The following is a 56,145-nucleotide window of genomic DNA, read 5'->3' as shown; positions in this document are numbered from 1 at the left end:
CATCGTCGACATCGCTCATGGCGTTACAGCGACTCCAGCTTGAACTGGTCGGACGGGCCCTTCAACGCGCCCTGCGCCGCCCCCTCGGCGCGGGCGATATAGCCGCGCGACTTCTCCACCTCGTTGCCCAGCGTGTTGACCGTGGTCTTCATCGAATCGAGCGCCTTCAGCTTGAACGTGTCGATCGCGTCCATCGTGTCGTAGATGTTCTGGAACGCGCGTTGCAGCGTTTCCAGCGGGATCGTCGCGCTGGCGGCCTGTTCGTGGATGCGCGCGGTGTTCTCCTTCAGCAGGCGGCCGGTCGATTCGATGATGTTGGCGGTGGTGGTGTTCAGCTGCGTGATCTGTTCCAGCACCAGTTTCTGGTTGGTCAGCGCCTGCGCGACGGTGACGGCGGTGCGCAGCGCCGCGACCGTCGTGGTCGATGCGCGGTCGACGCCCTTCACCAGCTCGACATTGTTCTTCTTCACCAGGTCCAGCGCCAGATAGCCCTGCACCGTCACCGCCATCTGGGTCAGCAGGTCCTGCGTGCGCTGGCGGGTATAGAACAGCGCGGTCTCGCGGATCGCCTTCGCCTTGGCGGGGTCGCTGTGGTCGAGGTCGTTGGCGGTGTCCTCCAGCTTCGCATCCAGCTGGCGCGACAGGTGGATCATCTGCTCCAGCCGCCCCATCGCCGCCCACAGGTTCGCCCGCTCGGTATCGATCGCGGCATTGTCCATCAGCAGTTCGTCCTTGCCGCTGGCCAGGCTCTTCAGGATCGAGCTGATATGCGTCTGCGACGATTTGTAGCCGTCGAAGTAATCGCGCATCTTGTTGCCGAACGGGATGATCCCGAACAGCTTCTGCGGCGCGGTCAGGCTGCCCTTCTTCCCCGGGTCGAGGTCCTCGACCACGCGGCGCAGTTCGGCCAGGTCCTTGCCGACGCCGCTGTCGGCGTTCATCGCCTTCACCGGGCGGTCGAGGAAGCGGTTGGACTGGCCCGCCGCCTCGCGGATCTCCTTCGCGCCCATCGCGGTGATCGCGTCGACGCGGCGGCCGAATTCTGGGGAGTTCACGTCCTGCGCGACCAGATCGGCGACGAACCCGTCGACCCGGTTGTCGAGTTCGCTGCGCTTGCCCTCGTCCACCGGCACCAGCCCCGCCGCCTTCGCCGGGGTCACCGTGGGGACGGGATCGGGGGGCGTCAGCACCAGAGCGGGTTCGGCAATCGTCTCGGCAGTGGTCGCCATCGTCGTCCCTCCGGCAGGCACCTGCCTGCTCATCGGTGGCGAATGTGCCGGGTGTCGTCCTGCCGTTCAAGTGTATGATTGCGATAATACGCGTCAGGACCCGCCATGGGGCGGGGCCCGGGTCGGGTCCGTCGTCCCTTGCGGGGGGCCTGCCGGCATGATCGCCGGGCAGGCCCCCCGTGTCCGGTCAGGCGAAGCGCACGGTGGTGCGCCGCCGGCTGCGAAGGGCGAGGCCGGTCGCGGCGAGGCCGATCGCCATCATCGCCCAGCTCGACGGTTCGGGCACCGCCGCCGTCAGCATCCCGTTGTCCGGCGAGAAATCGGTGACCAGCGTGCCCGCGCCGACACCGGTGCGCGGCCACAGGTTCCAGCTATAGTCCTTCACGGCGAAGCCGGTGCTGGCGAACAGCGCGCCGGATACCGCCACCGAAAACGCGTTGCCGGTGATCGACGCGGTCAGTGCGGTGGCGCCGACCGATGCGGTCCCGTCCTTGTTGACCCGCACGACCTGGTTGAAGCGGACCTCGGGGGCATTCAGGTTGGCGAAGGGAGCGATGGTGCCGGTGCCGGTGTTGACGCCGATGATGTAGACCCCGATCGTCCCCGGATCGATCGCGCCCGCCATGGTGGCGCCCAGCGTGAAGATGTCGGTCGCGACATTGTATTCGACCGAGAACGACGTCACGTCCAGATCGGCAGCCGCCCCGGTATAGCCGGGGGCGAAATCGCCGATCGCGTCCACGACGGTGGCGGCCTGCGCGGCGGGTGCGAGTAGCAAGGCCGATGCGATCGTCGCGAGTCGATATGCCATCTTCATGATTTTTCTCCCTGATGCTGACAGGCCAGCGACCGCGTGAACGGCCATAAAATGGTCCCGATTCGGGGTTAATTCATGTTTACCTGTGTGGCAATTGCCCGGATCGTCCCGCTTTGGGTGCGGCCGCCGACGGCAGGCGCGGGATCGGCATGTCGGCACCTGACCGGGTTCCGGCCGTCGTTCCGGGTGTGATGTGAACGGTCAGATGTGTCGTGCGGACGATACACGATGACCGGTTACCGGACATTCGGTGCGCATCGTTCTGCCGGCCGGTCCCGTGCAGGTCCGGCCGGAAGTACCGCATCGACATCAGGGGGCATGCCGTGTTTGTTATCGATGCCGTTCCATCGTCCTTGCTCCCCTCCGTCGCGCAGGCGGCGACGCAGGATGCGGGTGCCGTACCCGCCGGTCAGGCCATCGTTCCGGAGATCGTCGTGACCGCCCCGGCACGGCCGAAATCGCTGCAGGGCGCGACCCCGGTCGAGGAACTGTCGGAGGGACGCATCTCCACCTATGGCGCGCGCTCGGTCAACGACCTGATCCAGCAGCTGCAACGGCAACAGGGCGGCCGGCCCTTCTCGATCATCGTCAACGGTCGTCGTCTCGGCTCACTGGCCGATCTCGGCGAACTGCCCGCCGAAGCGCTGCAGGCGATCGAGATCTACAATCCCGCGGAGGGGCTGCGGTTCGGCTTCGGCGCGAACGAGCCGCTGCTGAACCTGTCGCTGAAACGGAAATTCGGGTCGCTGTCGCTGGAGGGGGACGGGCGCGATACGACCGATGGCGGGGGCGCGAGCGTATCGGGTGGCGGGCGGGGCGCCAGGCTGAACGGCGACGACCGGCTGAACGGCTTCGCCAATGTCCGCGCGAACGAGGGGCTGCTGGCCCGCCAGCGGCCCGGTATCGCCGACAGCGGCGGCGAACCGGTGCCGCAGGACCGGAGCCTCGTACCCCGGTCGCGGCTGGTTTCCGGCACCCTGGGCGCCGCGCGGCCGCTGGGTGACGGCAATCTCGATATCGGCCTGCGGACATCCGGTACGCAGGACAGCCGGCGCCAGGGCGGGGGCGTCCGGCAGGAGGGGCGCAACCGGTCGTCCGGATTGAACACGACCTATTCCAACACCGTCGGCGACCTCTTTCTTACCCTGTCTTCCGATGTCGGGCGCAGCACCAGCCGGTCGCGCATCCGGACCGGCGCGGATACATCGTCATGCGCCGGATGCGGCATCGTACAGGATCAGGCCAGCGCGACGACCAGCGCCGAGCTAGCCGCGCTGATGATCGGCAAGATCGGATCGCTGCCGGCGGGCGACATGCGGATCAACCTGACGATACGGCGCAACCGGGCGCATACCACCACGACCGATCGGCTGAACCGCCAGGTCGTCGGCGCGAACTATGCCACCACGTCCGCGCAGGCGAATGTCAGCCTGCCGCTGATCGCCGCCTCGACGCCGGTGCTGGGCATGCTGGGGCAGGTCGATCTGACGCCCTCGATCAATTACAACGCGATCGACGGGACGGGGCATGTCACCGGCACGACCGTCGCCCTCAGCTGGCAGCCGGTATCCGACCTGTCGATCAACGCCTCGCTCCTCCGGCGCGGATCGCTGCCGTCGAACGATCAGGTCAACGCGCCGGTCCAGCGGCTGATCGGCCTGACCGTCTACGACTATCGCGTCGGGGCGCTGGTACCCGTCGAGCAGGTCACCGGCGGCGCGCCGCTCGCCGCCGAGACCAGCCGGGATGTCCGTGTGGATGCCGATTACAACGGCACGGTCGGCAAGAGCCGCCTGAACGCCGGTGCCGGCTATGCCCGAACCGCGACCGACCGGCCGACGATCCGCCTGACCGAACCGTCGGCCTTCGCCGAACGCTATTTCCCCGACCGGTTCGGGCGCGACACGGCCGGACGGCTGGTGAGCGTCGACACCCGGCCGTTCAACGCGGTGCGGCAGGTGGCCGAAAGCGTGACGGGCAGGATCGGCCTGTCGGGCAGGCGGGCGGACGGCAGGACGAACTGGAACGCCGGCATTCAGGGCGAACGGCAGTTGCGGCAATCGTTGCGGCTGGGGCCGGCGATCCCCGTCATCGACACGCTGTCAAACCCGTTGAGCGTGTTGACCGGCGTCCAGGGACGACAGCGGTGGAGCGGGCAGATGGCCGTGAATGGTCCCAGGCTGGGGGCGAACCTCACCGCCAGCCGAACCGGGCGCGCGCGATCCACGTCGGTGGCCGATCCAGCGACCGGGGTCGACGTCGCGCCACTGGTGCGGATCGACGGGCGCGTCTTCCTGACCCTGCGGCCGCCCGGCGCCACCGCAGCGGCCGGCGGCGGATATCGACTGGAACTGGCGGTCGACAACATCACCAACGCCCGCCCCCGCATCCGCACGTTCGACCGGGCCGGCAGCAGGACGCTGAACCCGTCGCTGCTCGACCCGGTCGCGCGCACGATCCTGGTCTCGTTCAGGATGCCCATCGGCCGTTGAGCATGGCGCGCCGGAACCCGGGGCCGCCCCGCCCCTTCCCGCGGCGCACCATTTGCGCTAAGGGCGCACGCAATTATAGCCCCAGACATTCAGGATTCCTCATGAGCCTCCGCAACGTGGCGATCATCGCGCACGTCGATCATGGTAAAACCACCCTGGTCGACCAGCTTTTCCGCCAGTCGGGCACCTTCCGCGACAACCAGCGGGTCGAGGAGCGGGCGATGGATTCGAACGACCTCGAAAAGGAGCGCGGGATCACGATTCTCGCCAAGCCGACCTCGGTCGACTGGACTCCGCCGGGCAGCGATGAATCGATCCGCATCAACATCGTCGACACCCCCGGCCACGCCGATTTTGGCGGCGAGGTGGAACGCATCCTGTCGATGGTCGACGGCGTCGTCCTGCTGGTCGATTCGTCGGAAGGCGCGATGCCGCAGACGAAGTTCGTGACCGGCAAGGCGCTGGCGCTGGGCCTGAAGCCGATCGTCGTCGTCAACAAGGTCGACCGTCCCGACGCGCGCATCCAGGAAGTGCTGGACGAGGTGTTCGACCTGTTCGTGTCGCTCGACGCGAACGACGAACAGCTCGATTTCCCCGTGCTCTACGCCTCGGGCCGCAACGGCTATGCCTCGACCGACATGGATGCGCGCGAAGGCACGCTGATCCCGATGTTCGAGACGATCGTATCGCACGTCCCCGCCCCCAAGGTGGAAATCGAGGACGTGCCGTTCACCTTCCTCGTCACGCTGCTCGACCGCGACAACTTCCTCGGCCGCGTGCTGACCGGCCGGGTCAATTCGGGCACGATCAAGCTGAACCAGCCGATCCACGCGCTCGATAACGACGGCAACATCGTCGAGACGGGCCGCGCGTCGAAGATCATGTCGTTCCGCGGGCTGGAGCGCGTGCCGGTCGAAGAGGCGAAGGCGGGCGACATCATCTCGCTGGCCGGTCTGTCGATCGCGACCGTCGCCAACACGATCGCCGACGTCACCGTCACCGAGCCGCTGCACGCCCAGCCGATCGATCCGCCGACGCTGTCGATGCGCTTCGCGGTGAACGATTCGCCGATGGCGGGTCGCGAGGGCACCAAGGTGACGTCGCGGATGATCCGCGACCGCCTGTTCCGCGAGGCCGAGTCGAACGTCGCCGTGAAGGTGACCGAGGCCGCCGACCGCGACAGCTACGAAGTGGCGGGCCGCGGCGAGCTTCAGCTGGGCGTGCTGATCGAGACGATGCGCCGCGAAGGCTTCGAGCTGGGCATCAGCCGCCCGCGCGTGCTGTTCGGCGAGGACGAGAACGGCAAGAAGACCGAGCCGTACGAAACCGTCATCATCGACGTGGACGACGAATATTCGGGCACGGTCGTCGAGAAGATGAACCTGCGCAAGGCGGAGCTGACCGACATGCGCCCGTCGACCGGCGGCAAGACGCGCATCACCTTCTCCGCGCCGTCGCGTGGCATGATCGGTTACCACGGCGAGTTCCTGTCGGACACGCGCGGCACCGGCATCATGAACCGGCTGTTCGAGAAGTACGGCCCGCACAAGGGCCAGATCGAGGGCCGCAAGAACGGCGTGCTGATCTCCAATGGCGCCGGTGAAGCCAATTCCTACGCGCTGGGGCCGCTCGAAGAGCGCGGCATCCTGTTCGTCGGCCACGGCGAGGCGCTGTACGAGGGCATGATCGTCGGCGAGAACGCCAAGCCGGACGACCTCGAGGTCAACCCGATGAAGACCAAGGCGCTGACCAACTTCCGCGCCTCGGGCGGCAAGGACGATCAGGTCCGCCTGACCCCGCCGAAGCGCGCGACGCTGGAGCAGGCGATTGCGTACATCGACGACGACGAGATGGTCGAAGTCACGCCGAAGTCGATCCGCCTGCGCAAGCGCCACCTCGACGCCAACGAGCGCAAGAAGGCGAGCCGCGCGAAGCTGTCGTCGTAAGGCGGGCCTCGCGGCACGCGAGGACCGACGACGCGGCGGATGACGAACAAGAGGGGGCGGGCCGCAGGGTCCGCCCCCTCTTGTTCGTCCTGACGACATCCGGCTTCAAGGTTCGGACGGTGCCCTGCCATCATCCGTCACGATGACCATGGATGGCGACGCCATCCGAAATGCCGTCCGTACGAGATTGATGGATCGCCACCGCGCATCGGTAGCAGCGGATCAGGGGGCCGATGCCGCCCTGCCCCCGTCAGGCACCCTTCGGTCAGGCCTCCACAGGCATTCAGTCGAGGAACGGCCGCCCCAGCCGGGCGGTGGTGTAGAGCAGCACCTTCGGCCGCCCTGCCACGGTGACGTTGCCGAACCGTGCCTGCTCCACCTCCCACTGGCCCCGGCGCCCGTCCGCGAACCGCACCGTGCCCCGCGCCCGGCACGGCACCATGTCGATCGTCGCATCGGCCGACTGGAAATCGGGCACCCGCTTCGCCCGGGTCAGGTAGGCGCGGACCTGCGCCGCGGTGGGGCGGAACGTCGAACAGCGCATCGACGGATCGGTGACCGGCCCCACGGCATAGCCCGATCGCGTCACGGCGACGCTGCGGATCGCCGGAAGTCCCGTCGGGCACAGCGGCGGGGTCAGCTCGGTGCCGGCGGTGCAACCGGCGGCGGCCATCAGAAGGGACAGGATCACCATCGCGCCGTACTCGCCTCCGTATCCTACTTCCACGACACCTGCGGGTGCCGGAAGACCTCGGTCATCGGTACGCGGAACGTCTGGCCGGGTTCCTTCATCCTCCGCACCGAATGACATGGCGTCCGAAAACGGCCCGCTGACGGGCACCGCCGTCATATCGCATCGTGCCGCCATGCGTGCCTGAAAACCGCACCGGGCCCCGCCACCCCCGACGACCACTGGCACTCCCCGCCCCGCTGCCCTATTTTACGCCCATGAACTTCTTCAGCCGCATGTCGCCGTGGCGCGCCTACAAGGATCTGCGCGCCTTCCTTGCCACCCGCGAGCGGTACGAACTGAGGTTCCTGGCGCTGGCAATGGCGGTCACCGGATGCCTGGTCTACGCCTTCGTACACGATTCCCATGTCGAGCCGGAGTACAAGCGCGAGATCGTCTATGTGGAGCAGTGGAGCGCCGACCGCACCGATGCGCAGATCCGCGCGCAACAGGCGATCGACGCGCCGATCAAGGCGAAGCGGATGGCCGAGATGCAGGCGGCGCGCGACAAGCAGCAGGCCGCATTCAAGCGGGCCGACGATCAGCTCACGCGCTGGGGGCTTTGACCCGCGGCGACGGTGACGCCGGCTGGCTCCACGCCGCGCTGACGCTGGCCGAGCGGACGCGCGGTCGCACCGCCCCCAATCCCAATGTCGGCTGCGTGATCGTGCGTGACGGCCGTGTCGTCGGGCGTGGCTGGACCCAGCCCGGCGGGCGTCCCCATGCGGAGGCGATGGCGCTGGCGCAGGCGGGCGGCGCGGCGCGGGGGGCGACCTGCCACGTCACGCTCGAACCCTGCGCGCATGTCTCGGCGCGGGGGCCGGCGTGCAGCGACCTGCTGGTGGCGGCGGGCGTCGCGCATGTCGTCGCGGCGCTGGAGGACCCCGACCTCCGTACCGCCGGCGCCGGCTTCGCCCGGCTGCGCGCGGCCGGCATCGCCGTCGCCATCGCTCCCCCGGCCGGTCCCGTCGCCGCCGCCGCGCGCGCGTCGATGGCGGGCTTCCTCACCCGCCGCGCCGCCGGGCGGCCGCACGTCACGCTGAAGCTCGCCACCTCGCTCGACGGTGCGATCGCGCTCGCCTCGGGCGAAAGCCGCTGGATTACCGGGGCGGCGGCGCGCGCGCATGTCCATCTCGAACGCAGCCGGCACGACGCGATCCTGGTCGGGCGCGGCACGCTGGACACCGATGCCCCCCGCCTCGACGTGCGCCTGCCCGGCCTGGCGGATCGCAGCCCGCGCCGCATCGTGCTGACCGGCAGCACGCCACCCGCCGGCTGGACCGCGATCGCCACCCCCGCCGCGATCGCCGCGCTGGACAATGTCGACCATCTGTTCGTGGAGGGGGGCGCCCGCACCGCCGCCGCCTTCCTCGCCGCCGATCTGGTCGACCGGCTGCTGCTCTACCGCGCGCCGATCCTGATCGGGGGCGGCGTGCCCGCGCTCGGCGATATCGGCGTCGGCACGCTCGCCGCCGCGCATGGCCGCTGGCGCGCGGTCGATGCGCGGATGCTTGGCAGCGACCGGGTGGAGGTCTACGAGCGCGAGCGCGTCGCCAGTGCGGCGGCAACCACGGGGGCAACGAGGTAACATGTTCACCGGCATCGTCTCCGACATCGGGCGGATCGTCCGCATCGAACCGCGCGGCGACACCCGCGTGCGGATCGCCACCGCCTATGACACCGCCACCGTCGATCTCGGCGCGTCGATCGCCTGTTCGGGCGTCTGCCTGACCGTGGTCGACAAAGGCAGGGACGAGGCGGGCGATTGGTTCGCGGTCGACGTTTCGGGCGAAACCGTCGCGCGCACCGCCCCCGGCCAGTGGCACGAAGGCCGCGCGCTCAACCTGGAACGCGCGATGAAGCTGGGCGACGAACTCGGCGGCCATATCGTCACCGGCCATGTCGATGGCGTCGCCACCGTGCTGACGGTGGAGCGGACCGGCGATTCGCATCGCATCGGCCTGCGCGTCGATGCCGCGCTCGCGCCGTTCCTCGCGGTGAAGGGATCGATCACCATCGACGGCGTGTCGCTGACCGTCAACGAGGTCGCCGATCAGGACGCCTCGACGCATTTCTGGGTCAATCTGATCCCGCATACCTGGTCCGTCACCACGCTGGGCGCGCTGGCGCCCGGACAGGCGGTGAACATCGAGATCGACGTGCTGGCCCGTTACCTGCAACGCATGGAGCATTATCGTGGCCGCTAACCCCGCCCTGGCCTCACTGCGCCACGCCTTCCTCTCCTCGCCGGAGGAGATCATCGACGAGGCACGCAACGGCCGCATGTTCATCCTCGTCGACGACGAGGACCGCGAGAACGAGGGCGATCTCGTCATCCCCGCGCAGATGGCGACGCCGGAGAAAATCAACTTCATGGCCCGCCACGGTCGTGGCCTGATCTGTCTGGCGATGACGAAGGCGCGGACGCAGGAACTGGGGCTAGACCTGATGAGCCGCCACAACGGCACCCGCCATGAAACCGCCTTCACCGTCTCGATCGAGGCGCGCGAGGGGGTGACGACCGGCATCTCCGCCGCCGACCGGGCCTGCACCATCGCCACCGCGATCGACGGTACCAAGGGCGCGGCTGAGATCGTCACCCCCGGCCACGTCTTCCCCCTCGTCGCGCGCGACGGCGGCGTGCTGGTGCGCGCGGGCCATACCGAGGCGGCGGTGGACGTGTCGCGCCTCGCCGGCCTCAACCCCTCGGGCGTGATCTGCGAGATCATGAACGAGGACGGCACGATGGCGCGGATGGACGACCTCGTCACCTTCGCGCAGTTTCACAACCTGAAGATCGGCACGATCCGCGACCTGATCGCCTATCGCCGCCGCTACGACCATCTGGTCGAGAAGACGTCGGAGGCCAGCTTCACCAGCCGCTGGGGTGGCGAATGGCGGACGCTGGCCTATCGCAACACCGCGACGGGCACCGAACAGGTCGCGCTGGTCAAGGGCCGGATCGATCCGTCGCAGCCGGTGCTGGTACGGATGCACGCGCTGTCCCCGTTCGGCGACCTGTTCGGCCAGGACGACGATCGCGGCGGGATGCTGGCGCGCTCGATGAAGGCGATCGCGAAGGCGGGGTCGGGCGTCATCGTCCTCATCAACCGCCAGCGCGCCGACGCCTTCACCACCGCCGTCCGCCGCCAGGCGGGCGAGCAGGTGGAGGTGCCGATGGAGGAACTGCGCGATTACGGCGTCGGCGCGATGATCCTTGCCGAACTGGGGGTCCACGACATGATCCTGCTCACCAACACCCACCACACGCTTGTCGGGCTCGACGGCTACGGCCTGTCGATCGTCGGCGAGCGGCGCATCGAGGAATAACAATCGTGGCGAATATCCTGATCGTCGAGGCGCGCTTCTACGACCATCTGAACGACCTGCTGCTGGCCGGCGCGCGTGCCGCGATCGAGGCGGCGGGCCACACGCACGAGACGATCACCGTCCCCGGCGCGCTGGAAGTACCCGGCGCAATCGCGCTGGCGGCGGAATCCTACGATGCGTTCGTCGCGCTCGGCGTCGTGATCCGCGGCGAGACCTATCATTTCGAGATCGTCGCGGGCGAAAGCGCGCGCGGTATCATGGCGCTGACGATGGACGGCCTCGCGATCGGCAACGGCATCCTGACCACCGAGAACGAGGCACAGGCGCTCACCCGCGCCCGCCCGGACGAAAAGGACAAGGGCGGCGAGGCGGCGAAGGCCGCGCTGGCGATGCTGGCGCTGCGCACCCGCTTCGGCTGACGCGGTCAGCCCAGCAATCATCCATCGCTGACCGCGTCATCCCACCTGCCCGTCGGCGGCGGTGTCCCGGTTCGACACCGGTCCGCCCCCCGAACATCACGCGCTGGTGTTCATCGACCGCCCCAATCCGCCCGACGAAACGGGGCCCGGTCAGTCGTGTCGACCGCAAACGGACGCGATTGCCGGCAACCTGACGCAAGGAAGCCGCCGACCGATCATCCATGCGGTCGACGGCTTCCTGAAACCCGATCGGAAACGAAGAGGAGATCAGGCGAAGGAGATCTTCGTGCTGATACGGCGACGACGTATTGCGGCACCGATCATGGCGAAGCCGCCGATCATCATGGCCCATGTAGTCGGTTCGGGAACGGCTGCGCCGCCAAACGCTGCCTCCAACTCGATCGTGCTGGCCTCCCAAATACCGGGAGTCGCGGCGGTAGAATAATAGAAAGAACCGATTTTCGGCGCCGTCGATACCTTGGAAATGGAGGTGCAGAACTTGTTTAAGCCGCTCGTGGCCCCGCAACCTTCAAGATACTCGCCATCAGACAAGAAGATAAGATCCGGGGCTCCCGCTATATAACTAAATTTTACCCCATGAGGCAGGTTGAAGCTGTTGATCGTCAGGCCGATGTCCGTGGGATCGAATGAGGCTGCATTGTCGAAACTGAAGGTGAAATCACCCAACACCGGATTGACCGGCGCCGCCCCTGAAAAATCGGACGCCGTAATCTTCACCCGAAGGTTGACGATCGCGGCATCCGCCGTGGCAGCCGAAGCGGCAATCACCATGCCAAGGCCGATCGCCATGTTTCTCACGATACGCATCTATTCCCCCCACAAGAATGAAAGGCATTGGCAATGCCCCGCCTCGCAGCGACCTGTATCCCCCGTATATATCTTGGTAAACGAATTTTGACGGAGCAATCCGGCGCTACCGCCTCAAAATGGCACGACTTAAGAGGTTGCGCGCCGGTACCATTCAAATTTTCGATACTTCACGCCCATCGCCGGCATTGATCGATACATTGCCGGCAACGTCTATGCCGCGGTTATACATACATTTTTGGCGACCCGCGGCATAGACTCACTTGGATATTACGCCGCCACCGTCTCCAGCGCCGGATAATCGATATATCCTTCCGGCCCCTGACTGTACCACGTCTTCATATCGTCCTTGTTGAGCGGTGCGCCGGTGCGCAGCCGTTCCGGCAGGTCGGGGTTGGCGAGGAAGGTGCGGCCGAAGCTGATCGCATCCGCCACGCCCTCGTCCAGCTTCGCCTGCGCGTCCGCGGCGGTGGTATAGTCGGAATTCAGCACCAGCACGCCGGTGAACACCTTGCGGATGTCCGGGCTAAGCTTGGGTACGTCGGTCTTGCCGAACGTACCGTCCGGCCCCGGCTCGCGCAGTTCGAGGAAGGCGATGCCCAGATCGGACAGCGCCTTTGCCGCCGGTACGAAGACCGAGGCGGGATCGCTGTCGTCGACGCCCTGCGAATCGCCGTTGGGCGACAGCCGCACCGATACCCGGTCCGCACCCGCCACCGAAATGACCCTCTCGGTCACTTCGCGGAGCAGACGGATGCGGTTCTCCGGGCTGCCGCCATATTCGTCCTCGCGGTGGTTGGCGCCGTCACGCAGGAATTCGTCGATCAGATAGCCGTTGGCGGCGTGAATCTGCACCCCGTCGAACCCGGCGGCCAGCGCGTTGCGCGTCGCGCGTTCGTAATCGTCGAGCAGGCGCGGGATTTCGCTCAGTTCCAGTGGCCGCGCCGTCTCGAAATCCTTCTTGCCCTCATAGGTGTGCGCCTGCCCTGCGGTCGCGGTGGCGGAGGAGGATACCGGCTGACCGCCCGTTACCGACGAATGGACCTGCCGGCCCATGTGCCACAATTGCGCGACGATCCGGCCGCCCGCCTCGTGAACCGCCTTGGTCACCGGCTGCCACGCCGCGACCTGCGCGTCGGACCACAGGCCCGGCGCGAACGGCCAGCCCAGCCCCTCGCGGCTGATGCCCGTCGCCTCGGAGATGATGAGGCCGGCGCTCGCCCGCTGCGCGTAATATTCCGCCATGATCGGCGTCGGCACCGCATCCCGGTCGGCGCGGCCGCGCGTCAGCGGCGCCATCAGGATGCGGTTGGGGGCCTGGGTGGCGCCGATGGTCACGGGATCGAACAGATTGGGCATGAAGGCTCCTGATAATGCCTGATAATGATCGCCGGATCGGACCGGCGGCTGTCGGATGGGAAGATAGGACGCTACAGCGCGCCATGCACGGCGACGCCTCCCCAAGAAAAACTCCTGACGGCCCAAGCGGGTCCGGCTACCCAAACGGGTCCGGCGTGCCGGTCGGGTCCGGTGGGGCGATCGCGTTCGCCACGCTGATCGTCGCCAATGTCGCGCTGGCCTTCGGGCCATGGTTCGTGCGCGCCGCCGATACCGGCCCGGTCGCCGCCGCCTTCTGGCGGATCGCGCTCGCCGCGCCGATGCTGGCGGTACTGGCGGGCGCGGGCGGTGCCCGGCCGCAGCGGCTGCCCCTGCCGCTGTGGGCGATGCTGGCGGTGGCGGGGGTGCTGTTCGCCGCCGATCTGGGCACCTGGCATCTCGGCATCCTGCGCACCACGCTCGCCAATGCGACGCTGTTCGGCAATTGCGCGACGCTGATCTTCCCCGTCTACGGCTTCCTCGTCGCGCGCAGCTGGCCGACGCGGACGCAAGGGGCGGCGCTGCTGCTGGCCGGCGTCGGCGGCGTGCTGCTGATGGGGCGGTCGTACCAGCTCGATCCCGGCCACCTGATGGGCGACCTGCTCTGCCTGACTGCCGGGCTGCTCTATACCGGTTATTTCATCGTCATGGCGCGGGTGCGCGACCGGATGGCGCCGCTGCCCGCCCTCGCCTTGTCCAGCATCGCCAGCGTGGTGCCGCTGCTGGTCTTCGCGATCCTGCTCGGCGAGAACATATGGCCGCACAGCTGGGCGCCACTGATCGGCCTCGCGCTGGTCAGCCAGGTACTGGGGCAGGGTTGCATGATCCACGCGCTCGGCCGGCTGTCGCCGCTGGTGGTCGGCATCGCGCTGCTGATCCAGCCGGTGGTGGCCGGCACGGTCGGCTGGATCGTCTATGACGAGCGGCTGGGCGCGGTCGATCTGGTCGGCGTCGCGATGGTCGCGGTGGCGCTCGTCCTCGTCCGCCGTACGCCACGCCTTGCGCCGGGCGGGACGGCATCGCATCTGGACGATTGAGGAGTCCTTCATGATGGCCGACACGATCCCCGCCTATCCGGTTCTGGCCGACCCCATGCCGGATGCGACCGCCGATCTCACGCTGGCGGAGGTCCGTGCCGCGCTCGCCCCCGGCATCGCCGCCAACGCCGCGTTCGACGGCTGGGGCGACGAGGCGCGCGACATGGCGGCGGCGGCGGCCGGGATCGATCCCGATATCGCCCGCCTCGCCTTCGCCGATGGCCCCGTCGCGATGATCGACGCCTGGTTCGCGCACATCGATGCCGCGATGCACGCCGCGATCCCGCCGGAGACACGCGCCGCGATTAAGATACGCCAGCGCATCGCCGCACTGGTCGAGGCGCGGCTGGACGCGATGGCGCCGGAGCGGGAGGCGCTGCGCCGCGCGCTCGCCATCCTCGCGCTGCCGCAGAACGTGGCGCGGGGCGCGCGGCTCGGCTGGCGGTCGGTCGACGTGATCTGGCGGGCGGCGGGCGATACCGCAGTCGATTACAACCACTATACCAAGCGCACGATCCTGCTCGGCGTGTACGGCGCCACCGTCACCGTCTTCCTCGACGACGACAGCGAGGATCATGCCGAGACCCGCGCCTTCCTGTCGCGCCGGATCGACGGCATCATGCGCTTCGAGAAGGCCAAGGCCGGCTTTCTGAAACGCACCGAACACCGCCCCAGCCTGTCCCGCTTCATCGGCCGGCTGCGCTATCCGGCGGTGTGATCTCTACGGGCGTTCACGTTCCCCTCTTCCGTCATTGCTTCGCTATACTCGCAATGACGGGCCGGGTTCAGGCCGGTAGCACCCTGCCCTAGAATTTCGGCCCCGCCACGGCCGCCTGCTGGCGGCGCGGCGTATCCGCGAACAGCTTGGCGATCGCCGTGTTGCGGGGGTCGTTGGTGGCATAGTCGCGCGCCGACTGCCCCGCCATCCGGTCGGCCTGATCGGGGTTCGCGCCGGCCGCCAGCAACTGGCGGACCATATCGATATCGCGGCCCTGCACCGCCAGGATCAGCGGCGTCACGCCCGACTGGTTGAACAGGTTGATGTTCGCCTTCGCGGCGGTCAGGATCGGGATCATGTCGCGCTGGCCCAGCTGCACCGCCAGGATCAGCGGCGTGTTGCCCGCCCGGTCGCGCATGTTGGCGTCGGCCCCCTTCTGCAACAGGTAGCGCAGATAGGTCTGGTCGCCGCGCTTGATGACGATGTGCAGCGCCCCCTCGCCCGACGTCACGTCGCGCGCGTTGACGATGGTGCTGCCCGGCCGGTCGAGCATCGCGATCACGTCGTTGCCCTTGGCCTCCTTGATGGCCTGCAGGAACTTGTAGCTTTCCGACTGCTGCTGCGCGGACGCGGGGGTCGAGGCGGCAAGGGCGACGGCCGCCGCCACGGCGGCCGGAAACAGGTATTTCGTCATGGCGCGGGTCCTCGGGAACGATCCTCGGCTGGTCCGCTCCTGCTTGCGCGGAGCCTGCGAAGGGGTCAAGGGTGCCGGGATCATGACCATGCGCCGAACCCCGTCGTTCCTCCCCACGGTCTGCCTCGCATTCTGGCTGGCCACCGGTCTGGGCGGGTGCCAGTCCGGCACCGCCACCGATGCCCGGCCGCCGCTGGCGGGCGCGAAGATCGGCGGCCCGTTCGCGCTGGTCGACGAGAATGGCCGCGCCGTCACCGACCGCAGTTTCGCGGGCAAATACCGGGTGATGTATTTCGGCTATACCTATTGCCCCGACGTCTGCCCGGTCGACGTGCAGACGATCGCGCAGGGGCTGGCCGAACTAGAAAAGCGCAATCCGGCACTGGCGGCACGGGTGGTGCCGATCTTCGTCACCGTCGATCCCGCGCGCGACACGCCCGCCGTGCTGAAACAATTTACCGCCGCCTTCTCGCCCCGGCTGGTCGGGCTGACCGGCAGTCCGCAGGCGGTGGCGCAGGCGGAGAAGGCCTATGCGGTCTATGCGTCGAAAGGGCTGGCCTCGCCCGGCGGCTACCTCGTCAACCACAGCCGACAGACCTATCTGATGGATCCCGACAACCGCCCGCTCGCGCTGGTCCCGCAGGACGAGACGCCGGCAGCGGTCGCCGACACCATCGAGAAATGGGCGAAATGACCGCACCCGCACCCTCACGCTTCTGGGAAGACACGCCCCTCCACCGGCTCGACCGTGGCCAGTGGGAGGCGCTGTGCGACGGCTGCGGCAAATGCTGCGTCCACAAGCTGGAGGACGAGGAGACGGGCGAGGTGCTGCCCACCAACGTCGCCTGTCGCCTGCTCGACCGGCGCAGCGGCTTCTGTTCGGACTATCGTAACCGCCGCGCCTATGTGCCCGAATGCGTGCGGCTGACCAACGGCAACGTCCGCGATATCGACTGGCTGCCCTCCACCTGCGCCTATCGCCTCCGCGCGAACGGCGAGAAGCTGCCCGACTGGCACTATCTGGTCAGCGGCGACCGCGAGGCGGTGCATCGCGCCGGCCAGTCGGTGCGCGGCTGGACGGTCAGCGAGGACGATGTCGGCGACATGGAGGATCACCTCGTCGACCGGGTGCTGTGACCGGGGCACGACCCGTCATGCAGGACCGGTGAACATCATCGCCCTCCATACTTCAGCCTCCGCCGGGGAGGCGATATGTTGAGAGGACAGGCTGATGGGGGGAGGGCATCGTGATCGATCCTAAGCCACCTGCGATCCCCCTCGATCTCGACATCGTGCGCCATCCGACCGCGCGGCGTTGCACGCTGTCGTTCGACCCCGCCAGCGGCCGCGCGCGGCTGGTGATCCCGAAGCGCGCCGCGCTGAAACCCGCGCTCGCCTGGGCGGCGGACAAGGCGGCATGGCTGGCGGCACAGCGCGCGCGTCTGCCCGCCGCCCGCCCCTTCGCCCCCGGCACCACGATCACCGTCGCCGACGAGGTACTGACGATCGTCCGCGACGCCGGCCCCCGCCGCGCGGTGGTGCGGGCGGGCGACCGGCTGCTGCTCGCCGGCCCCGAGGAGACGATCCCCCGCCGGCTCGACGCGTGGTTGCGCCGCGTCGCACTCGACCTGCTCACCCGCGAAACCGCCGAATTCGTCGCAAAGGCGGGGGTCACCGTCAGCGCGGTGGCGGTAGGCGATCCCCGGCGGCGCTGGGGCAGTTGCGCGTGGTCGGGCGCGATCCGCTATAGCTGGCGGCTGGTGCTCGCCCCCGGCTGGGTCCGCCGCGCGACGGTGGCGCACGAGGTCGCGCACCGCGTCCACATGAACCACGGCCCCGCCTTCCACGCATTGGTCGCCTCGCTGCTGGGAGAGGACCCGACCCCGGCCCGCGCCTGGCTGCGCCAACACGGCGCGGCGCTTCACTGGGTCGGGCGCGGGTCCCCGGACTGAACCGGCGGCTGTCGCGGCGGCACCGTGCCGGGCGGCAGCGGGCGCACCGGCGCACGGGTCGGTAGCGGGGCCGGCGCGGGGGTGTCGCGGGTCACGCTGTCGATCAGGTCGTCCAATTGCTGCTGCGGGGTGCGCGCAGGCGGCGCGGCCGGTTCGACGGGGGCGGTGGGCGCCGTCTCCGGCTCGACGGTGGCGGCAGGCGCGGTGACGATCGGGTTGCCGTCCTCGTCCACCGCGACATTCTCGTCGGGGGTGCCGAAATAGCTGGCCTCGTCCGGCTCCAATTGCCATTCGGGCAGCGTCACCTGCGTATCGAACTGCTCGACCGGGCGGGTGGCGGTGGCGGGCTTCATGAACGCGGCGAAGGCGCGCGCGGGCGCGGTGCCGCCGTGCAGGCCCCGCACCGGCCGGGCATCGTCGCGCCCCATCCACACCCCCGTCGTCAGCCCGCTGGAAAAGCCCAGGAACCAGCCGTCGCGCAACGAGGTGGTCGTCCCGGTCTTGCCCGCCACCGGCCGACCGATCTGCGCCTGCCGCCCGGTGCCGGTGTTGACCGCGGTCTGGAGCAGGTCGGTCATCTCCGCGGCGACATAGGGGGCGACCAGCACGCGGCTGCGATCCACCTCGTGCGTGTAGATCGTCTGCCCGCGCGCGGTCACGCGGGTGATGCCGTAGGGGACGACGTCGACCCCCTTGGCCGCGACGCTGGCGAAGGCGCGGGTCATGTCGATCAGCCGCACGTCCGACGTGCCCAGCACCATCGCCGGATGCGTGTTGACGGGCGTGGTGATGCCGAACCGGCGGGCCATGTCGGCGATGGTGGTGAAGCCCACCTCCTGCCCCAGCTTCGCCGCCACGGTGTTGAGCGAATAGGCGAAGGCGGTGCGCAGGCTGACCGGCCCGGAATTGCGCCGCGAATCGTTGCGCGGGCTCCACCCGTCGATCGTCACCGGTTCGTCGACGATGCTGTCCTCGGGCTTGTGCCCCGCCTCCAGCGCGGCGAGATAGACGAACAGCTTGAACGACGATCCAGGCTGGCGCACCGCCTGCGTCGCGCGGTTGTAGATCGACGAGACGTAATCCGTCCCCCCCACCATCGCGCGCACCGCGCCGTCGCGGTCCAGCGACACCAGCGCGCCCTGTGCCCCCGCCGGCACGTTGGCACGGATCGCGGCATCGGCCTGACGCTGCATCGCCGGATCGATCGTCGTCCACACCTCCAGCGGCGCCTGCGTCTCGTCGATCAGCGTGTCGAGCAGCGGCAACGCCCAGTCGGTGAAATACCGCGCGCTGTTCTGCCGCGCCGCCGGCGCCAGCTTCAATCCCTTCGGGTCGGCGGCGGCGGCCTGCGCGGGCGTGACATAGCCGTTGCGCACCATCTGCTGGATGACGACCCCGGCGCGGCCGACCGCGGCGTCGGCATCGGCGGTGGGCGAATAGTTGGACGGCGCCTTGACCAGCCCGGCGATCACCGCCGCCTCCGCCAGGCTCAGTTCCTCGGCGCCATGGCCGAAGAACTTGCGTGACGCGGCATCGATGCCATACGCGCCGCCGCCATAATAGACCTTGTTCAGATAGAGTTCGAGGATCTGGTCCTTGGAGAATTTGCGCTCCATCGCCAGCGACAATATCCATTCGCGGAACTTGCGCCCGAATTTCTTCTGGTTGTTCAGGAAGATGGTGCGCGTGATCTGCTGCGTGATCGTCGATCCGCCCTGAATCCACCGGCCGCGCTCGTACCGGATCATCGCGGAGCGGGCGATGCCGATCGGGTCGATGCCGGGATGGCTGCGGAACCGGCGATCCTCGACCGCGATCGTCGCGTCGCGCATCACCAGCGGGATGGTGGAATAGGACAGCCATTCGCCGTAACTCGGCCCCAGCGACACGATCACGCTGCCGTCGGCGGCATGGACGCGGATCATCTGGCCGTTGGGCGAGGATTTCAGTTCCTCGAAGCTGGGCAACTGCGCCCGCGCGACATAGACCGCCACCGCCAGCGCCGCGAGGGCCAGCACCGCCAGCGCGGCGAGGATCTTGATCGTCGTCATCAACCGCCGCCGCCACGGCGAACGCGCCGCGGGGGTTGACCGGGAAGATCGGGGCGAGCGGGGAGCGGGACGCTTGGCAGCCATGAGCCGCCGCGAAATACGCGCTATCCGCGCCGGCTACAAGCGATAGCGGCGGTGGACGTTGAACGGGAGAAGTTTGGTTCGCGCGGAGGCGCGGAGAAGAAGGACAAGATAAGGCGCTGCGCGATCAGATCCCGACGCCGCAAGCGTCCTTGGTTTTCAATGCCCACCGGATCACGACCGGCTACGGCACGGGCAACGCTTCCACCCCTTCTTCTCCGCGTCTCCGCGCCTCCGCGCGAACAAAACTTCTTCTACCCGTCCTCGCGTGCCCTGAACTCCAGCGAGATCGAATTCATGCAATATCGCTGCCGGGTCGGCGGCGGCCCGTCCGGGAAGACATGGCCCAGATGGCTGTCGCATCGCGCGCACCGCGTTTCGGTGCGGACCATGCCGTGGCTGCGGTCGCTATGATCGGTGACCGCTTCCTCGCCGATCGGCTGAGTGAAGCTCGGCCAGCCCGAACCGCTGTCATATTTGTCCGCGCTGTCGAACAGCGTGTTGCCGCACGCCGCGCAGGCATACAGCCCGTCCGCCTTGTTGTCGTTGAGCGCGCCGGCAAAGGCGCGTTCGGTGCCCGCTTCGCGCAGCACATGATATTGCGCCGGGGTCAGGCGGGTGCGCCATTCGGCGTCGGACAGGGTCAGCTTTTCCATGTCATCCCATCTGGTTCGCCGGCCCCGGTCCTTCAAGCATCCCGTTACCGGTAAGAGCGCCGATCCGCGTGGCATGGGCGATGATCCGGATCAGCGCGGGGTGCGCCGCGCCGACCAGCCACGCCGCCGCCGGCCCTTCCGCCACCGCGCGCACCGCGCCCGCCACCCCCAGCGGCCGTGCCAGCGCACGCGCGAATCGGGGTTGCCACGTCGCCGCCGCCCCGGCCCCGCCGCGTCGATACGCCGCCGCCGCCGCCAGCCCGCTTGCCAGCGCGATTCCCATCCCCTCGCCCGCCAGCGACGGGATCACCCCCGCCTGATCGCCCAGCCGGAACAGCCCCGCCTGCCCGTCACGGGCGCGCCAGCCATAGGGCACGTTGGCGACCGCATCGATCGCGGCATCGCCGGCCATGAACGCGATACGCTCCCCCAGTGCCGGATGCTCGCGCCCCAGCCGGTTGAGCAACGCCGCCGGGCTCCCCGCCGCCGCCAGCCGCGATCGCCGCACCGCCAGGCACAGGTTGACGCTACCATCCTCCTGCCGCGCTATCCCGGCATAGCCATGCGCGAACAGGTGCAGTTCCACCGCATCGCCGACCAGCCGATCGAGCGCCGGATGCGCCGCCAGCCGCACCCGCAGGCCCAGCGCCGGGTCCGCCCCACGCGCCGCCTCCGGCCGGGCCAGCCCGCGCAGGTCATGCTTGCCGGTGGCGAGGAACAGCGCGTCCGGCATGATCGTCCCCCCGTCCGCCAGCCGTACCTGCCCGTCCTCCACCGCGCGCACCGCGACGCCGCGCTCGATCCCCGCTACCTGTCCCGCCCGCGCCATCAGCAGCGTGTCGAGCCGGTGCCGCGACACCGCCACCGCCGGTGCCGGCAACCGCGCCTCCGCCTGTCGCCCGCCGGCGAACAGGCGAGTGCGCACGATCCGCTCGCGGTTCAACTCGTCCGCCGTCACCCCCAGCGCCGCCAGCGTCCGCAGACTGCGCCAGCTCAGGAATCCGCCGCACAGCGCGTCGCGCGTCTCCCGCTCGCGCTCGATCACCAGCGCGCGCGTGCCGCCGGCCGCCAGCACGATCGCCGCCGCCGTCCCCGCCGGGCCGCCTCCCAGGATCAGCGCCGCTACGTCGCGCATATCCGCTCCACGCACAGCCGGAACGGAAACGCCCGGAACACCCGCGCATCCGTCACCCCTGCCGCCGCCAGCAAGGGCAGCCATTCGGCAGGGCGCAACGACCGCGCGATCGACAGCGTGCCGTCATGCCGCACGATCGGATGCCACCGCGCCAGCGTCGCCAGCACCGGATAGCCGCGATGGGCGAAACCGTGCCGCATCAGGTCGTTGACGAACCACGCATGCGCGTTCGCCTGCATCCAGCGCAGGAATGCAACCAGTTCGCCGTCGGTCATATGGTGCGCGACCAGACTGCTGATCGCCGCATCCCAGCCATCGCCCTGATCGGCATAATCGCCGGTGACCCAGCGAATCGTCGAGCCAGCCGGGGTGTGTGCGCGCGCCGCCTGCTCGCTACGGGGATTCAGGTCGACCCCGACCAGTTCGACTGGCAACCGCCGCTTCATCGCCCAGCGCTCGATCCGCCGCAGCATGTCGCCGTCACCGAACCCGATATCAATGATCCGTAGCGACTTTGCCTCCCGCGCGATCCGGTCGAGGAATGTTAGTGTCGGCCGCGCCGCCAGCGTCACCCGGTTCACCCGCGCCAGATCGGCCACCACCGCGGCATAGACCGCCGGGTCGAGATCGTCCGCGTCCATCAGCTCCGGCCCCGCGGCGCGGCTGGCAAGCGTCACGCCACGCTCCCGAAGCCGAAGCCCTCCGCCGCCAGTCCCGGCCCGAACGCCAGCGCCACGCCGCGTTCCACCGGTGGCCCCTCCAGCAATCGCGCCAGCGTGAACATCAATGTCGCCGACGACATGTTGCCATTGGCCGCCAACACCGCGCGCGACGCGTTCAGCGCATCCGGCGCCAGCGCCAGGCTGGTCTGCACCGCATCCAGGATCGATCGCCCGCCGGCATGGACCGCCCAGCCGTCGATCGCCGCCGGGTCTTGCCCGCCGGTCACCGCCTGCCGGAAATCGGCATCCGCCAGCCCGGCGGCGATCCGGCGCGGCACCTCGCCCGACAGGTGCATCGCGAAACCGCGATCGGTGATCGCCCAGCGGATCAGCGCCTCGCTGTCGGGCAGCGTCGCGGCGAACGGCCGGTCGAGCCGGAACCCGCCCAGCTCCGCCGTCACCAGCGCCGCCGCCGCGCCGTCGCCGAACTGGAGCTGCGCCAGCAGCGGCTCCGCCCGGTCGTCGTCCTGCAGATGCAGCGTCGACAATTCGCACGCGATCACCAGCACCCGCGCCGCCGGGTCGGACCGGACGATGTGCCGCGCGCTGCGCAGCGCCGCGACCGCCGCGTAACAGCCCATGAACCCCACCAGCAGCCGCTCGACTGAGCCGGCCAGCCCCAGTCGCCTCGCCACGATCTGGTCCAGCCCCGGCGCGACGAAGCCGGTGCAGCTCGCCACCACCAGATGTGTGATCCCCGCCAGCGACACCTGCGCCGCCAGTGCTTCCACCGCGGCGATCGCCAGGGTCGGTGCGGCTTCCGCATAGATCGCCATCCGCGCGGCGGTGCCGGGCATCCTGCCATCACCGTAGAAACCGCCCGTCGTGGTCGGGGCGCCGCCGGTGACGGTGGGCGGCAGCACCGACCAGCGATGTGCGATACCCGCCCGCCGCGTCATCCGCTCGAACAGGCGACGCTCCGCCGATGCGATGCGCGCCCCGGCCCAGTCGATGAAGGCGGGGTGGATGTCGTGGTCCGGCGTGGCGACGCCGATGGCATGGAGATGGGCGGTCACGAGGCTCCTTCGGTCATGGGCGATCAACAGTCGACCGGGCCATGTGGTGCCATCGCCCTTGCGACCATCGTGGCATATCCCGGCTGAATAGAACGGTCAGGCTGCTCTATCCCCGGCATCATCGGGCTGTTTCGTCAGTCCCGTCGACCTCTCGAGGCCGGATCATGTGCCACCGTATGACAAAAAAAAGGGACGCGACCGGAATTGCCGCGATATATTGATCTGGATCAACGTGACTAAAGCTTGCGTGTGGAACCTGAACGCCGCATGTCTGGCACGAGGCGAAGGGTGCGGAAGGTAAGCATGTTTGTCTTTTATCTCCTTCGCCATGGGCGGATCATGTGACGGCGGACAGCGGCAAGGGGGCCGCACCCCGTCACGTCGTGACCGGAGGGATCGTGAACGAAGAAGCTGTCGTGTCGCTCATCAAGGACCTGACGTCCCGGCTGTCCGCCGTGGCGGAAGAGTTCAGCGGGCGCGTCGAGCGGGTCGATGCACCGGCGGATGCGAGACCCGATGTGGTAGTATCGCTGGCGCAAAAGGCCCGCACCCTGTCAGACCAGCGCCGGCTGCGACGCCGTTCGCTGCCCGCCGAACTGTTTCACGAACCGGCTTGGGACATGATGCTGGCGCTCTACATCGCGCATGACGAGGGTCGCGTGCTGAACGTCAAGAGCCTCGTCGCCTGCGCCGATGCCCCCGTCACCACCTCGCAACGGTGGATCGAACATCTTCACAAGCTGCGGCTGGTCAACCGCGTCGTCGACAGCGTCGATCGCCGCCGGCTGGAGGTATCGTTGAGCCAGAACGGCGTCGAGGCGATGGAAGCCTATCTGTCCGCCCTGCCCTGATCGGTCCCGGTCCCCGCCGCGCAGCACCTGCACGCGGGAACCGGGTTGATCACCGGCCTACAGCTTGCCGGTCAGTTCCGGCACCACTTTGAACAGGTCGCCGACCAGCCCGAGGTCCGCCACCTGAAAGATCGGCGCATCCTCGTCCTTGTTGATCGCGATGATCGTCTTGCTGTCCTTCATTCCCGCCAGATGCTGGATCGCTCCCGAGATGCCGACCGCGACATAGATTTCCGGGGCGACGATTTTGCCGGTCTGCCCGACCTGATAATCGTTGGGGGCATAGCCCGCATCCACTGCCGCGCGTGACGCGCCGACGCCCGCGCCCAGCGCATCGGCGAGCGGATCGATCAGTTCGTGGAACTTCTCCTCCGATCCCAGCGCCCGGCCACCCGACACGATGATCTTCGCACTGGTCAGTTCCGGCCGCGCATTGGCGGCGATCTCCGAGCCGGCGAAGCTGGACAATCCCTTGTCACCGGTGGCCGCCACCGCCTCGATCGTGCCGCTGCCGCCCTCGGCCGTCGCCTTGTCGAACGCGGTGCCGCGGATCGTCAGCACCAGCTTCTTGTCCGACGTCTGCACCGTCGCGATCGCATTGCCGGCATAGATCGGCCGCGTGAAGGTGTCCGGCCCCTCAACTGACAATACTTCGCTGATCTGCATCACGTCGAGCATCGCCGCCACGCGCGGCGCGATGTTCTTGCCCGTGGTGGTCGCCGCCGTGACGAAGGCATCATGATGCCCCATCAGGTCGACCACCAGCGGCGCGACATTCTCCGCCAGTGCATGGTCATAGGCGGCATCGTCGGCGACATGCACCTTGCCGACCCCGGCGATCTTCGCCGCGGCCTCCGCCACCGCGCCGACGCCTTGGCCCGCCACCAGTAGATGGACCTCGCCCAGTTGCGACGCGGCGGTCACCGCCGACAGCGTGGCATCCTTGACGGCCGCACCGTCGTGATCGACCCAGACCAGTGTCTTCACTTCGCCACTCCCATCGCCTTCAGCTTCATGACCAGTTCGTCGACGTCCGCCACCTTGACGCCGGCCGAGCGCTTGCCCGGCTCCACCACCTTCAGCGTCGTCAGCCGCGGGGCCACGTCGACGCCGTAATCGGCCGTCGTCTTCGTCGCCATCGGCTTCGATTTCGCCTTCATGATGTTGGGCAGCGACGCATAGCGCGGCTCGTTCAGGCGCAGGTCGGTGGTCACGATCGCGGGCAGCGTCAGCGCGTCCGTTTCCAGCCCGCCATCGATCTCGCGCGTCACGGTCGCCTTGCCGTCCGCGATCTCGATCTTGCTGGCGAAGGTGCCCTGCGCCCAGCCGAGCAGCCCGGCCAGCATCTGCCCGGTCTGGTTGTTATCGTCGTCGATCGCCTGCTTGCCCAGGATCACCAGTTGCGGCGCCTCCTCCTCGACGATCCTGGCGAGCAGCTTGGCGACACCCAGCGGCTCCACCTTCGTCTCGCTCGTCACCAGGATCGCGCGGTCCGCGCCCATCGCCAGCGCGGTGCGCAGCGTCTCCTGCGACTTCTGCTCGCCGATCGACACGACGACGATCTCGGTGACCGTCCCCTTCTCCTTCAGGCGGATCGCTTCCTCGACCGCGATTTCATCGAACGGGTTCATGCTCATCTTGACGTTGGCCAGATCGACGCCCGTTCCGTCGGCCTTGACCCGGGGCTTCACGTTGTAATCAAGCACGCGCTTGACCGGCACCAGCACCTTCATGGGCACTCCCTCTCAAAACTTTTACACGGCAGCATCGGCGGTTTCTGTGGCGGTTTCGCGTAGTTTTCGCAAGTCCGGTATGGAAAAGCAGAGCGCCGTAACAGCAGGCGACGACCCTAGCCCGAATCGCCCTGTCCCCCCAACGAAAAAGGGCCCGGACGTTTCCGTCCGAACCCCCTTGCGTCGATCATCGGTTCAGAAAAACCGGACGATCACCATCGCCAGCAGCGCACCCGCCGCCGCACCCCTTGTCAGGGTCAGCGCCAGTCGCCAGCCACCCGGCGGATGCCGGACGGCCATCGATCAGGCGGCCTTCTGAACTTCCGCGACGATCTTCTTGGCGGCATCGCCCAGATCGTTGGCGGGCACGATCGCGAGACCGCTATTGGCAAGGATGTCCTTGCCCGCCTGCACGTTAGTGCCCTCCAGCCGGACGACCAGCGGCACCGACAGGTTCACTTCCTTCGCCGCGGCGACGATGCCCTCGGCGATGATGTCGCACTTCATGATGCCGCCGAAGATGTTGACGAGGATGCCCTTCACCGCCGGATCGGCGAGGATGATCTTGAACGCCGCCGTCACCTTCTCCTTGTTGGCGCCGCCGCCCACGTCGAGGAAGTTGGCCGGGAACATCCCGTTCAGCTTGATGATGTCCATCGTCGCCATCGCCAGCCCGGCGCCGTTGACCATGCAGCCGATGTCACCGTCCAGCTTGATGTACGCCAGGTCGTACTTTGACGCCTCCAGCTCCATCGCGTCCTCTTCGGTGGTGTCGCGCAGTTCCATCAGGTCCTTGTGGCGGAACATGGCGTTGCCGTCGAAGGCAACCTTGGCGTCGAGCACCATCAGCTTGCCGTCGTCGGTGACCGCGAGCGGGTTGATCTCGATCTGCTCGGCATCGGTGCCCAGGAACGCGTCGTACAGCTTCGACGCGGTCGAGGCGGCCTGCTTGGCGAGGTCGCCGGTCAGTTCCAGCGCGGCAGCGACGGCGCGGCCGTGATGCGGCTGGAATCCGGTGGCGGCGTCGATATCGATCGAATGGATTTTCTCGGGCGTGTCGTGCGCCACGGTCTCGATATCCATGCCGCCCTCGGTGGAGGCGACCATCGAGACGCGGCCGGTCGCGCGGTTGACGAGCAGCGCGAGGTAGAATTCCTTGGCGATGTCGACGCCGTCGGTCACGTACAGGCGGTTGACCTGCTTGCCCGCATCACCCGTCTGGATCGTGACCAGCGTGTTGCCCAGCATATCGGTGGCCGCCGCGCGAACCTCGTCCTCGGTCTTGGCCAGCCGCACGCCGCCCTTGGCATCGGGGCCGAGTTCGACGAACTTGCCCTTGCCGCGACCACCGGCATGAATCTGCGCCTTTACGACATAAAGAGGTCCGGGCAGCTTCTTCGAAGCCTCGACCGCTTCCTCGACGGTCAGCGCCGCGAAGCCGGCCGGCACGGGAACGCCGAATTTCGCCAACAGTTCTTTGGCCTGATATTCGTGAATGTTCATGGGCGCAGCCTCACTCGCTATCGTAAAAACGTACCGCCCTAAGCACAACGGGCGGCAGGAATCCAGCGAAACCACATCTCAATGATAATGTTTCGCAATATCTAAAGTTAATGCCGACCCTTTGCCGGCCGTCACTTTCCCCGTCATGGCGAGCGAAGCGGAGCGGTGCGATGACACCTACTACAGGGGCTCGCCGGTCAACCGCTGGCAGATCATGTCGAGTTGATCGAGCGTGCCATAGCCTAGCGTCACCCGGCCGCCATCACCGTCATGCGCGATCGACACCGTCACGCCCAGCAGGTCGGCCAGTTGCCGCTCCAGCGCGGCGGTATCGGCGTTGCCCACCATCTCGCCCCGGTCGCCGGTCCGTGCCGTCGCCGGCGCGCGTTCCCGCACCGTCTTGCGATCACGCGCCAGCTTCTCGGTTTCGCGCACCGACAGGCGTCGGCTAACGACCTGCGCCGCCAGCTCCTCGACATCGGGCGCACCCAGCAGCGCGCGCGCATGGCCCATCGACAGTGATCCATCGACCACCTGCCCCTGCACCATATCCGGCAGTTCGAGCAGCCGCAGCAGATTGGCAACATGGCTGCGCGACTTGTGGACGATCTTCGCCAGCACATCCTGCGTGTGACCAAAATCCTGCGCCAACCGCTGATAGGCTTGCGCCTCTTCGATCGCGTTCAGATCCTGCCGCTGGATGTTCTCGATCAGCGCCACCTCCAGCGTCTCCGCATCGTCCATTATCCGGACAACGACGGGGACCTCGTGGAGTTTCGCCCGCTGCGCCGCGCGCCAGCGCCGCTCGCCCGCGACGATCTGGAACTGGTGGCCATGGGGGCGGACGACGATCGGCTGGATCACCCCCCGCATCGCGATCGATGCGGCCAGTTCGTCCAGCGTCGCCTCGTCGAAGCGTCGGCGTGGCTGGCCGGGGTGCGGGGCCAGCGAATTGACCGGCAGCATCCGTACACCAGACGGTTGCTCCGCGCCGCCCGTGATTGGGGCTTCCTGCGCCATTTCACCGAGCAGCGCGTTCAATCCGCGCCCCAGCCCACCGCGCGACCGCCGAACCGTCTCGCTCATGCCGCCACCGCCTTGCGCGGCAGCCGCGCGATCATTTCACGCGCCAGCGCGATATAGGCTTCCGATCCCGAACAGCGATGATCGTAGATCAGCGCGGGCAAGCCATGGCTCGGCGCCTCCGACAATCGCACGTTGCGCGGGATCACCGTCTGGAACACCACCGCCCCCAAGACCGCGCGAACATCGCTCGCGACCTGTTCGGTCAACCGGTTGCGCCGATCGTACATCGTCAGTGCCACCCCCAGGATCGACAGGCCGGGATTGAACCGCCCCCTGATCCGCTCGACGGTACTGAGCAATTGCGACAGCCCTTCGAGCGCGAAGAACTCGCATTGCAACGGCACCAGCAACACGTCCGACGCGACCAGCGCATTGATCGTCAGCAGCCCGAGCGATGGCGGGCAATCGATCAGCACGATATCCCACTTGGCGCTCGCCCCCTTCAGCGCGAGATCGAGCCGGTGCGTCCGCGCCTCGAAATCGATCAGCTCGACCTCGGCACCCGACAGATCGACCGTGGCCGGCAACAGGTCGAGACCGGGTACGCGGGTCGGCACCACAGCCTCACCCATCGTCACGGTGCCCATCAGCACTTCGTAACTGGACCGCTCACGCTGTGACTGCCCCACCCCCAGCCCGGTCGACGCGTTACCCTGCGGATCGAGATCGATCAGCAGAACGCGAAGATCGGTCGCCGCCATCGCGGTCGCGAGATTGATCGCGCTGGTGGTCTTGCCCACGCCACCCTTCTGGTTGGCAACGGCGATGACGGTGGTCATGCCCGGCCCCCAGAAACCATCGGCGAAAAAAATACGATGGACGAGTCCGGATGGGTGAGGCTTTGTTTCACGTGAAACACCAACTGATGACGGGCGCACAGCGCGGGGAGCGACGCCACATCCACCGTTCCCCGCGGGAGCAGCCATCGCGTCGACGTTGTGGCGCAATGAGCCGCCGCAAGCAAAAGCTTTTCGACCGAGGCGACTGCCCGCGCGGTAATCACGTCCGCCACCCAATCGACCTGTTCTACCTTGGAGGCAGCAACCTTGGCATCTTCCAAGCCCAAGGTCGCGACACAATCGCGCAGGAATTCAGCACGCTTGCGGCGTGGTTCCACCATCATGATGGGCCGCGCACCGGCGATCGCCAGCACCATGCCGGGGAAACCACCACCCGTGCCGATATCCAACCAACGTCCCGCATCAGCGGAAACGATCGTCAGCAATTGTAGCGAATCGACGACATGACGCTCCCAGATCGTCGCAATCGTCGCCGGCGAGATCAGGTTCTGTCGCTGATTCTCCGCCACCACGAGATCGACGAACCGGCCGATCCGATCGAACGCCGCGGCATCGACCTGGCCGCTTACCCAGTCGCGGGCTTCGTCCTCAGTCATGCCGCACGTCGCTTGGTATGAAGCAACACCGCCGACAACGCTGCCGGCGTCACGCCGCGCACCCGTGCCGCCGCGGCCAGCGAGCGGGGACGGCTGGCACTTAGCCGTGCGATCATCTCCGACGACAGACCGGGGATGCCGCAATAGTCGATCGCTTCCGGCAACAATATCTCCTCATCGGCGCGCAGCCGCGCCACCTCTTCCGCCTGCCGTTCCAGATAGGGTGCATAGCGTGCGTCCTGCAGCACCTCCGCCACGACCGCGCCGTCGATCCCCGCGACCGCATCGGGCGCGACCTGATCGACCGTTACCCCCTCGAACCGCAGCCACTCCCATGCCGATCGCACCGCGCCATCACGACTGACCGGCGCCCCCCGATCCGCGACCCAGGACGCGGTGCGCGGTATCGCCAACCGTTCCATCAAAACGCCGCGCGCGGTCACGGCATCCTGTTGTTGCCTTAGCCTTTCCGGTCCCAGACACCCCGCCGCCATGGCAATCCCCCCCAATCTGGTAGCGGCATTGTCGGCCCGAAGCGACAGTCGGTATTCGGCGCGCGCGGTCAGCATCCGATAGGGTTCGGTGACGCCTTGCAGAACGAGGTCGTCGATCATCACCCCCAGATAGCTCGACGCCCGGTCTAGGATCACCGGTTCCAGCCCGACCGCATGAGCCGCCGCGTTGAGCCCCGCGACCAGACCCTGCCCTGCCGCTTCCTCATAGCCGGTCGTGCCGTTGATCTGCCCCGCACAGAACAACCCGGCCATCCCACGTACCGCCAGCGTCGCATCGAGCGCACGCGGATCGATATGGTCGTATTCGACGGCATAGCCCGGCACGGTGATCCGCGCGCGCTCCAATCCCGGGATCGTCGCAATCATCGCCGCCTGGGCCGCTTCCCCGATCGAGGTCGACAGGCCGTTGGGATAGACGGTGACATCGTCCAGCCCCTCCGGTTCGAGGAATATCTGGTGGCCGTCACGGTCGCCGAACCGGTGAATCTTATCCTCGATAGATGGACAATAACGCGGCCCGGCCCCCTCGATCGCGCCAGAGAACAAGGGCGATTCCGGGATCGCGTCGCGGATCACGTCGTGCGTCGCTACCACCGTTCGGGTGATCGCGCAGGCAACCTGAGGCAATAATCGGTGTGGCGTCATTGCCGACATCGTCCAGCCGTCGGCGTCGGACGGCTGTTCCTCCAGCATCGCCCAGTCGATCGTGCGGCCGTCCAGACGCGGTGGCGTGCCGGTCTTCAGCCGGGCCATCGGCAGATCGAGCGCGCGCAGATGCGCCGCCAGCGGCCCCGCCGCGCGCTCCTCGACCCGACCGCCCTCGCCGCGCTTGGCCCCCCGGAACAGACGTCCGCCGAGGAAGGTACCGGTGGCGATCACCACCGCCGATGCTTCGATCATACGGCCGCCCGCCAGCGTTACGCCTCCAATCCGGTCACCATCGATCAGCAGCGATTCCACGTCACCGCCGATCACGTCGAGCCTAGATTGAGCGGCGACCATCAGCTGTACGGCACGGGCATAAAGCTTGCGATCGGCCTGGATTCGGGGGCCCTGCACCGCCGCCCCCTTGCTGCGGTTGAGCATCCGATGATGGATCGCCGCGGCATCGGCCGCGCGTGCCATCACCCCGTCAAAGGCGTCGATCTCCCGGACGATATGCCCCTTGCCGAGGCCACCGATCGAGGGATTGCACGACATGACGCCAAGATTGTCGGTGCGGAAAGTAACGAGGGCGGTACGCGCGCCACGTCGGGCCGCGGCGCAGGCGGCCTCGACGCCGGCATGGCCGCCGCCGATAATGATGACATCGAACATGACAACGCCCTACCGCGTGTGGTGGGCGCGCGTCAAAACTGTTCCACGTGGAACATCACTTCCCCAGGCAGAACCGGGAGAACAATGCGTCCAGCATTATTTCGGTGGCATCGACCCCGATCACCGCCGCCAGCGACCGCCGCGCCTCGCGCAGATGTTCGCCTATCAGCAGGGGGTCGACCGGCATCGTCACCAATGCCGTTGCCGCTGCCTTACACCATGACCGGTGCCGTTCCCTGACCGGCAACGCGTCCGCCCGGGGCAGCAGCGCTTTCGCTCGATCCTCGATCAACCACCACAACGCCTCCACCGTCTCCGGGCGGTCCTGCCGCACCATTGCCACTCGTCCCGCCGGCATCGCCTCGCGTCCCGCCACATCGCCCCGCGCATGGACCCAGAGGCCATCGTCGCGCGGCGGTGGTTCGTCCGCCAGCCAGACCAGCACGTCGGCCGCATCGATTGCCGCCGTCGCCCGTTCCACGCCGATCGCCTCCACCACGTCGTCGGTGTCGGTCAGTCCCGCCGTATCAACCATATTATAGGCGATTCCATGCCGCCGGACGCCGGCTTCGATTTTATCTCGCGTGGTCCCCGCGATCGGCGAGACGATCGCCGCGTCACGCTCCGCCAACAGATTGAGCAGCGTGGATTTGCCCGCATTGGGCGGGCCACCAATCACGACGCGGATACCGTCGTGCAACCGTTCGACCGGCGGGGCCGTCGCCACCGTCGCGATCGCGCGACCGAGCGTGATCGCCTCGTCCCGGATCGCGGCGACATGGCGATCGTCCGCAGCGACATCGTCTTCGTCGGCGTGATCCAGTTCTGCCTCGATCCGCGCGGACAGTGCCGCGACCTGCGCCAGCCAGTCGGCGACCTGCCGGCTGATCCGCCCCTCCGCCGCCGCCAGCGCCGCGACCCGCTGCGCCTCAGTTTCGGCTTCGAGCAGATCGGCCAACCCCTCCGCCTCGGCCAGATCGATGCGGCCATTGAGCAGCGCGCGGCGGGTGAACTCGCCGGGTTCGGCCAGGCGGCAACCGGGTTGTGCGGCAAGCGCGCGCTCCACCGCCAGTGTCACCGCACGGCCACCATGGCAGTGGAACTCGACGACATCCTCGCCGGTCGCGGTCGCGGGGCCGGGAAACGGGATCACCAACGCGCGGTCGAGCAACGCCCCTGCCCCGTCGCGCAATCCCCGCAGGCCGGCATGGCGCGGCGCGGGCAACCGACCGGCCAAGGCGGTTGCGGCATCGCGCGCGCGGGGACCGCTCAACCGGATCACGGCGATGCCGGCGGGCGGGAGACCGCTCGATACCGCGAAGATCGTGTCGCCATTCATCCGGTCGGCTTGCCCGCATTCTCCATCAACCGCCGCCAGAAGTTCATGCCCGCCTCCCCCATCGGCGCCCAGTTGCGCATCATCGCCTCGACCATCTCGGGCCGGACATTGCCCTCCATCGCCTCACCCGCGATCGCCAGATAGCGATCGTGCAGCGGCGTCAGGTCGGGCAGCCCCATCGCGCGACGCGCCTCTTCAGGCGTGCAGTCGATCTCGATCGTCACTTTCATCGTCGTGTATCCCCTTTTCAGGACGTGCTTGAGCCCGCGGGATCGCGACGCCATAGCCGGAAGAGTAGGAGCCGGACGCGGAACCGGCAACGCCAGGAGAATCAACATGACGGGCAGCATCACCATCAATGTCGATGACGGCAGCTTCACCGCATACCGCGCCGACCCCGCCGGTACCCCGCGTGGCGCGATCGTCGTCATCCAGGAGATATTCGGGATCAACGCCGGTATCCGCCGCCAGTGCGATCTGTTCGCGGAGGCCGGCTATCTGGCGATCGCCCCCGACCTGTTCTGGCGCTTCGCGGCGGGAGTAGAACTGGACCCCGACGTCAAGCCGGAGTTCGAACGCGCGTTGCAACTGATGGGGCAGCTGGATCAGGATGCCGCGATCCGTGATCTGGAGACGACGATTCGCACGGTGCGCGGGATGCTGCCGGAGGACGGCAAGGTCGGCGCGGTCGGCTTCTGCTTGGGCGGGCGGTTGGCGTTCATGGTCGCCGCGCGGACCGACGTGGATGCCAGCGTCGGCTATTACGGGGTCGGGATCGACGGGTTGCTCGGCGAGAAGCACGGCATCGCCCGGCCGCTGATGCTGCACATCCCGGTCGAGGATCATTTCGTCGATCACGACGCGCAGGCACGCATCCATGCCGGGCTGGACGACCACCCCAAGGTGACGCTGCACGATTATCCGGGCGAGGATCACGGCTTCGCCGCCGCATTCGGATCGCGCCGGTCGGAAGAGGCGGCGACGCTGGCAGAGGGGCGCACCGCCGCGTTTTTCGCCGAGCATCTGGGGTGATTCCGAAGACGATGGGATCATCATGAAAGTCCGTCGCCTATCTGGGTAGGGCAAGGCTTTTTGGGGGTTCCACCCGACCGGTAGAAACCACCTCCCCGGCGGAGGGCGGGGTCCAGTTGGGTGTACGGTCAGTGGCAATGCGCGACCGCCTTTCCAACTGGACCCCGGCCTTCGCCGGGGCGGAACAAGTGTCATGTCATCGTCTGAAAGGTCATGGCACAAAAGTTCGATCCGACGCGTCATCCGCACGCCTTGGTTTGTCGCCTTATCTTCGTTCCCCGTCACGACGCGGCCGGTACCGATCATGAACGCCGGACAACAAAGGGCCCGCCCCTTCGGGATGAAGGGACGGGCCTTTTCGTTACGTCGGATGATGCCAGATCAGGTGAACAGGCTGACCAGTCCCAGCGTGTCGGTGGTGCCGGTCCAGCCCTCGTAGATCATCTTGATCGCGACCAGCAGGATCACGGCGAGGCCGATATAGGCGATCCAGCGATAGCGATCGATGATCCGCGCGATGAAGTTCGCTGCCAGTCCCATCAGCGCCACCGACAGCAACAGGCCGATCACCAGGATGCCGGGATGCTCGCGCGCGGCGCCGGCGACGGCCAGCACGTTGTCGAGGCTCATCGACACGTCCGCCACGGCAACCGCCCAGGCGGCACCGGCGAAGCTCTTCACCGGCTTGATGCCCTGTTCGACATTGGCCTCGTGATTGCCGCCCTCGCGGATCTCGCGCCAGAACTTCCAGCTGACCCACAGCAGCAACAGGCCGCCCGCGAAGATCAGACCGACGATCCCCATCAGCCACGTCACGATCAGCGCGAAGAAGATACGCAGCACCAGCGCCGCGCCGATACCGATCAGGATCACCTTCTTGCGCTGTTCCGCCGGCAGGCCCGCCGCCAGCGCGCCGACGACGATCGCGTTGTCGCCCGCCAGCACCAGATCGATCATCAGCACCGACCCGAACGCCGCCAGCGCCGCCGGGTCGGACAGGTTCGAGAAATCGTTGACGATGTGCTGCCAGATCTCGGCGGGCGAACCCGGCCCGGCCGTGGACGCGGCGGCGGCCAGCATGGATATTATGGTCAAGGTCGTCGGGCTCCCGGTTGCATGGGGCCAGCAACGATCGCCCTGCCCCGGCGGTTTCGTGGCGTCATAACGTAATAAGACCGGGATGCCACCTTTGGGGCGGTAGGTGACACATTGCCGTTCGTCATTGCGAGCGCAGCGAAGCAATCCAGGGCCGCACGCAAAACGCTGGATTGCTTCGCTGCGCTCGCAATGACGGAAGGTAGGATCCGGAAAGGTGCCGTGGGCAAAACCTGCCTCGTCGGTCGGGGTGGTTCGCCCCGCCGGCCGGCATAAACCGGTAAGCCCGTTTGCGGCTTACTGGTTCATGCTGTCGAAGAAATCCTCGTTGGTCTTCGAGTTCTTCATCTTGTCGAGCAGGAACTCCATCGAATCGATCGTGCCCATCTGCATCAGGATGCGGCGCAGGACCCACATCTTGGATAGCTTGTCCTTGGCGACCAGCAGTTCCTCCTTGCGGGTGCCGGACTTGCCGACATCCAGCGCCGGGAAGATGCGCTTGTCGGCAACCTTGCGATCCAGCACGATCTCGGAGTTGCCGGTGCCCTTGAATTCTTCGAAGATCACTTCGTCCATGCGGCTGCCGGTGTCGATCAGCGCGGTGGCGATGATCGAGAGCGAGCCGCCCTCCTCGATGTTGCGCGCCGCGCCGAAGAACCGCTTGGGGCGTTGCAGCGCATTGGCGTCGACGCCGCCGGTCAGCACCTTGCCCGACGAGGGCACGACGGTGTTGTAGGCGCGGCCGAGGCGGGTGATCGAGTCGAGCAGGATCACGACGTCGCGCTTGTGCTCGACCAGCCGCTTGGCCTTCTCGATCACCATCTCGGCGACCTGGACGTGGCGCTGCGCGGGTTCGTCGAAGGTGGAGGAGACGACCTCGCCCTTCACGCTGCGCTGCATGTCGGTGACTTCCTCAGGCCGCTCGTCGATCAGCAGCACGATCAGGAAGACTTCCGGGTGGTTCTCCGAGATCGCACGGGCGATGTTCTGAAGCATCACCGTCTTGCCGACGCGGGGCGGGGCGACGATCAGCGTGCGCTGGCCCTTGCCCTGCGGGCTGACGATATCGATGACGCGCGCCGACTTGTCCTTCTGCGTCGGGTCCTCCGGATCGAGCGTCAGCTTCGATTCCGGATAGAGCGGCGTCAGGTTGTCGAAGTTGACGCGGTGGCGCACCGCATCGGGATCGTCGAAATTGACCGTGGTCAGCCGGGTCAGCGCGAAATAGCGTTCGCCGTCCTTCGGCCCGCGAATCTCGCCCTCCACCGTGTCGCCGGTGCGCAGGCCGTGCTTGCGGACCTGATTGGGCGAGACGTAGATGTCGTCCGGGCCGGCGAGGTAATTCGCCTCCGGGCTGCGCAGGAAGCCGAAGCCGTCCTGCAGCACCTCGATCGTGCCCAGCCCCATGATCTGGTCGCCGCGTTCCGCCTGTTCCTTCAGGATCGCGAACAGCAGGTCCTGCTTGCGCAGCGTCGACGCGCTTTCGACGCCCAGTTCCTCGGCCAGCTGCACCAGATCGGCGGGCGTCTTCTTCTTCAGGTCTTTGAGATGCATGGATCGATCCGGATGCGCGGGTAGGATGGGTATAGCGAGGTCGGCGGGACGCTGCGACGATGCTGGAGTAGGAATGCGTGACGGCAGGACGCCGCTCTACGCTTGGGAAGTGTGGTAGGCGCGTGATCCACCTGCGTCAAGCGGGAGATCGCGCCCATCCATCATCCCGGCCGATACCGGGATGATGGACGATGGACGCCGGATAGTGGGCGACGGGCGGGCTTACGGCTTCACGATGACCAGCACGACGATCAGCGTCACCGCCAGTGCGGGGATTTCGTTGATCATGCGCAGGTGACGGCCGGTCAGGGTCGGGCGATGGCGGGCGAGTTTCTTCGCATAGGCGACGGTCCAGCCGTGATAGCCCGACAGCAGCAGCACCAGCGCCAGCTTGGCATGGAGCCAGCCCAGGCCCGGTACCCCGTCGAACAGCCCCAGATTGGCCGCCAGCGCCAGCCCCAGCACCCAGACGACGACCAGCGCGGGGGTGAGGATGATGCCGCGGATCTTGCCCTCCCGCTCCACCCACAGGGCCGCCTCGTCGGTGCGGCCGGCGGCGAGCGCCTCCTGATGATAGACCAGGTAGCGTGGCAGCATGAACAGCCCCGCCATCCAGAAGATCACGAAGATCAGATGCGCGGCCTTGACCCAGTCATAGGCGGCGCCCAGCCAGCCGGTCATGCGGTCCTCCTGACGCGAGCGACGAGGCGCTCGACATGGACGATGGGCGTGTCGGGCAGGATGCCGTGGCCCAGGTTGAACACGTGCGGGCGATCCGCCAGCGCGGCGATGATACGGTCCACCCCCGCGTCCAGTTCCGCACCCCCCGCGATCAGCGCGAGCGGATCGAGATTGCCCTGCACCGGCAACCCCTTCGGCAGGTGCCGGTCGGCCCAGACCGGGTCCACCGTCTCGTCCAGCCCCAGCGCGTCGACCCCGGTTTCGCGAGCATAGGCGGGCAGCTTGCCCCCTGCCCCTTTGGGGAAACCGATCACGAGCAGGTCCGGCCGCGCCGCCTTCAGCGCGGCGACGATCGCGGCGTTGGGGGCGATCACCCAGCGTTCGAACTGCGCCGGCGACAGCGAGCCGGCCCAGCTGTCGAACAGCTGCACCGCCTCCACCCCGGCATCCGCCTGCGCGATCAGATAGTCGACCGTCATCGCGGCGATCGCATCGATGATCTCGGCAAAGGCGGCGGGGTCGCGATAGGCATAGCGGCGGGTTTCGCCCTGATCCTTCGAGCCGCGCCCGGCGACCATGTAGGTCGCGACCGTCCACGGACTGCCCGCAAAGCCCAGGAACGCGGTGATGGGCGGCAGCATCGCCGCGACGCGGGTGCAGGTGGCATAGACCGGCTCCAGCCGCGCCGGCACCCGTGTGAGCGCCGCCAGCGCGTGATCGACCAGTGGCGGCTCCAGCCGCGGCCCCTCCCCTGCTCCGAAGCTCAGTTCCTGCCCCAGCGCCCATGGCACCATCAGGATATCGGAGAACAGGATCGCGCCGTCGAAGCCGAAGCGGCGGATCGGCTGCACCGTCACCTCGGCCGCCGCTTCCGGATCGGTCGCCAGCGCGAGGAATCCACCCTTATCGAACCGTAACGTTCGATATTCCGGCAGGTAACGGCCCGCCTGCCGCATCAGCCAGAGCGGCGGCACGGCCGGTTTTTCCCCACGCAACGTGGCGATCAGCGGCTTGACGGGGGCGAAAGCCGCATCGGCGGCGAAAACAGCGTCGGTCAGGAGCATCTACTCATCAAAGAAGAATCGAAAAAGGTCGTGGTAGTAGTAGGCGCGTTGGCAATGGGGATTACGGATTCATCCCCGGATTGCCAACAGCTTGACTCATGCGCGTGCAGCGGGCCTCCACGATTCGGAATCATCAGCACACGTTTTCCACAATCTGTGGATAACTTTATGCCCTGTGGACGCGCCTGTGGATAAGCCGGGGATTATCACCGGCGGTGGCGCGGCTTGGCGGCCCCGGCCGGTTACGCTACGATTCGCCCTCATGTTATCCACAGCCCGATACCGGGGGTTTCCGCCCCCCTTCCCCGCCAGCCGGATCAGCGCGTGGCGCTGACCCGGCTCCACCTCCATCTGCTGTCGGATTCGACCGGCGAGACGCTGGAGAACATCGCCAAGGCGGCGCTGGCGCAGTTCGACGATGTCGAGACGGTGCGCCATTTCTGGCCGATGGTACGCACCGAGACGCATCTGGAGCGCATCCTGCAGGAGATCGCGCAGAATCCCGGCCTCGTCGTCTATACGCTGGTGAATCCGACGACGCGGCGCATCCTGGAGAATCGCTGCGCGGCGCTCGGCCTGCCGGCGGTGGCGCCGATCGATCCGGTCAACGACGCGCTGTCGGCGATGCTGGGGCAGCAGGCCAAGGCGCGTCCGGGGCGGCAGCACGTGCTGGACGCGGCCTATTTCGCGCGGGTCGATGCGATCCAGTGGACGATCGCGCATGACGACGGCATCGCGTGGGAGGAATGGGAAGAGGCGGACATCGTGCTGGCGGGGGTGAGCCGCTCGTCCAAGACGCCGACCTCGATCTATCTCGCCAATCGCGGCTACAAGACCGCCAACATCCCCGTGGTGGTCGAAAGCCCGCCGCCGTCGATCCTCTATCGCCTGCGCAACCCCCTGATCGTCGGGCTGACGACCAGCGCGGACCGGCTGATCCAAGTGCGACGCAACCGCCTGCTGTCGCTGAACCAGCAGGCCGACACCCCCTATGTCGAACAGGATGCGGTGGCGCGCGAGATCGCGTTCGCGCGGCGGATGTTCGCGGACAATGGCTGGCCAGTGATCGACGTGACCCGCCGCTCGATCGAGGAAACCGCCGCGGCGATCGTCTCGCTGGTCAACCAGCGGCGCGCCAATCCCGCGCCCGATGTCGGGGTGGACCTGTGAGTTTCGTTCTCGCCTCGCAAAGCGCGTCGCGCCGGGCGATGCTGGACGCGGCGGGGGTGCCGTTCGAGGCGGTGCCCGCGCGGGTCGACGAGGACGCGGCGAAGGCGGCGATGGCGCATCTTTCCCCGCGCGATCTGGCCGATGCACTGGCGGAACTGAAGGCGGTGAAGGTGTCGCGCAGCCGGCCGGGCGATCTGGTGCTGGGGTCGGATTCGCTGATCGCGCTGGCCGACGGCACCCGGCTCGACAAGCCCGAAAGCCGCGAGGAGGCGGCGGACCATCTGCGGCGGATGAGCGGCGGCACCCACGATCTGTGGAGCGCGGCGGTGGTCGCGGAGGGCGGGGCGGCGGTGTGGCGGCATGTCGACCGCGCGCGGCTCCATGTCCGGCTGTTGTCCGACGATTTCATCGCGGCGTATCTGGACGCGGAATGGCCGGCGATCGCGGGCTGCGTCGGCTGTTTCCGGGTCGAGGGACCGGGGGTGCAGCTGTTCAGCCGGCTGGACGGAAGCCATTTCACCATCCTCGGCCTGCCGTTGCTGCAGGTGCTGGACTATGCGCGGGTGCGCGGGATCGTGATGCGGTGAGGGACCGGCGATAAGAGCACCGTCATTCTTGTACCCCGGCGGAAGTCAGCGTTTCTCCTGCAAGATGATCGCCACTTCGGGCTCCCGCCTTCGCAGCGGCGCGGAATCGCGGTAGATCACCGCACATGACACGCCCGACTGAATTCACCCCCGACGCCGCCACCCCGGACCGCCCCTATGCCGAGGTGATCGGTGATCCGATCGGCCATTCCAAATCGCCGCTGATCCATAATTTCTGGCTCGCGGCGCTGGGGATCGAAGGCCAGTACCGTGCCACCCGGGTCGCGCCCGACGATCTGGCCGCGTTCTTCGCCGCCCGCGCGGCCGACCCGCACTGGCGCGGGTGCAACATCACCGTGCCGCACAAGGTGGAGGCGCTGGGCCATGTCGCCGATCCGGGCGGGGTGCGCGCATCGATCGGGGCGATCAACACCGTGTTTCGCCAAGGTCACCCTGAGCATGGGGCGCTGGCGGGGACCAACACCGATGCCGCCGGATTCTGGAGCCCGATCGGCGATCTCGACCTGACCGGGCAACCGGTGACGGTGATCGGCGCGGGCGGCGCGGCGCGGGCGATCCTGTGGGCGCTGGCGCGCGTCGGCGTGGGCAAGGTGACGGTGCTGAACCGCAACCCGTTGAAGGCGGCGGCCTTGTTGTCGTCGTTCGGGCTAAAGGGGCAAGCGCTGCCGCTGACACCGCAGGTGCCGCCCGCCGCGCTGCTGGTCAACGCCACCAGCTTGGGGATGACGGGGCAACCGCCGCTCGATATCGACCTGTCGGCGATGCCCGACGACGGCATCGTCTACGACATCGTCTATGCACCGCTGGAAACGCCGCTGCTGGCGGCGGCGCGGGCGCGGGGGCTGGATACGGTCGACGGGCTGGAGATGCTGATCGCGCAGGCGGCGGTGGCGTTCGCGATCCTGTTCGGCACCGAACCGCCACGCGAGCGCGACGACGAATTGCGGGCGCTGCTGGCCGGGTGAGGGGGGTGGGGCGCTATCTGCGTTCCACCGTCAGTTTATCATCCACCCCGGCGGAGGTATCCTTGCAGGGAAAGGAAAAATGGTGATTCTCGGCCTCACCGGATCGATCGGGATGGGCAAGTCGACCGTCGCGGCGATGTTCGCGGACGAAGGCGTGCCGGTGTTCGACGCGGATGCCGCGGTGCACCGGTTGCAGGGGCCGGGCGGCGGGGTGGTGGCGGCGATCGCGGCGGCGTTTCCCGGCACCACCGGCGCGGACGGGGTGGACCGGGCGGCGCTGGGTCGGGCGGTATTGGGCGATCCGGCGGCGCTGGCGCGGCTGGAGGCGATCGTCCACCCCGCCGTCGCGACCGAGCGCGCGGCATTCCTGGCGGAACACGCGACCGCGCCGCTGGTCCTGCTCGACGTGCCCCTGCTGTTCGAGACGGGGGGCGAGCGCCATTGCGACCGGGTCGCCGTCGTCTCGGCGGGGGAGGCGGTGCAGCGGGCGCGGGTGCTGGCGCGGCCGGGGATGACGCCCGCCCGGCTGGACGCGATCCTCGCCCGGCAACTGCCCGATGCGCAGAAGCGCGCGCGCGCCGATATCGTGATCCCGACCGACGGGTCGCTGGACGATACCTGTGCGGCGGTGCGCCGGACGATCGCCGAGCTGCGCAGCGGGGCGCTTGCCTGATCGATCGCGAAGGGCGATACCGTAGCGATGCGCGAGATCGTGTTCGATACCGAGACGACGGGCTTCAAGTTTTCCGAAGGCGACCGGCTGGTGGAAATCGGCTGCGTCGAGATGGTGGGCCGGGTGGAGACGGGCCGGACCTTCCACGCCTATTACAACCCGCAGCGGCCGATGCCCGCCGATGCGGAGCGGGTCCATGGCCTGTCCGATGCGTTCCTGCGCGACAAGCCGCTGTTCGCGGACGGCGTGGCCGCGCTGCTGGATTTCATCGGCGATGCGCCGCTGATCGCGCACAATGCCAGTTTCGATTTCGGCTTCATCAACGGCGAACTGATGCAGGCGGGCCATTCGGCGATCTGCCAGCGCACCCGGATGATCGATACGCTCCAGATCGCGCGGACCCGGCATCCCGGTGCCAAGCATACGCTGGATGCGCTGTGCGCGCGGTTCGGTATCGACCGGTCGCACCGCGTGCTGCACGGCGCGCTGCTCGACGCGCAGCTGCTGGCGCAGGTCTATGTCGAGCTGATGGGCGGTCGCCAGATCGGACTGGGGCTGGGCGAGGCGGCGCCGGCGGCCGGTGCGGTGCCGGTCGTCGCAGACGTGCGCCGGCCGGTCCGGCCGATGCGGGTTTTCACCGTCCCCGAGGGAGACGTTGCCGCCCATGCGGCGTTCATGAAGGGTATCCCCGATTCCCTGTGGGGACCATCGATCGAGGGGGCCGTGGCGTCCGGATGACGCCGTTCGGGGCAGAGCCAACAGGACTGTCCGTTCAATGGAGAAGACAATGGATATCCGGATTTCAGGTCATCAGGTCGAAACGGGCGACGCGCTCAAGATCCATGTCCAAGACCGACTCCAGGGTATCGCCGACAAATATTTCAGCCGGGCCATTTCCGCCGAGGTCACCTTCGGCAGCGGTCCGCACGATGTCGGTTTCCGGTGCGATATCGTCGCGCACGTGATGAAGGGCCTGGTGCTGAAGGGCAGCAACGACGCCCAGGACGCACACCCCGCCTTCGACGGCGCGGCCGAGAAGATCGAGAAGCAGCTGCGCCGCTATATGCGTCGCCTGAAGGACCGCCACGCCGCACAGGCGATCGAGGTGGCGGAGGCCGGCGCCTATGACAATGCCGGCTACACTCTGTTCGCCGAATCGACCGAGGAGGACGATCAGGGCGATGCGCCGCTGATCGTGGCGGAGACGCGCGTCGATATTCCCGAGGCCAGCGTCGGCGATGCGGTGATGATGCTCGACCTGCGCAACACCGCCGCGCTGCTGTTCCGCAATTCGGGCACGGGCGCGTACAACATGGTCTATCGCCGCGGCGACGGCACGATCGGCTGGGTCGAGCCGCAGCGCGATGGCGCCGCCGCGAACGCTGCGGCGGGCAGCGCCGCCGCCGCCGCCTGACTTGCCACCCCCGCACGACCCGCTATGCGGCCGTGCGGGGGATATGGCCGAGTGAACCGATGACCGATTTCAGCGATCTGCTGCGCCCCGATGCCGTGATGACCGGCCTGTCGGCGACGTCGCGCAAGGCGCTGTTCCAGCAGCTGGGCACACTGGCCGGCCCCGGCACGGGCATCGATCCGCGCGTGGTGACCGAAAAGCTGGCCGCGCGCGAGAAGCTGGGATCGACCGGCTTCGGCGGCGGCGTGGCCATCCCGCATGCCAAGCTGGAGGGGATCGCCGCGCCGGTCGGGCTGTTCATCCGGCTGGCTCAACCGATCGCGTTCGATGCCGTCGACGACCTGCCGGTCGACCTGGTCTTCGCCTTGCTGTCGCCGGTGGGCGCGGGGTCGGACCATCTGAAGGCGCTGGCCCGCGTATCGCGGCAGCTGCGCGACCGGGCGTTCCTGGCCAAGCTGCGCGGGGCGGGATCGCGCGACGCGCTGTACGCGCTGTTCACCATCGGCGATGCGCGTCATGCCGCATGAGGATATGCCGGCGGCGGGCGAGGCGGCGCATTTCCGCGCGCTCGAGTCGCTTTATGCCCGCGCGCCGATCAACCGGTTCTTCGAATCGTCACTGGAGATCGGGACCAGTGGCGTCGCCCGCATCCGCTTCACGCTGGACGAGCGGCATTTCCACGCCGGTGGCGCGGCGCATGGCACCAGCTATTTCAAGATGCTGGACGATGCCGCCTTTTATGCGTGCAACAGTCTGGTCAGCGACCGTTTCCTGCTGACCACCGCGTTCAACCTGTTGCTGACCAAGCCGCTCGGTCCCGGCCCGGTGGTGGCGGAGGGACGCTGGATCAGCGGACGTCGCCGCGTGTTCGTGGGCGAGGCGCGGCTGATCGACGCGGACGGGGAGGAGGCGGCACGGGGCACCGGCACCTTCATGCGATCGCGCATCGCGCTGGCGGGGTTGCCGGGATACGGGCCGGCGGCATGAGCGGCCGGTTGCCGAGCGGGCTGCTGGTGTCGGCGATGCTGCGGCGGTGCAACGATGCCGGCGGGTTCGGTGTGGTGCTGGCGAAGGGGGATGCGGGCGGCGGCACGATCCTGGTCGTCGTCGCACGGCCGGGCGAACCCGACCGGCTGTTGGAACGCGGCCCCGGCCCGACCGGCGAATCGATTTTGATCGATTCGACGCCGGCGGCGGGAACCGATGGCGGTATCGCGGATTATTGGCGAAGGCGGCGATCCCGCGACCCCGATCTGTGGGTCGTGGAGCTGGACGTCGCAGGCGCGGAACAGCTCGTCGCCGAAACCCTCCTGACGGTTTGACACCGATCCGGCCCTGAGTAACCGGGATGTCGGTCGCCATCGCGTTGTGCCGATCCGGGTGCGGTCCGGGCCGGTGACGCAGTCGGAGGGTGCCCGGACGGTCGGTTTCAACCGGTCGCGCCGTGAGCCTGCCGCACAGCCGTTTGAGTGAATGACGTTTCTTTCCGGTGTTGCGGCTGCTGCCGCCCTGCTCGTGTCGCTGGCCCTGCCGGGGACGATTGCCGCGGCCCATGCCGCCGAGCCGGTGAGGATCCAGCCCACGACACCGACGATCGCCGCCCCCGCGGCGGTACCCGCGAAACTCATCACCGTGCCGCCGTTGCCCACCACGGCCGATTTCACGACGCTGGCCGAGGCGGTCGCCGCGCAGGACAGTTCGGTATCGGGCGAGACGCTGCGCTGCCTGGCCGGTGCGATCTACTTCGAATCGAAGGGGGAGCCGCTGTCGGGCCAGCTGGCGGTGGCGCAGGTTATCCTGAACCGGGTGAAGTCGGGCCGTTTCCCCACCGATATCTGCAGTGTCGTGACCCAGCGCGGGCAGTTCAGCTTCGTGCGCGGTGGCCGCATCCCCGCGATCGACGAGGCCCGCAAGACGTGGCGGACCGCGGTGGCGGTCGCCCGCGTCGCGGTCGACAAGGCATGGGACACGGTGGCGGGCACCGCGCTGTATTTCAACGCGCGGGGCCGGTCGCCAGGCGCGGGCATCCGCCGGATCGCGGTAATCGGGAACCACTTCTTCTACCGCTGATCGCACGATGAAGAAGGGTGTTCGCGCAGAGGCGCGGAGGACGCAGAGGGTTGCGTCCTGATGTCCGCTTTTCCTGCCCGTCGGCCGATCGATCCGGTGATTGACACCTCTGCGTTCTCTGCGCGAGCAAACTTCTTCGCGGGGCTGAGCCAATTTATTCCGTCATTGCGAGCGTAGCGAAGCAATGACGGCGAAGGGGGCTTTGGACAGGATGGACTTGATCCGTTCGTGACTTGTTCTTATGCCGGCGCTTATGCTCGATACGCCGGCTCCCTGCATCGACGGTGATTCCGCGGCGAATCCGGCGCTTTGTGCGGCGGATGTATGCCGGGGGGTGACGCGGCTGCTGTTGCGGCACGACCTGACCGCGATGGCGGAGGTGCCGCTGGACGGTGGCCGGCGGGCGGACCTGATGGCGATCGACGCGCGCGGACGGATCGTGATCGTCGAGATCAAGGTATCGCGTGCCGACCTGCTGGGCGACGGCAAATGGCCCGATTACCTCGATCATTGCGACCGGTATTTCTGGGCGGTGCCGGCGGGGTTCGATTGCCAGCCGCTGGACGATCCCGCCTTCCTGCCGGCGCGGACCGGCATCATCGTCGCCGACCGCTACGACGCCGTGATCCTGCGCGAGGCGCATACCACGCCGCTGCCCGCGCATGTCCGCAAGCGCTGCACGCTCGCCTTTGCCCGGCGCGCAGCACGGCGGCTGACTGCGCTGATCGATCCGGAAGGGGCGGGGCTGGCGGGGTAGCGGGATTTATCGACGGACATTAATTGATAATCAGTCGCAAACCCATTATCTGCCCCCCATGGCGACCACCTTCGACAGTCTCGTGACCCTGCCCCGCCAGACCCGCGCCACCGTCGCGGCGATCGACTGGGGCCGACTGGCGGTGCCCGAGGCGCGCCGGCTGCGCGAACTGGGCTTCGACGAGGGTGTCGGGGTCGAGGTGCTGCACCGTTCGCGCTTCGGCAGCGGGCCGATCGCGTGCCGGATCGGCCGGATGACGGTGGCGTTGCGGCGCACGGTGGCGGCCGCGATCAGCGTCTCCGCCCGTCACTGACGTGAACGCCGCGCCGCTCGTGGCGCTCGTCGGCAATCCCAATGCCGGCAAGAGCGCGCTGTTCAACGCGCTGACCGGCGCGCGGCAGAAGGTGGGCAATTACCCCGGTGTCACCGTGGAGCGTCATTCGGGCCGGTTGTCGCTGGACGATGGCCGCCCGGTCGAGCTGGTCGACCTGCCCGGCACCTACAGCCTCGATCCCGGTTCCGCCGACGAACGGGTGACGTGCGACGTGGTGACCGGGCGCGGCGGGTTCGAACGCGTGCCCGACGCGATGGTCGTGGTGGTCGATGCCGCCAATCTCGACAATCACCTGCGTTTCGCGCTGCAACTGATCGCCCTGGGCCTGCCGGTGGTGGTCGCGCTGAACATGGTCGATCTGGCCGAGCGCGACGGGCTGACGCTCGATCCGGCGGTGCTGGAGCGCGAGCTGGGCGTACCGGTGATCCCCACCGTCGCGGTACGCAAGCGGGGGCTGGACCAGCTGCGTGCGGCACTGACCGGCATTGTCGGGGGAACGACGACGCGGCGGCCCTACAGGGTGCCCGATATCGCGGCGGTCGAGGAGGATATCGTCACGCTGCAACGCCGGGCGCGGGGCATCGCGCAGGCGGCGGTGATCGCCGAATCGCCGGGGCGGCGCTGGAACCACTGGCTGGATGCGGTCGCGCTGCATCCGGTGGCGGGGCCGGTGCTGTTGCTGGGGCTGTTGTTCGTGATGTTCCAGGCGGTGTTCGCCTGGTCCGAAGCGCCGATCGGCTGGATCGAGGCGGGGTTCGCCGCGCTGGAGGGATGGGTATCGGCGACGTTGCCCGACGGGTTCGTCCGCTCGCTGATCTCGGACGGGCTGATCGCGGGCGTCGGCGCGGTAATCGTGTTCCTGCCGCAGATCCTGATCCTGTTCCTGTTCATCCTGGTGCTGGAGGCGACCGGATACATGGTCCGCGCCGCGTTCCTGATGGATCGGATGATGGCGCGGGTCGGCCTGTCGGGCCGGGCGTTCATCCCGCTGCTGTCCAGCTTCGCCTGCGCGGTGCCGGGCATCATGGCGACGCGGACGATCGACGACGAGAAGGACCGGCTGACCACGATCCTGATCGCGCCGCTGATGACGTGTTCGGCGCGGCTGCCGGTCTACACCATCATCATCGCCGCCTTCATCCCCGACCGGCCGGTCTGGGGGTGGGTGGGGTTGCAGGGGCTGGTGCTGCTGGGGCTGTACGTGCTGGGCATCGTCGGCGCGTTCGTCGCGGCGCTGGCATTGCGGCGGACGGTGACGAAGGGCGCGTCGTCGGGCTTCATGATGGAGATGCCCAAATACCAGTGGCCGCAATGGCGCGACATCGCACTGGGCCTGTGGGGGCGGACCGAGATCTTCCTGAAGCGTGCCGGCACCATCATCGCGCTGACCACGATCGTGCTGTGGGCGCTGCTGTCGTTCCCCAAGCCGCCCGAGGGCAGCGGAATATCGCCGGTCGATTATTCGGTGGCGGGGCGGATCGCCAACGGACTGGAGGTCGTGGTGCGACCGATCGGCTTCAACCGCGACATCGCGCTGGCGCTGATCCCGGCGATGGCGGCGCGCGAGGTGGCGGTGGCGGCGATCGGCACCGTCTATGCGATCGACGATCCCGATGCCGAGGGCGGGCAGAAGGCGATCACCGAAAATCTGCGCGCGCGGTGGAGCCTGCCGACGGCGCTGGCGTTCCTGATGTGGTTCGTCTTCGCGCCGCAATGCATCTCGACCATCGCGGTGACCCGGCGCGAGACGAACGGCTGGAAGTGGCCGGCGTTCATGGTTGGCTATTTGTTCGCCGCGGCGTACATCATGGCGGGTATCACCTACTGGCTGGCGGTCGCCGTCGGCCTCTAATTTCGGGGCAATCATGGCGGGTAGCGTCAACAAGGTCATCATCGTCGGCAATCTGGGGCGCGATCCCGAAAGCCGGGCGTTCCAGAACGGCGGCAAGGTCGTCAACCTGCGCATCGCCACGTCGGAAACGTGGAAGGACAAGATGTCCGGCGAGCGCAAGGAGAAGACCGAATGGCATTCGGTCGCGATCTTCAACGAGGGGCTGGCCAACGTCGCCGAGAAGTTCCTGCGCAAGGGATCGAAGGTCTATATCGAGGGCTCGCTCCAGACCCGCAAATGGCAGGACCAGCAGGGCCAGGACAAATATTCGACCGAGATCGTGCTGCAGGGCTTCAACAGCGTGCTGACGATGCTCGACGGTCCCGGTGGCGGCCAGGGCGGCGGTGCCGGTGGTGGCGGCCGTAGCGGTGGCGGCGACGACTGGGCCGGCGGCGGCGGCAACGATTACGGCTCGGGCGCCGGATCGCGCGGCGGCGGTGCATCGGGTGGTGGCAGCCGTGGCGGTGGTGGCGGCGGCTTCGGCGGCGGTCAGGGCGGTGGCTTCGCCGATGATCTCGACGACGATGTTCCGTTCTGAGGATCGATGATTGAACCCTGAATCCCTGGTGTGTGCTGATGCCGATACCCGTGTCCTGTCGTTCTACGACGCGAACGGGATCGGGGCGGCGGGTGCGCTCGACGACCTGACCCGTTTCGCGGCGGCGCTGTGCGAGGCGCCGGTGGCGCTCGTCACGCTGCTGGAGGAGGAATATCAGCACTTCCTGGCGCGGACCGGCTTCGACGGAACGGGGACCCGGCGCGACATCTCGTTCTGCACCCATGCGGTGACGGCGGACGAGGTGATGGTGGTGCCCGATACGCTGGCCGATCCGCGCTTCGTCGACAATCCGCTGGTCACCGGGCCGACATCGGTGCGCTTCTATGCCGGCGCGCCGATGCGTGCGAGCGACGGCAGCGTGCTGGGCACCGTCTGCGTGCTCGATACGCGCCCGCGCACGGGATTGACGCCGCTCCAGCATCAGGGGCTGATGGTGCTGGCGCGGGCGGCGATGGGGCGGCTGGACGATCGCCGTATCGCCCGCGAACAGGGTGTCGTCGCCGCGCAATCACGCCGTGCGCTGGAGGAAAGCGACCTGCGGTTCCGCACGCTGGCCGACACGATGCCGCAGATGGTGTGGTCGACGCGGGCCGATGGGTTCCACGACTATTACAACGCGCGCTGGTACGAGTTCACCGGCACGCCCCCCGGCAGCACCGATGGCGAGGGGTGGAGCGACGTGTTCCACCCCGACGACCGTGAGCGGTCGCGGACGGTATGGCGGCACAGCCTGGAGACGGGCGAACCCTATGAGATCGAATATCGGCTGAAGCATTTCGACGGCACGTATCGCTGGGTGCTGGGCCGCGCGCTGGCGATCCGCGACGATGGTGGCACGATCACCCGCTGGTTCGGCACCTGCACCGACATCCACGAACAGAAACTGGCGCTGGAAGAGCGCGAGATCATCAGCCAGGAACTGGCGCACCGAATCAAGAACATCTTCGCGGTGATCGCCGGGCTGATCCAGTTCACCGCGCGCAACCGGCCCGAATTCGCGCCGATCGCCACCGATCTGCGCCAGCGGATCACCGCATTGGGCCGCGCGCATGATTTCGTGCGGCCGCACAGCGCGCAGTCGCGGCCCTCCGCCCGGCAGGACAGTCTGGCCGGTTTGCTCGCCGACCTGTTCGAACCCTATCAGCAGGGCGACGGCCTGCGGATCGTGACGGAGGGCGACGATATGCTGATCGACGACCGCTCCGCGACGCCGCTGGCACTGTTGTTCCACGAACTGGCGACCAATGCGACCAAATATGGCGCCCTGTCCGCCCAGGAGGGACGGGTGACGGTGCGGATCGATCAGGACGGCGACGACGTGACGCTGTGCTGGACCGAGACGGGCGGCCCCGTGGTGACCGAGCCGGCCAGCGGGATGAGCGGGTTCGGCAGCCAGCTGATCGAACTGAGCGCGGTGCGCCAGCTGGGCGGCACGGTGACGCGCGAATGGCGGCCGGAAGGGCTGGACGTAATGATGCGGGTGCCGCGATCCGCCCTGAGCCGGCGCGACGGGTAACGGCCCCACCGCGGAAGCGCGGGGTAGGGCCGACGTCAGCGGGTCTTTGCGCCGACCATCACATCGTGGTGGCACGACGCATCCGCCGTCGCTGGACCTGCGAAGGCGACCACATCGTCACTGGCGGCGCCATTGATCGACACGCCAGCGCTGGTCGCCATCGCGGCGGCGGCAAGGATCGCGCGTTCGGTGAAGGGTTTGCGGATATATCCCAGCGCGCCGTCGCCATCGCCGATCTGGGTGGGGTTGGCGGTGACGAACACCACCTTGATACCATGTTCGGCCGCGATGCGGCGGGCGATGTCCGGCCCCGTCGGCCCGTCGCGCAGGTTCACGTCGACAAAGGCGAACCCGCATTCGGGCGCGGCCAGCAGCGCGCTTTCACGATCGGCGGCGATCGCGGCGACATCATAGCCGGCATCGAGCAGAATCCGCTCCAGATCCAGCGCGACGAAAATCTCATCTTCGACGATCAGCGCGGTTTTGCTCATCGAACATCCAGTGGGGGTTGGAACCCGTAAATCCGGATCAATAACAAAAGTTCCGGATATCCGGTCGCCGCGCATCCCGGTTTCCCTAGCGTCGCAACAGGAACACGGCGTGTTCGGCGAGCAGATTGGCCCCCGCCGCCGGCCGCACACCCCCGCGCGACAGGAACCACGCCCCCTCCACCACCACCGATCGCCGCGCCAGAAAGGTGCGGAAGTCGTCGATCGTGACATGGTGGATATTGGGCGTGTCGTACCATTGTTCGGGCAACAGCGACGTCACCGGCATCCGTCCGCCCCACAGCAGCGACAGCCGCACCCGCCAATGCGCGAAATTGGGGAAGGACACGAAGGCGCGCCGGCCGATCCGCAACAGTTCGTCCAGCACCCGGTCGGGCGCATGGCAGGTCTGCAGCGTCTGGCTGAGGATCGCATAGTCGAAACTCTGGTCGGGATAGCCGGGCAGGTCGGTATCGGCATCGCCCTGCACCACCGGCAGCCCGCGCGCGACCGCCAGCGACACGTTGTCGGGATCGATCTCCAGCCCGCGCGCATCGACGCCGCGGCCATCGCGCAACGCCGCCATCAACGCGCCGTCGCCACAGCCGATATCCAGCACGCGCGCACCCCCGGCAACATGGTCGGCGATCACCGCAAGGTCGGGACGCAGGGTCATGGCACCGCCCGCAACATTGCCGCAGCCGCCGCCGACAGCTTTTCCATGTAGCGATCGGGACGCAGCAGCGCGTGAAATCCGAGCTTTTCGTACACTCCATGCGCATCCGCCGTGACAAGGCCGATACGGCGGATGCCGGCGAAGCGTGGATGATCGACGAACCAGCCGACCAGTTGCCGGCCGAGACCCTGGCCGCGCGCGGCCTCGTCCACCCAGACATCGGCGATCCAGGCGAAGGTGGCATGATCGGTGATCGCGCGGGCGAAACCGACCTGCGTACCGTCGCGATAGGCGCCAAGGCAGTGCGATCCCGCGATCGCCCGTTCGACCAGATCGCGCGCGATGCCGGGCGACCAATAGCTGCCCGCCAGCCAGCCATGCACGCAGGCGACATCCAGCCGGGTCCTGTCGTCGTCGAGTTCGATCATGCCACCGCCTTCAGGAACCCGTCGACCACGCGGTTCATCTCGGGCGCGTCGAGCAGGAAGGCGTCGTGGCCATAGGGGCTGGAGAGTTCGACGAAGCTGACCGCGCGGCCGGCGGCGTTGAGCGCGTGGACGATGTGGCGCGATTCGATCGTCGGGTACAGCCAGTCGGTATCGAAGCTGACGAGGCAGAACCGGGCGGCGGTGGCGCGGAATGCATTGGCGAGCAGCCCGCCATGCTCCTCCGCCAGATCGAAATAATCCATCGCGCGGGTGATGTAGAGATAGGAATTGGCGTCGAACCGGTCGACGAAGCTGAGGCCCTGATGGCGCAGATAGCTTTCGACCTGGAAATCGGCGTCGAAGCCGAAGCCCTTCGCGTCGCGCGCCTGTAGTTTCCGCCCGAACTTCTCGGTCAGCCCGGCTTCGGACAGATAGGTGATGTGCGCCGCCATCCGCGCCACCGACAGGCCGGCGGCGGGGGGATCGTCGCGGTAATCGCCGCCGCGCCATTTGGGGTCGGCCATCACCGCCTGCCGACCGACCTCGTGAAAGGCGATGTTCTGCGCGGTGTGCCGCGCGGTCGAGGCGATCACCACCGCCGCGCGCACGCGATCGGGAAAGGTGGCGGGCCAGCTGAGCGCCTGCATCCCGCCCATCGATCCGCCGACCACCGCGCGAAGCACCCCGACGCCGAGATGGTCGAGCAGCATGGCCTGCGCGCGCACCATGTCGCGGATGGTGATGACCGGGAACGCCATCGCGAAGGGGTGGCCGGTGGCGGGGTTGATCGTCGACGGGCCGGACGATCCCATGCAACTGCCCAGCACATTGGCGCAGACGACGAAGTCGCGCGCGGGATCGACGGGCCGTCCCTCGCCGACCAGCCGCGACCACCAGCCGGGTTTGCCGGTGCGCGGGTGGGGGCTGGCGAGATGCTGGTCCCCGGTCAGCGCGTGGCAGACCAGCACCGCGTTGCCGCCATCGGGGGCGAGCGTGCCATAGGTTTCGTAGGCGATCTCGACGGGCGCGAGCAGCGCGCCGCCGTCGAGCCGGAGCGGCCCTGGCAACGTCACATGGCGCGATAGCCCGAAACGCTCGTCGATCATCCCCCGCCCGCTACGGTGCGCGGGCTGGCATGGCAAGGCCGTGGCGGCTATGCGCGGCGGCATGACCCCAGCATCCTCCCCCACCTCGCCCGTCGTGAAGCCATGGGTGCAGGCGATCCACCCCTATATCCCCGGCCGCTCGACCGCGGACGACGGGCGCAAGGTGGTGAAACTGTCGTCGAACGAGAACCCGCTCGGCACCAGTCCCGCCGCCGTCGCCGCCTTTGCGCGCGCGGGCACCAGCCTGGAACGCTATCCCGATGCCGGCGCGACCGCGCTGCGCGAGGCGATCGGCGCGGCGCACGGGATCGACCCGGCGCGGATCATCTACGGCACCGGATCGGACGAGATCCTGCATCTGGTCGCGTCCGCCTATGCCGGGGTGGGGGACGAGATCATCCATGTCCGCTACGGCTTCGCGGTGTACGAGATCGCGACCCGCCGGGTCGGCGCGACGCCGGTGGTGGTGGACGACCGCGACTACGCCACCGATGTCGATGCGATCCTCGCCGCCGTCACCGATCGCACCACGATCGTCTATGTCGCCAACCCCAACAACCCGACCGGCACCTTCACCGCGAAGGACGAAGTCGCACGGCTCCATGCCGGGTTGCCGGGGCATGTGCTGCTGGTGCTCGACCAGGCCTATGCCGAATATCTCGCGCCCGAGGACGACGATGGCGGGCTGGCGCTGGCGGCGACGGCAGCGAACGTGCTGGCCACGCGCACCTTTTCCAAGATCCACGGGCTGGCGGCGGAGCGGATCGGCTGGGGATATGGCTCGGCTGCGGTGATCGAGGCGCTGCACCGGGTGCGCGGGCCGTTCAACGTGACGATCGCGGGGCAGGCGGCGGCGGTGGCGGCAGTCGGCGACACCAGCTTCGTCGCGTCGACGCGCGCGCACAACGACCGCTGGCGCGACTGGTTCGTGGGCGCGATCGGCGCGCTGGGCAATGCCGGGCTGCGGTGCGTGCCGTCGCAGGCCAATTTCGTGCTGGTGCTGTTCGAGGGCCGGTTAACCGCCGAGACGGCGTACAAGGGGCTGATGGACGCGGGCTATATCGTCCGCTGGCTGCCGGGGCAGGGGCTGGCGCAGGGCCTGCGCATCACGATCGGCACCGAGGAGGAGACGCGCGGCGTCGTCGCGGCGCTGCGCACGCTGGTGGAACGGGCCGGCTGATGCTGCCGTTCGCGCGGGTCGCGATCGTCGGACTGGGGCTGATCGGATCGTCGGTCGCGCGGGCCGTGCGCCACGCGATGCCGACGGTGCGGCTGAGCGGGTACGATGCCGATCCGGCGGTACGCGACACGGCGATCCGGCTGGGGCTGGTCGACGATGTCGCCGATCAGGCTGGCGCGGCGGTGACGGATGCCGATCTGGTGGTGCTGTGCGTGCCGGTCGGCGCGATCGGCACGGTGGCGGGCGAACTGGCGGCGGACCTGCCATCCGATGTGATCGTCACCGATGTGGGCAGCTGCAAGACCGAGGTGGCGCGCGCGCTGGCCGAGGCGATTCCCGGTGTCGCGGTGGTCCCGGCGCACCCCGTCGCGGGGACCGAGCGCAGCGGGCCGGAGGCGGGCTTCGCGACGCTGTTCGCGGGCCGCTGGTGCATCCTGACGCCCGCCGCCGATGCCGATTCCGTCGCGGTGGCGCGGGTGGGCGAGTTCTGGCGACGGCTGGGCGCGGATGTCGAGGTGATGACCCCCGAGCATCACGACCGGGTGCTGGCCGTCACCAGCCACCTGCCGCACCTGATCGCCTATTCGATCGTCGGCACCGCCAGCGATCTGGAGGCGGTGACCGAGAGCGAGGTCATCAAATATTCGGCCGGGGGATTCCGCGACTTCACCCGTATCGCCGCGTCCGACCCGACGATGTGGCGCGACGTGTTCCTGTCCAACCGGGAGGCGGTGCTGGAGATGCTGGGCCGCTTCTCCGAAGACCTGGCGCAGTTGCAACGCGCGATCCGCTGGGGCGACGGCGACGCGCTGTTCGACCTGTTCACCCGCACCCGCGCGATCCGCCGGTCGATCGTGGAGCAGGGGCAGGACGACGCGCGCGAGGATTTCGGCCGCTCGCACGATCCGGCGGTCTGACCGACCGTTTCCCTTTCGATCGTCCCGATCCGGGATCGATCGCGTAACCCGCTGTTAGGCATTCTCCTTTAGGACGTCTCTCAACGATGTTTCGGCCCCGTCGCGGGGCAATCGAGGGAAATCCGCATGAAGACCAGCCTGATGTCATTGGCCACCGGTATCCTGATCGCCGCCGCGGCGATCGCTTCGCCGGCACAGGCAGCGAAAGTGACGTTCGATTTCGGCCTGAACGGCGCCAGCCGCGCCAACGGCGTGTTCGAATTTGACGACGCCAAGACCGGCGTGCTGGCGTTCGAGGACCTGAAAAGCTTCGATATGACCACGGTCGGCGGCCCGATCCTGCTCAGCGACGGCACCACGCAGGAATTTCCGAGCGTCACCTATTCGCTGACCGATATCCTTGGCCTGTCGAACCGGTATTTCGGGTTCGATACCGCGGCACGGACCATCGTGGCGGGAACGTTCGAGGGTTTCGCCTTCCCACTCGTCTTCGCGGCCTATGACGATATCGGGTCGACCGGGTTCCTGATCGACTTCTTCAACGACGGCACCGGCGCCGGGTCGATCACCGAGTACACGGCCCGTTACATGGACGGATATGACCGCATCTCGATGACCGCATCGGTGCCCGAGCCGGCGAGCTGGGCGCTGATGCTGGCCGGTTTCGCGATGGTCGGCGGTGCGACCCGCTATCGCCGCCGCGCGACCCGCGTCGCCCATGCCTGACGATCCGATCGCCCCCGGCGGGCAATCGGCATGACGGCGGCGGGATCGGGGTGACCCGGTCCCGCCGTTTTGCCATCATGGCGGGATGATCTCCCTGCTCCTGATGCTGGCCGCCGCCGATCCGCCCCGGTCGATCCCCTCGCGTCCCGATCCGGCACTGGCCCGCGCCGAACGCGTGCTGGCCGCCGCGCCGCTGATCGACGGGCACAACGATCTGGCCTGGGAAATCCGTGACACCCAGGGTGGCCATGTCGAGGCGATCGACCTGACG

Annotated in this window: 60 protein-coding genes and 2 pseudogenes (2 of these 62 running past the window's edge); 33 read left to right on the top strand and 29 right to left on the bottom strand. The window is 67.9% G+C overall.

All coding sequences use genetic code 11. The annotated features are described in order from the left end of the window. From IFT82_RS11280 to IFT82_RS11270, 3 genes are all read right to left on the bottom strand, one after another. Positions 1-19 carry the beginning of a hypothetical protein gene (locus IFT82_RS11280; RefSeq protein ID WP_192126710.1) on the bottom strand. It extends 695 nt beyond the left edge of the window, so the window shows 19 of its 714 coding nt (coding positions 1-19); the start codon lies at positions 17-19; its stop codon lies off the left edge, out of view. Positions 20-23: 4 nt separating this feature from the next. Beyond that, a complete protein-coding gene (locus tag IFT82_RS11275; RefSeq protein ID WP_192126708.1) occupies positions 24-1,229 on the bottom strand; it encodes a toxic anion resistance protein in 1,206 nt (401 codons plus the stop codon). 187 nt (positions 1,230-1,416) lie between these two features. Then, a complete protein-coding gene (locus tag IFT82_RS11270; RefSeq protein ID WP_192126706.1) occupies positions 1,417-2,046 on the bottom strand; it encodes a PEP-CTERM sorting domain-containing protein in 630 nt (209 codons plus the stop codon). Between the two features lie 353 nt (positions 2,047-2,399). On the opposite strand from IFT82_RS11270, the gene IFT82_RS11265 reads away from it, so the two are divergent. Continuing rightward, positions 2,400-4,538 carry a hypothetical protein gene (locus IFT82_RS11265; protein WP_207105782.1) on the top strand — a complete coding sequence of 713 codons (2,139 nt, stop codon included), beginning with the start codon at positions 2,400-2,402 and terminating at the stop codon, positions 4,536-4,538. 101 nt (positions 4,539-4,639) lie between these two features. Continuing rightward, a complete protein-coding gene (gene typA, locus IFT82_RS11260; protein ID WP_192126702.1) occupies positions 4,640-6,484 on the top strand; it encodes a translational GTPase TypA in 1,845 nt (614 codons plus the stop codon). Positions 6,485-6,767: 283 nt separating this feature from the next. Here typA and IFT82_RS11255 read toward each other — a convergent pair whose 3' ends face one another. Then, positions 6,768-7,175 carry a hypothetical protein gene (locus IFT82_RS11255; RefSeq protein WP_192126700.1) on the bottom strand — a complete coding sequence of 136 codons (408 nt, stop codon included), beginning with the start codon at positions 7,173-7,175 and terminating at the stop codon, positions 6,768-6,770. 257 nt (positions 7,176-7,432) lie between these two features. On the opposite strand from IFT82_RS11255, the gene IFT82_RS11250 reads away from it, so the two are divergent. From IFT82_RS11250 to ribH, 5 genes are read left to right on the top strand one after another with little or no spacing between them, the layout of a single operon-like run. Further along, complete coding sequence (locus IFT82_RS11250; RefSeq protein ID WP_192126699.1) at positions 7,433-7,780, top strand: hypothetical protein; 348 nt, start codon at positions 7,433-7,435, stop codon at positions 7,778-7,780. Next, positions 7,777-8,802, top strand: coding sequence for a bifunctional diaminohydroxyphosphoribosylaminopyrimidine deaminase/5-amino-6-(5-phosphoribosylamino)uracil reductase RibD (ribD, locus tag IFT82_RS11245; RefSeq protein WP_192126697.1), 1,026 nt, complete (start codon positions 7,777-7,779; stop codon positions 8,800-8,802). Before IFT82_RS11250 ends, ribD begins: the two co-directional genes overlap by 4 nt. 1 nt (position 8,803) lies before the next feature. Continuing rightward, entirely contained in the window at positions 8,804-9,421 is a 618-nt protein-coding gene (locus IFT82_RS11240; protein WP_192126695.1) for a riboflavin synthase, read from the top strand. Then, positions 9,411-10,544, top strand: coding sequence for a 3,4-dihydroxy-2-butanone-4-phosphate synthase (ribB, locus tag IFT82_RS11235; protein ID WP_192126694.1), 1,134 nt, complete (start codon positions 9,411-9,413; stop codon positions 10,542-10,544). The genes IFT82_RS11240 and ribB overlap by 11 nt, the downstream gene beginning before the upstream one ends. A 5-nt stretch (positions 10,545-10,549) precedes the next feature. Continuing rightward, positions 10,550-10,963 (top strand): 6,7-dimethyl-8-ribityllumazine synthase, encoded by a 414-nt coding sequence (gene ribH / locus IFT82_RS11230; protein WP_192126692.1) that lies wholly within the window; start codon positions 10,550-10,552, stop codon positions 10,961-10,963. 267 nt (positions 10,964-11,230) lie between these two features. On the opposite strand, the pseudogene IFT82_RS21480 reads toward ribH, so the two are convergent. Next, positions 11,231-11,338 (bottom strand): annotated as a pseudogene (locus IFT82_RS21480) (PEPxxWA-CTERM sorting domain-containing protein); the annotation flags it as partial. Between the two features lie 723 nt (positions 11,339-12,061). Beyond that, the gene (locus IFT82_RS11220; RefSeq protein WP_192126689.1) at positions 12,062-13,150 is read right to left on the bottom strand and encodes an alkene reductase; all 1,089 of its coding nucleotides are present in this window, start codon (positions 13,148-13,150) and stop codon (positions 12,062-12,064) included. A 155-nt stretch (positions 13,151-13,305) separates the two neighbouring features. On the opposite strand from IFT82_RS11220, the gene IFT82_RS11215 reads away from it, so the two are divergent. Continuing rightward, positions 13,306-14,205 (top strand): DMT family transporter, encoded by a 900-nt coding sequence (locus IFT82_RS11215; protein WP_342355100.1) that lies wholly within the window; start codon positions 13,306-13,308, stop codon positions 14,203-14,205. A gap of 10 nt (positions 14,206-14,215) precedes the next feature. After that, on the top strand, positions 14,216-14,923 hold the full coding sequence (locus IFT82_RS11210) for a COQ9 family protein (RefSeq protein ID WP_446740965.1): 708 nt from the start codon (positions 14,216-14,218) through the stop codon (positions 14,921-14,923). Positions 14,924-15,011: 88 nt separating this feature from the next. Here IFT82_RS11210 and IFT82_RS11205 read toward each other — a convergent pair whose 3' ends face one another. Further along, the gene (locus IFT82_RS11205) at positions 15,012-15,617 is read right to left on the bottom strand and encodes an ankyrin repeat domain-containing protein (protein WP_192126687.1); all 606 of its coding nucleotides are present in this window, start codon (positions 15,615-15,617) and stop codon (positions 15,012-15,014) included. Positions 15,618-15,705: 88 nt separating this feature from the next. Here IFT82_RS11205 and IFT82_RS11200 point away from each other — a divergent pair, with 88 nt between their 5' ends. The 3 genes from IFT82_RS11200 (at position 15,706) to IFT82_RS11190 (ending at position 17,569) form a co-directional block, all read left to right on the top strand. Continuing rightward, positions 15,706-16,311, top strand: a complete 606-nt coding sequence (locus IFT82_RS11200; RefSeq protein WP_192126759.1) for an SCO family protein — start codon at positions 15,706-15,708, stop codon at positions 16,309-16,311. Further along, entirely contained in the window at positions 16,299-16,754 is a 456-nt protein-coding gene (locus IFT82_RS11195; RefSeq protein WP_192126685.1) for a YcgN family cysteine cluster protein, read from the top strand. The genes IFT82_RS11200 and IFT82_RS11195 overlap by 13 nt, the downstream gene beginning before the upstream one ends. Before the next feature lie 110 nt (positions 16,755-16,864). Continuing rightward, positions 16,865-17,569 carry a M48 family metallopeptidase gene (locus IFT82_RS11190; RefSeq protein WP_342355099.1) on the top strand — a complete coding sequence of 235 codons (705 nt, stop codon included), beginning with the start codon at positions 16,865-16,867 and terminating at the stop codon, positions 17,567-17,569. Here IFT82_RS11190 and IFT82_RS11185 read toward each other — a convergent pair. The 5 genes from IFT82_RS11185 to IFT82_RS11165 form a co-directional block, all read right to left on the bottom strand. Next, positions 17,539-19,620, bottom strand: a complete 2,082-nt coding sequence (locus IFT82_RS11185) for a transglycosylase domain-containing protein (RefSeq protein WP_244646681.1) — start codon at positions 19,618-19,620, stop codon at positions 17,539-17,541. The genes IFT82_RS11190 and IFT82_RS11185 overlap by 31 nt on opposite strands. Positions 19,621-19,955: 335 nt before the next feature. After that, on the bottom strand, positions 19,956-20,357 hold the full coding sequence (gene msrB / locus IFT82_RS11180; RefSeq protein ID WP_192126681.1) for a peptide-methionine (R)-S-oxide reductase MsrB: 402 nt from the start codon (positions 20,355-20,357) through the stop codon (positions 19,956-19,958). 1 nt (position 20,358) lies between these two features. Next, complete coding sequence (locus IFT82_RS11175) at positions 20,359-21,492, bottom strand: NAD(P)/FAD-dependent oxidoreductase (protein WP_192126679.1); 1,134 nt, start codon at positions 21,490-21,492, stop codon at positions 20,359-20,361. Beyond that, entirely contained in the window at positions 21,480-22,169 is a 690-nt protein-coding gene (locus IFT82_RS11170) for a methyltransferase domain-containing protein (protein ID WP_192126677.1), read from the bottom strand. The genes IFT82_RS11175 and IFT82_RS11170 overlap by 13 nt, the downstream gene beginning before the upstream one ends. Further along, entirely contained in the window at positions 22,166-23,230 is a 1,065-nt protein-coding gene (locus IFT82_RS11165; RefSeq protein ID WP_192126675.1) for a type III polyketide synthase, read from the bottom strand. The genes IFT82_RS11170 and IFT82_RS11165 overlap by 4 nt, the downstream gene beginning before the upstream one ends. Before the next feature lie 398 nt (positions 23,231-23,628). Between IFT82_RS11165 and IFT82_RS11160 the strand changes: the two genes are divergently transcribed. Further along, positions 23,629-24,081: a hypothetical protein gene (locus IFT82_RS11160; protein ID WP_192126673.1), complete on the top strand. Its 453-nt coding sequence runs from the start codon at positions 23,629-23,631 to the stop codon at positions 24,079-24,081. A 57-nt stretch (positions 24,082-24,138) separates the two neighbouring features. Here the strand turns inward: IFT82_RS11160 and IFT82_RS11155 are convergent, their stop codons facing one another. The 9 genes from IFT82_RS11155 to IFT82_RS11115 all read right to left on the bottom strand — a co-directional run bounded on the left by IFT82_RS11155 (position 24,139) and on the right by IFT82_RS11115 (position 33,200). Then, complete coding sequence (locus tag IFT82_RS11155; RefSeq protein WP_192126671.1) at positions 24,139-25,068, bottom strand: FAD-binding protein; 930 nt, start codon at positions 25,066-25,068, stop codon at positions 24,139-24,141. Next, positions 25,065-25,814, bottom strand: coding sequence for an electron transfer flavoprotein subunit beta/FixA family protein (locus IFT82_RS11150; RefSeq protein WP_192126669.1), 750 nt, complete (start codon positions 25,812-25,814; stop codon positions 25,065-25,067). Before IFT82_RS11150 ends, IFT82_RS11155 begins: the two co-directional genes overlap by 4 nt. A gap of 303 nt (positions 25,815-26,117) precedes the next feature. Next, a complete protein-coding gene (gene sucC, locus IFT82_RS11145) occupies positions 26,118-27,317 on the bottom strand; it encodes an ADP-forming succinate--CoA ligase subunit beta (protein ID WP_192126667.1) in 1,200 nt (399 codons plus the stop codon). Positions 27,318-27,497: 180 nt separating this feature from the next. Beyond that, positions 27,498-28,403 (bottom strand): ParB/RepB/Spo0J family partition protein, encoded by a 906-nt coding sequence (locus tag IFT82_RS11140; protein ID WP_192126665.1) that lies wholly within the window; start codon positions 28,401-28,403, stop codon positions 27,498-27,500. Beyond that, a complete protein-coding gene (locus IFT82_RS11135) occupies positions 28,400-29,182 on the bottom strand; it encodes a ParA family protein (protein WP_192126663.1) in 783 nt (260 codons plus the stop codon). The genes IFT82_RS11140 and IFT82_RS11135 overlap by 4 nt, the downstream gene beginning before the upstream one ends. Beyond that, positions 29,179-29,799 (bottom strand): 16S rRNA (guanine(527)-N(7))-methyltransferase RsmG, encoded by a 621-nt coding sequence (gene rsmG, locus IFT82_RS11130; RefSeq protein ID WP_192126661.1) that lies wholly within the window; start codon positions 29,797-29,799, stop codon positions 29,179-29,181. Before rsmG ends, IFT82_RS11135 begins: the two co-directional genes overlap by 4 nt. Next, positions 29,796-31,631 carry a tRNA uridine-5-carboxymethylaminomethyl(34) synthesis enzyme MnmG gene (gene mnmG, locus IFT82_RS11125; RefSeq protein ID WP_192126658.1) on the bottom strand — a complete coding sequence of 612 codons (1,836 nt, stop codon included), beginning with the start codon at positions 31,629-31,631 and terminating at the stop codon, positions 29,796-29,798. The genes rsmG and mnmG overlap by 4 nt, the downstream gene beginning before the upstream one ends. A gap of 55 nt (positions 31,632-31,686) precedes the next feature. Then, positions 31,687-32,970, bottom strand: a complete 1,284-nt coding sequence (gene mnmE / locus IFT82_RS11120; RefSeq protein WP_192126656.1) for a tRNA uridine-5-carboxymethylaminomethyl(34) synthesis GTPase MnmE — start codon at positions 32,968-32,970, stop codon at positions 31,687-31,689. Then, positions 32,967-33,200 (bottom strand): DUF6489 family protein, encoded by a 234-nt coding sequence (locus IFT82_RS11115; protein ID WP_192126654.1) that lies wholly within the window; start codon positions 33,198-33,200, stop codon positions 32,967-32,969. The genes mnmE and IFT82_RS11115 overlap by 4 nt, the downstream gene beginning before the upstream one ends. 106 nt (positions 33,201-33,306) lie before the next feature. On the opposite strand from IFT82_RS11115, the gene IFT82_RS11110 reads away from it, so the two are divergent. Then, positions 33,307-34,002 (top strand): dienelactone hydrolase family protein, encoded by a 696-nt coding sequence (locus IFT82_RS11110; RefSeq protein WP_192126652.1) that lies wholly within the window; start codon positions 33,307-33,309, stop codon positions 34,000-34,002. 381 nt (positions 34,003-34,383) lie between these two features. Here IFT82_RS11110 and IFT82_RS11105 read toward each other — a convergent pair whose 3' ends face one another. From IFT82_RS11105 to hemE, 4 genes are all read right to left on the bottom strand, one after another. Continuing rightward, positions 34,384-35,082 carry a TerC family protein gene (locus tag IFT82_RS11105; protein WP_199860452.1) on the bottom strand — a complete coding sequence of 233 codons (699 nt, stop codon included), beginning with the start codon at positions 35,080-35,082 and terminating at the stop codon, positions 34,384-34,386. A 312-nt stretch (positions 35,083-35,394) separates the two neighbouring features. After that, positions 35,395-36,651 (bottom strand): transcription termination factor Rho, encoded by a 1,257-nt coding sequence (rho, locus tag IFT82_RS11100; protein WP_192126651.1) that lies wholly within the window; start codon positions 36,649-36,651, stop codon positions 35,395-35,397. A 222-nt stretch (positions 36,652-36,873) separates the two neighbouring features. Next, positions 36,874-37,332: a CopD family protein gene (locus tag IFT82_RS11095; RefSeq protein ID WP_192126649.1), complete on the bottom strand. Its 459-nt coding sequence runs from the start codon at positions 37,330-37,332 to the stop codon at positions 36,874-36,876. Further along, the gene (hemE, locus tag IFT82_RS11090; protein ID WP_192126647.1) at positions 37,329-38,396 is read right to left on the bottom strand and encodes a uroporphyrinogen decarboxylase; all 1,068 of its coding nucleotides are present in this window, start codon (positions 38,394-38,396) and stop codon (positions 37,329-37,331) included. The genes IFT82_RS11095 and hemE overlap by 4 nt, the downstream gene beginning before the upstream one ends. Before the next feature lie 330 nt (positions 38,397-38,726). Here hemE and IFT82_RS11085 point away from each other — a divergent pair, with 330 nt between their 5' ends. From IFT82_RS11085 to IFT82_RS11015, 15 genes are all read left to right on the top strand, one after another. Then, positions 38,727-39,566 carry a pyruvate, water dikinase regulatory protein gene (locus IFT82_RS11085; protein ID WP_192126753.1) on the top strand — a complete coding sequence of 280 codons (840 nt, stop codon included), beginning with the start codon at positions 38,727-38,729 and terminating at the stop codon, positions 39,564-39,566. Further along, complete coding sequence (locus tag IFT82_RS11080; RefSeq protein ID WP_192126644.1) at positions 39,563-40,153, top strand: Maf family protein; 591 nt, start codon at positions 39,563-39,565, stop codon at positions 40,151-40,153. Before IFT82_RS11085 ends, IFT82_RS11080 begins: the two co-directional genes overlap by 4 nt. A 125-nt stretch (positions 40,154-40,278) precedes the next feature. Continuing rightward, entirely contained in the window at positions 40,279-41,139 is an 861-nt protein-coding gene (locus IFT82_RS11075; RefSeq protein WP_192126642.1) for a shikimate dehydrogenase family protein, read from the top strand. A 79-nt stretch (positions 41,140-41,218) separates the two neighbouring features. Further along, entirely contained in the window at positions 41,219-41,812 is a 594-nt protein-coding gene (gene coaE / locus IFT82_RS11070; RefSeq protein WP_192126640.1) for a dephospho-CoA kinase, read from the top strand. A gap of 27 nt (positions 41,813-41,839) precedes the next feature. Next, complete coding sequence (dnaQ, locus tag IFT82_RS11065) at positions 41,840-42,550, top strand: DNA polymerase III subunit epsilon (protein WP_192126638.1); 711 nt, start codon at positions 41,840-41,842, stop codon at positions 42,548-42,550. 49 nt (positions 42,551-42,599) lie between these two features. Continuing rightward, complete coding sequence (hpf, locus tag IFT82_RS11060; protein ID WP_192126635.1) at positions 42,600-43,226, top strand: ribosome hibernation-promoting factor, HPF/YfiA family; 627 nt, start codon at positions 42,600-42,602, stop codon at positions 43,224-43,226. A 59-nt stretch (positions 43,227-43,285) separates the two neighbouring features. Beyond that, positions 43,286-43,753, top strand: coding sequence for a PTS sugar transporter subunit IIA (locus tag IFT82_RS11055; RefSeq protein WP_192126633.1), 468 nt, complete (start codon positions 43,286-43,288; stop codon positions 43,751-43,753). Further along, entirely contained in the window at positions 43,734-44,213 is a 480-nt protein-coding gene (locus IFT82_RS11050) for a PaaI family thioesterase (RefSeq protein WP_446740964.1), read from the top strand. The genes IFT82_RS11055 and IFT82_RS11050 overlap by 20 nt, the downstream gene beginning before the upstream one ends. Beyond that, a complete protein-coding gene (locus tag IFT82_RS11045) occupies positions 44,210-44,548 on the top strand; it encodes a DUF1491 family protein (RefSeq protein WP_192126629.1) in 339 nt (112 codons plus the stop codon). The genes IFT82_RS11050 and IFT82_RS11045 overlap by 4 nt, the downstream gene beginning before the upstream one ends. A gap of 151 nt (positions 44,549-44,699) precedes the next feature. Continuing rightward, entirely contained in the window at positions 44,700-45,296 is a 597-nt protein-coding gene (locus tag IFT82_RS11040; RefSeq protein WP_192126627.1) for a cell wall hydrolase, read from the top strand. Positions 45,297-45,549: 253 nt separating this feature from the next. After that, positions 45,550-46,053, top strand: coding sequence for an MmcB family DNA repair protein (locus IFT82_RS11035; protein WP_192126751.1), 504 nt, complete (start codon positions 45,550-45,552; stop codon positions 46,051-46,053). A 58-nt stretch (positions 46,054-46,111) separates the two neighbouring features. Beyond that, entirely contained in the window at positions 46,112-46,366 is a 255-nt protein-coding gene (locus tag IFT82_RS11030; RefSeq protein ID WP_192126625.1) for a FeoA family protein, read from the top strand. A 1-nt stretch (position 46,367) separates the two neighbouring features. After that, the gene (gene feoB / locus IFT82_RS11025; RefSeq protein WP_192126623.1) at positions 46,368-48,239 is read left to right on the top strand and encodes a FeoB small GTPase domain-containing protein; all 1,872 of its coding nucleotides are present in this window, start codon (positions 46,368-46,370) and stop codon (positions 48,237-48,239) included. A gap of 13 nt (positions 48,240-48,252) precedes the next feature. Beyond that, positions 48,253-48,816 carry a single-stranded DNA-binding protein gene (gene ssb, locus IFT82_RS11020; RefSeq protein ID WP_192126621.1) on the top strand — a complete coding sequence of 188 codons (564 nt, stop codon included), beginning with the start codon at positions 48,253-48,255 and terminating at the stop codon, positions 48,814-48,816. 10 nt (positions 48,817-48,826) lie between these two features. Continuing rightward, positions 48,827-50,353, top strand: coding sequence for a sensor histidine kinase (locus tag IFT82_RS11015; RefSeq protein ID WP_446740963.1), 1,527 nt, complete (start codon positions 48,827-48,829; stop codon positions 50,351-50,353). Positions 50,354-50,388: 35 nt separating this feature from the next. Here IFT82_RS11015 and IFT82_RS11010 read toward each other — a convergent pair whose 3' ends face one another. From IFT82_RS11010 to metX, 4 genes are all read right to left on the bottom strand, one after another. Then, positions 50,389-50,844: a response regulator gene (locus tag IFT82_RS11010; protein WP_192126619.1), complete on the bottom strand. Its 456-nt coding sequence runs from the start codon at positions 50,842-50,844 to the stop codon at positions 50,389-50,391. Positions 50,845-50,929: 85 nt separating this feature from the next. Next, positions 50,930-51,517 carry a methionine biosynthesis protein MetW gene (metW, locus tag IFT82_RS11005; protein ID WP_192126617.1) on the bottom strand — a complete coding sequence of 196 codons (588 nt, stop codon included), beginning with the start codon at positions 51,515-51,517 and terminating at the stop codon, positions 50,930-50,932. Further along, positions 51,514-51,945, bottom strand: coding sequence for a GNAT family N-acetyltransferase (locus IFT82_RS11000; protein WP_192126615.1), 432 nt, complete (start codon positions 51,943-51,945; stop codon positions 51,514-51,516). Before IFT82_RS11000 ends, metW begins: the two co-directional genes overlap by 4 nt. Next, positions 51,942-53,051, bottom strand: coding sequence for a homoserine O-acetyltransferase MetX (gene metX, locus IFT82_RS10995; protein ID WP_192126613.1), 1,110 nt, complete (start codon positions 53,049-53,051; stop codon positions 51,942-51,944). The genes IFT82_RS11000 and metX overlap by 4 nt, the downstream gene beginning before the upstream one ends. Positions 53,052-53,112: 61 nt before the next feature. On the opposite strand from metX, the gene IFT82_RS10990 reads away from it, so the two are divergent. The 4 genes and pseudogenes from IFT82_RS10990 to IFT82_RS10975 all read left to right on the top strand — a co-directional run. Continuing rightward, positions 53,113-54,231: a pyridoxal phosphate-dependent aminotransferase gene (locus IFT82_RS10990; RefSeq protein WP_192126611.1), complete on the top strand. Its 1,119-nt coding sequence runs from the start codon at positions 53,113-53,115 to the stop codon at positions 54,229-54,231. Further along, positions 54,231-55,148 (top strand): prephenate/arogenate dehydrogenase family protein, encoded by a 918-nt coding sequence (locus IFT82_RS10985; RefSeq protein WP_192126609.1) that lies wholly within the window; start codon positions 54,231-54,233, stop codon positions 55,146-55,148. Before IFT82_RS10990 ends, IFT82_RS10985 begins: the two co-directional genes overlap by 1 nt. A gap of 621 nt (positions 55,149-55,769) precedes the next feature. Further along, positions 55,770-55,874 (top strand): annotated as a pseudogene (locus IFT82_RS21475) (PEPxxWA-CTERM sorting domain-containing protein); the annotation flags it as partial. An 85-nt stretch (positions 55,875-55,959) separates the two neighbouring features. After that, positions 55,960-56,145, top strand: partial view of a dipeptidase gene (locus IFT82_RS10975; RefSeq protein ID WP_192126605.1) — the beginning only. Its footprint extends 1,068 nt past the window's final position; only the first 186 of its 1,254 coding nucleotides appear in the window; its start codon is at positions 55,960-55,962; its stop codon lies beyond the right edge, outside the window.

The organism is Sphingomonas sp. CFBP 8760 (assembly GCF_014841615.1).
Classification (GTDB): domain Bacteria; phylum Pseudomonadota; class Alphaproteobacteria; order Sphingomonadales; family Sphingomonadaceae; genus Sphingomonas.
This window is presented reverse-complemented; position numbering and strand designations above follow the sequence as displayed.

Coding starts and splice junctions, on each gene's coding strand:
- IFT82_RS11275 (WP_192126708.1), bottom strand. CDS start 1,229: ATGGCGACCACTGCCGAGACGATTGCCGAACCCGCTCTGGTGCTGACG.
- IFT82_RS11270 (WP_192126706.1), bottom strand. CDS start 2,046: ATGAAGATGGCATATCGACTCGCGACGATCGCATCGGCCTTGCTACTC.
- typA (WP_192126702.1), top strand. CDS start 4,640: ATGAGCCTCCGCAACGTGGCGATCATCGCGCACGTCGATCATGGTAAA.
- IFT82_RS11250 (WP_192126699.1), top strand. CDS start 7,433: ATGAACTTCTTCAGCCGCATGTCGCCGTGGCGCGCCTACAAGGATCTG.
- IFT82_RS11240 (WP_192126695.1), top strand. CDS start 8,804: ATGTTCACCGGCATCGTCTCCGACATCGGGCGGATCGTCCGCATCGAA.
- IFT82_RS11220 (WP_192126689.1), bottom strand. CDS start 13,150: ATGCCCAATCTGTTCGATCCCGTGACCATCGGCGCCACCCAGGCCCCC.
- IFT82_RS11210 (WP_446740965.1), top strand. CDS start 14,216: ATGATGGCCGACACGATCCCCGCCTATCCGGTTCTGGCCGACCCCATG.
- IFT82_RS11205 (WP_192126687.1), bottom strand. CDS start 15,617: ATGACGAAATACCTGTTTCCGGCCGCCGTGGCGGCGGCCGTCGCCCTT.
- IFT82_RS11200 (WP_192126759.1), top strand. CDS start 15,706: ATGCGCCGAACCCCGTCGTTCCTCCCCACGGTCTGCCTCGCATTCTGG.
- IFT82_RS11195 (WP_192126685.1), top strand. CDS start 16,299: ATGGGCGAAATGACCGCACCCGCACCCTCACGCTTCTGGGAAGACACG.
- IFT82_RS11185 (WP_244646681.1), bottom strand. CDS start 19,620: ATGACGACGATCAAGATCCTCGCCGCGCTGGCGGTGCTGGCCCTCGCG.
- msrB (WP_192126681.1), bottom strand. CDS start 20,357: ATGGAAAAGCTGACCCTGTCCGACGCCGAATGGCGCACCCGCCTGACC.
- IFT82_RS11175 (WP_192126679.1), bottom strand. CDS start 21,492: ATGCGCGACGTAGCGGCGCTGATCCTGGGAGGCGGCCCGGCGGGGACG.
- IFT82_RS11150 (WP_192126669.1), bottom strand. CDS start 25,814: ATGAAGGTGCTGGTGCCGGTCAAGCGCGTGCTTGATTACAACGTGAAG.
- sucC (WP_192126667.1), bottom strand. CDS start 27,317: ATGAACATTCACGAATATCAGGCCAAAGAACTGTTGGCGAAATTCGGC.
- IFT82_RS11140 (WP_192126665.1), bottom strand. CDS start 28,403: ATGAGCGAGACGGTTCGGCGGTCGCGCGGTGGGCTGGGGCGCGGATTG.
- IFT82_RS11135 (WP_192126663.1), bottom strand. CDS start 29,182: ATGACCACCGTCATCGCCGTTGCCAACCAGAAGGGTGGCGTGGGCAAG.
- rsmG (WP_192126661.1), bottom strand. CDS start 29,799: ATGACTGAGGACGAAGCCCGCGACTGGGTAAGCGGCCAGGTCGATGCC.
- mnmG (WP_192126658.1), bottom strand. CDS start 31,631: ATGTTCGATGTCATCATTATCGGCGGCGGCCATGCCGGCGTCGAGGCC.
- mnmE (WP_192126656.1), bottom strand. CDS start 32,970: ATGAATGGCGACACGATCTTCGCGGTATCGAGCGGTCTCCCGCCCGCC.
- IFT82_RS11115 (WP_192126654.1), bottom strand. CDS start 33,200: ATGAAAGTGACGATCGAGATCGACTGCACGCCTGAAGAGGCGCGTCGC.
- IFT82_RS11110 (WP_192126652.1), top strand. CDS start 33,307: ATGACGGGCAGCATCACCATCAATGTCGATGACGGCAGCTTCACCGCA.
- IFT82_RS11105 (WP_199860452.1), bottom strand. CDS start 35,082: ATGCTGGCCGCCGCCGCGTCCACGGCCGGGCCGGGTTCGCCCGCCGAG.
- rho (WP_192126651.1), bottom strand. CDS start 36,651: ATGCATCTCAAAGACCTGAAGAAGAAGACGCCCGCCGATCTGGTGCAG.
- IFT82_RS11095 (WP_192126649.1), bottom strand. CDS start 37,332: ATGACCGGCTGGCTGGGCGCCGCCTATGACTGGGTCAAGGCCGCGCAT.
- hemE (WP_192126647.1), bottom strand. CDS start 38,396: ATGCTCCTGACCGACGCTGTTTTCGCCGCCGATGCGGCTTTCGCCCCC.
- IFT82_RS11075 (WP_192126642.1), top strand. CDS start 40,279: ATGACACGCCCGACTGAATTCACCCCCGACGCCGCCACCCCGGACCGC.
- coaE (WP_192126640.1), top strand. CDS start 41,219: ATGGTGATTCTCGGCCTCACCGGATCGATCGGGATGGGCAAGTCGACC.
- dnaQ (WP_192126638.1), top strand. CDS start 41,840: ATGCGCGAGATCGTGTTCGATACCGAGACGACGGGCTTCAAGTTTTCC.
- hpf (WP_192126635.1), top strand. CDS start 42,600: ATGGATATCCGGATTTCAGGTCATCAGGTCGAAACGGGCGACGCGCTC.
- IFT82_RS11055 (WP_192126633.1), top strand. CDS start 43,286: ATGACCGATTTCAGCGATCTGCTGCGCCCCGATGCCGTGATGACCGGC.
- IFT82_RS11050 (WP_446740964.1), top strand. CDS start 43,734: ATGCGCGTCATGCCGCATGAGGATATGCCGGCGGCGGGCGAGGCGGCG.
- IFT82_RS11045 (WP_192126629.1), top strand. CDS start 44,210: ATGAGCGGCCGGTTGCCGAGCGGGCTGCTGGTGTCGGCGATGCTGCGG.
- IFT82_RS11040 (WP_192126627.1), top strand. CDS start 44,700: ATGACGTTTCTTTCCGGTGTTGCGGCTGCTGCCGCCCTGCTCGTGTCG.
- IFT82_RS11035 (WP_192126751.1), top strand. CDS start 45,550: ATGCTCGATACGCCGGCTCCCTGCATCGACGGTGATTCCGCGGCGAAT.
- IFT82_RS11030 (WP_192126625.1), top strand. CDS start 46,112: ATGGCGACCACCTTCGACAGTCTCGTGACCCTGCCCCGCCAGACCCGC.
- ssb (WP_192126621.1), top strand. CDS start 48,253: ATGGCGGGTAGCGTCAACAAGGTCATCATCGTCGGCAATCTGGGGCGC.
- IFT82_RS11010 (WP_192126619.1), bottom strand. CDS start 50,844: ATGAGCAAAACCGCGCTGATCGTCGAAGATGAGATTTTCGTCGCGCTG.
- metW (WP_192126617.1), bottom strand. CDS start 51,517: ATGACCCTGCGTCCCGACCTTGCGGTGATCGCCGACCATGTTGCCGGG.
- IFT82_RS11000 (WP_192126615.1), bottom strand. CDS start 51,945: ATGATCGAACTCGACGACGACAGGACCCGGCTGGATGTCGCCTGCGTG.
- metX (WP_192126613.1), bottom strand. CDS start 53,051: ATGATCGACGAGCGTTTCGGGCTATCGCGCCATGTGACGTTGCCAGGG.
- IFT82_RS10990 (WP_192126611.1), top strand. CDS start 53,113: ATGACCCCAGCATCCTCCCCCACCTCGCCCGTCGTGAAGCCATGGGTG.
- IFT82_RS10985 (WP_192126609.1), top strand. CDS start 54,231: ATGCTGCCGTTCGCGCGGGTCGCGATCGTCGGACTGGGGCTGATCGGA.